General features: G+C 64.2%; 50 protein-coding genes, 2 tRNA genes and 1 pseudogene. 25 read left to right on the top strand and 28 right to left on the bottom strand.

The window, feature by feature from the left end; translation table 11 throughout:
* The first annotated feature begins 20 nt into the window (after positions 1-20).
* Positions 21-299, top strand: coding sequence for a hypothetical protein (locus ESZ60_RS21120; RefSeq protein WP_209021340.1), 279 nt, complete (start codon positions 21-23; stop codon positions 297-299).
* Positions 300-570: 271 nt separating this feature from the next.
* On the opposite strand, the gene rpsI is transcribed toward ESZ60_RS21120, so the two are convergent.
* The 12 genes from rpsI to ESZ60_RS16950 all read right to left on the bottom strand — a co-directional run bounded on the left by rpsI (position 571) and on the right by ESZ60_RS16950 (position 14084).
* Positions 571-1050 carry a 30S ribosomal protein S9 gene (rpsI, locus tag ESZ60_RS17005; protein WP_134681912.1) on the bottom strand — a complete coding sequence of 160 codons (480 nt, stop codon included), beginning with the start codon at positions 1048-1050 and terminating at the stop codon, positions 571-573.
* A 2-nt stretch (positions 1051-1052) separates the two neighbouring features.
* Positions 1053-1517 (bottom strand): 50S ribosomal protein L13, encoded by a 465-nt coding sequence (rplM, locus tag ESZ60_RS17000; RefSeq protein ID WP_134681911.1) that lies wholly within the window; start codon positions 1515-1517, stop codon positions 1053-1055.
* Between the two features lie 144 nt (positions 1518-1661).
* Positions 1662-2087, bottom strand: coding sequence for a PaaI family thioesterase (locus ESZ60_RS16995; protein ID WP_134681910.1), 426 nt, complete (start codon positions 2085-2087; stop codon positions 1662-1664).
* A gap of 57 nt (positions 2088-2144) precedes the next feature.
* Complete coding sequence (locus ESZ60_RS16990; RefSeq protein ID WP_134681909.1) at positions 2145-2888, bottom strand: cytochrome c biogenesis CcdA family protein; 744 nt, start codon at positions 2886-2888, stop codon at positions 2145-2147.
* A 74-nt stretch (positions 2889-2962) separates the two neighbouring features.
* Positions 2963-5527 carry an Rne/Rng family ribonuclease gene (locus ESZ60_RS16985; protein WP_134681908.1) on the bottom strand — a complete coding sequence of 855 codons (2565 nt, stop codon included), beginning with the start codon at positions 5525-5527 and terminating at the stop codon, positions 2963-2965.
* Positions 5528-5933: 406 nt separating this feature from the next.
* Positions 5934-7259: a sigma-54-dependent transcriptional regulator gene (locus ESZ60_RS16980; protein ID WP_134681907.1), complete on the bottom strand. Its 1326-nt coding sequence runs from the start codon at positions 7257-7259 to the stop codon at positions 5934-5936.
* A 20-nt stretch (positions 7260-7279) separates the two neighbouring features.
* The gene (locus ESZ60_RS16975) at positions 7280-9073 is read right to left on the bottom strand and encodes a sensor histidine kinase (RefSeq protein ID WP_134681906.1); all 1794 of its coding nucleotides are present in this window, start codon (positions 9071-9073) and stop codon (positions 7280-7282) included.
* A gap of 79 nt (positions 9074-9152) precedes the next feature.
* Positions 9153-9821, bottom strand: coding sequence for a phosphoribosylformylglycinamidine synthase subunit PurQ (gene purQ, locus ESZ60_RS16970; protein WP_134681905.1), 669 nt, complete (start codon positions 9819-9821; stop codon positions 9153-9155).
* A gap of 470 nt (positions 9822-10291) precedes the next feature.
* Complete coding sequence (locus ESZ60_RS16965) at positions 10292-11506, bottom strand: NADP-dependent isocitrate dehydrogenase (protein WP_134681904.1); 1215 nt, start codon at positions 11504-11506, stop codon at positions 10292-10294.
* Positions 11507-11610: 104 nt separating this feature from the next.
* Entirely contained in the window at positions 11611-12219 is a 609-nt protein-coding gene (locus tag ESZ60_RS16960; protein WP_134681903.1) for a hypothetical protein, read from the bottom strand.
* Positions 12212-13336: an HD domain-containing protein gene (locus ESZ60_RS16955; RefSeq protein ID WP_134681902.1), complete on the bottom strand. Its 1125-nt coding sequence runs from the start codon at positions 13334-13336 to the stop codon at positions 12212-12214. Before ESZ60_RS16955 ends, ESZ60_RS16960 begins: the two co-directional genes overlap by 8 nt.
* Positions 13337-13424: 88 nt before the next feature.
* A complete protein-coding gene (locus tag ESZ60_RS16950) occupies positions 13425-14084 on the bottom strand; it encodes an alpha/beta hydrolase (protein ID WP_134681901.1) in 660 nt (219 codons plus the stop codon).
* A gap of 166 nt (positions 14085-14250) precedes the next feature.
* Here ESZ60_RS16950 and iscR point away from each other — a divergent pair, with 166 nt between their 5' ends.
* From iscR to chrA, 7 genes are all read left to right on the top strand, one after another.
* Positions 14251-14709 carry a Fe-S cluster assembly transcriptional regulator IscR gene (iscR, locus tag ESZ60_RS16945; RefSeq protein WP_134681900.1) on the top strand — a complete coding sequence of 153 codons (459 nt, stop codon included), beginning with the start codon at positions 14251-14253 and terminating at the stop codon, positions 14707-14709.
* A gap of 111 nt (positions 14710-14820) precedes the next feature.
* Positions 14821-15927: a carboxynorspermidine decarboxylase gene (locus ESZ60_RS16940; RefSeq protein WP_134681899.1), complete on the top strand. Its 1107-nt coding sequence runs from the start codon at positions 14821-14823 to the stop codon at positions 15925-15927.
* 63 nt (positions 15928-15990) lie between these two features.
* Positions 15991-17214 carry a saccharopine dehydrogenase family protein gene (locus ESZ60_RS16935; RefSeq protein ID WP_134681898.1) on the top strand — a complete coding sequence of 408 codons (1224 nt, stop codon included), beginning with the start codon at positions 15991-15993 and terminating at the stop codon, positions 17212-17214.
* A 128-nt stretch (positions 17215-17342) separates the two neighbouring features.
* Positions 17343-18614: an AI-2E family transporter gene (locus ESZ60_RS16930; RefSeq protein WP_134681915.1), complete on the top strand. Its 1272-nt coding sequence runs from the start codon at positions 17343-17345 to the stop codon at positions 18612-18614.
* A gap of 63 nt (positions 18615-18677) precedes the next feature.
* Positions 18678-19685, top strand: coding sequence for a GlxA family transcriptional regulator (locus tag ESZ60_RS16925; RefSeq protein ID WP_134681897.1), 1008 nt, complete (start codon positions 18678-18680; stop codon positions 19683-19685).
* A 128-nt stretch (positions 19686-19813) separates the two neighbouring features.
* Positions 19814-20365 carry a hypothetical protein gene (locus ESZ60_RS21115; protein WP_209021339.1) on the top strand — a complete coding sequence of 184 codons (552 nt, stop codon included), beginning with the start codon at positions 19814-19816 and terminating at the stop codon, positions 20363-20365.
* A gap of 154 nt (positions 20366-20519) precedes the next feature.
* Positions 20520-21938: a chromate efflux transporter gene (gene chrA, locus ESZ60_RS16915; RefSeq protein ID WP_134681896.1), complete on the top strand. Its 1419-nt coding sequence runs from the start codon at positions 20520-20522 to the stop codon at positions 21936-21938.
* Between the two features lies 1 nt (position 21939).
* Here the strand turns inward: chrA and ESZ60_RS16910 are convergent.
* Positions 21940-22016: transfer RNA gene (locus ESZ60_RS16910), tRNA-Arg, on the bottom strand.
* A gap of 95 nt (positions 22017-22111) precedes the next feature.
* On the opposite strand from ESZ60_RS16910, the gene ESZ60_RS16905 reads away from it, so the two are divergent.
* A complete protein-coding gene (locus ESZ60_RS16905) occupies positions 22112-23131 on the top strand; it encodes a LacI family DNA-binding transcriptional regulator (RefSeq protein ID WP_134681895.1) in 1020 nt (339 codons plus the stop codon).
* A 37-nt stretch (positions 23132-23168) separates the two neighbouring features.
* Here the strand turns inward: ESZ60_RS16905 and map are convergent, their stop codons facing one another.
* Complete coding sequence (map, locus tag ESZ60_RS16900) at positions 23169-23972, bottom strand: type I methionyl aminopeptidase (RefSeq protein WP_134681894.1); 804 nt, start codon at positions 23970-23972, stop codon at positions 23169-23171.
* A 111-nt stretch (positions 23973-24083) separates the two neighbouring features.
* On the opposite strand from map, the gene ESZ60_RS16895 reads away from it, so the two are divergent.
* Entirely contained in the window at positions 24084-24824 is a 741-nt protein-coding gene (locus ESZ60_RS16895; protein WP_134681893.1) for a competence/damage-inducible protein A, read from the top strand.
* A complete protein-coding gene (locus ESZ60_RS16890) occupies positions 24821-25540 on the top strand; it encodes a GNAT family N-acetyltransferase (protein ID WP_134681892.1) in 720 nt (239 codons plus the stop codon). Before ESZ60_RS16895 ends, ESZ60_RS16890 begins: the two co-directional genes overlap by 4 nt.
* On the opposite strand, the gene ESZ60_RS16885 is transcribed toward ESZ60_RS16890, so the two are convergent.
* The 4 genes from ESZ60_RS16885 to cls form a co-directional block, all read right to left on the bottom strand.
* Positions 25537-25923, bottom strand: coding sequence for a hypothetical protein (locus ESZ60_RS16885; protein WP_134681891.1), 387 nt, complete (start codon positions 25921-25923; stop codon positions 25537-25539). The two genes, ESZ60_RS16890 and ESZ60_RS16885, sit on opposite strands and share 4 nt — an antisense overlap.
* Positions 25924-25933: 10 nt before the next feature.
* Positions 25934-26719 carry a DUF6478 family protein gene (locus ESZ60_RS16880; protein ID WP_134681890.1) on the bottom strand — a complete coding sequence of 262 codons (786 nt, stop codon included), beginning with the start codon at positions 26717-26719 and terminating at the stop codon, positions 25934-25936.
* A gap of 94 nt (positions 26720-26813) precedes the next feature.
* Positions 26814-27137, bottom strand: a complete 324-nt coding sequence (locus ESZ60_RS16875) for a 4a-hydroxytetrahydrobiopterin dehydratase (RefSeq protein ID WP_134681889.1) — start codon at positions 27135-27137, stop codon at positions 26814-26816.
* A gap of 10 nt (positions 27138-27147) precedes the next feature.
* A complete protein-coding gene (gene cls, locus ESZ60_RS16870; RefSeq protein ID WP_245155748.1) occupies positions 27148-28563 on the bottom strand; it encodes a cardiolipin synthase in 1416 nt (471 codons plus the stop codon).
* 104 nt (positions 28564-28667) lie between these two features.
* Here cls and accD point away from each other — a divergent pair, with 104 nt between their 5' ends.
* From accD to ESZ60_RS16855, 3 genes are all read left to right on the top strand, one after another.
* Entirely contained in the window at positions 28668-29645 is a 978-nt protein-coding gene (gene accD, locus ESZ60_RS16865; RefSeq protein WP_134681887.1) for an acetyl-CoA carboxylase, carboxyltransferase subunit beta, read from the top strand.
* Positions 29646-29657: 12 nt separating this feature from the next.
* Entirely contained in the window at positions 29658-30926 is a 1269-nt protein-coding gene (locus ESZ60_RS16860) for a bifunctional folylpolyglutamate synthase/dihydrofolate synthase (RefSeq protein ID WP_134681886.1), read from the top strand.
* A 294-nt stretch (positions 30927-31220) separates the two neighbouring features.
* Positions 31221-32132 carry a Hint domain-containing protein gene (locus ESZ60_RS16855; protein ID WP_134681885.1) on the top strand — a complete coding sequence of 304 codons (912 nt, stop codon included), beginning with the start codon at positions 31221-31223 and terminating at the stop codon, positions 32130-32132.
* 8 nt (positions 32133-32140) lie between these two features.
* Here ESZ60_RS16855 and zapE read toward each other — a convergent pair whose 3' ends face one another.
* Entirely contained in the window at positions 32141-33244 is a 1104-nt protein-coding gene (gene zapE / locus ESZ60_RS16850; protein WP_134681884.1) for a cell division protein ZapE, read from the bottom strand.
* Positions 33245-33307: 63 nt separating this feature from the next.
* A complete protein-coding gene (locus ESZ60_RS16845) occupies positions 33308-34615 on the bottom strand; it encodes an MFS transporter (protein WP_245155747.1) in 1308 nt (435 codons plus the stop codon).
* A 169-nt stretch (positions 34616-34784) separates the two neighbouring features.
* On the opposite strand from ESZ60_RS16845, the gene ESZ60_RS16840 reads away from it, so the two are divergent.
* Positions 34785-35111: a hypothetical protein gene (locus tag ESZ60_RS16840; RefSeq protein WP_167620202.1), complete on the top strand. Its 327-nt coding sequence runs from the start codon at positions 34785-34787 to the stop codon at positions 35109-35111.
* A 69-nt stretch (positions 35112-35180) separates the two neighbouring features.
* Positions 35181-35354 carry a hypothetical protein gene (locus ESZ60_RS20865; RefSeq protein ID WP_167620201.1) on the top strand — a complete coding sequence of 58 codons (174 nt, stop codon included), beginning with the start codon at positions 35181-35183 and terminating at the stop codon, positions 35352-35354.
* Between the two features lie 36 nt (positions 35355-35390).
* Here ESZ60_RS20865 and ESZ60_RS16835 read toward each other — a convergent pair whose 3' ends face one another.
* Positions 35391-36224 (bottom strand): shikimate dehydrogenase family protein, encoded by an 834-nt coding sequence (locus ESZ60_RS16835; protein ID WP_134681881.1) that lies wholly within the window; start codon positions 36222-36224, stop codon positions 35391-35393.
* Between the two features lie 142 nt (positions 36225-36366).
* On the opposite strand from ESZ60_RS16835, the gene ESZ60_RS16830 reads away from it, so the two are divergent.
* Entirely contained in the window at positions 36367-37284 is a 918-nt protein-coding gene (locus ESZ60_RS16830; RefSeq protein ID WP_134681880.1) for a LysR family transcriptional regulator, read from the top strand.
* 76 nt (positions 37285-37360) lie between these two features.
* Here ESZ60_RS16830 and ESZ60_RS16825 read toward each other — a convergent pair whose 3' ends face one another.
* The 6 genes and pseudogenes from ESZ60_RS16825 to ESZ60_RS16795 form a co-directional block, all read right to left on the bottom strand.
* Positions 37361-38275 carry an autotransporter outer membrane beta-barrel domain-containing protein gene (locus ESZ60_RS16825; RefSeq protein ID WP_134681879.1) on the bottom strand — a complete coding sequence of 305 codons (915 nt, stop codon included), beginning with the start codon at positions 38273-38275 and terminating at the stop codon, positions 37361-37363.
* 63 nt (positions 38276-38338) lie between these two features.
* Positions 38339-39200 (bottom strand): annotated as a pseudogene (locus ESZ60_RS16820) (tyrosine-protein phosphatase).
* A gap of 263 nt (positions 39201-39463) precedes the next feature.
* Positions 39464-39539 (bottom strand) — tRNA-Thr (locus ESZ60_RS16810).
* 54 nt (positions 39540-39593) lie between these two features.
* The gene (locus tag ESZ60_RS16805) at positions 39594-41345 is read right to left on the bottom strand and encodes a heme biosynthesis protein HemY (RefSeq protein WP_134681876.1); all 1752 of its coding nucleotides are present in this window, start codon (positions 41343-41345) and stop codon (positions 39594-39596) included.
* Between the two features lie 10 nt (positions 41346-41355).
* A complete protein-coding gene (locus tag ESZ60_RS16800; RefSeq protein ID WP_245155746.1) occupies positions 41356-42594 on the bottom strand; it encodes a COG4223 family protein in 1239 nt (412 codons plus the stop codon).
* Between the two features lie 243 nt (positions 42595-42837).
* Complete coding sequence (locus ESZ60_RS16795; protein WP_134681874.1) at positions 42838-43533, bottom strand: uroporphyrinogen-III synthase; 696 nt, start codon at positions 43531-43533, stop codon at positions 42838-42840.
* Between the two features lie 63 nt (positions 43534-43596).
* Between ESZ60_RS16795 and tsaD the strand changes: the two genes are divergently transcribed.
* From tsaD to ESZ60_RS16755, 8 genes are all read left to right on the top strand, one after another.
* Positions 43597-44667: a tRNA (adenosine(37)-N6)-threonylcarbamoyltransferase complex transferase subunit TsaD gene (tsaD, locus tag ESZ60_RS16790; RefSeq protein WP_134681873.1), complete on the top strand. Its 1071-nt coding sequence runs from the start codon at positions 43597-43599 to the stop codon at positions 44665-44667.
* Positions 44664-45608 carry an NAD(P)H-dependent glycerol-3-phosphate dehydrogenase gene (locus tag ESZ60_RS16785; RefSeq protein WP_134681872.1) on the top strand — a complete coding sequence of 315 codons (945 nt, stop codon included), beginning with the start codon at positions 44664-44666 and terminating at the stop codon, positions 45606-45608. The genes tsaD and ESZ60_RS16785 overlap by 4 nt, the downstream gene beginning before the upstream one ends.
* Complete coding sequence (locus tag ESZ60_RS16780) at positions 45605-45880, top strand: YciI family protein (protein WP_209021338.1); 276 nt, start codon at positions 45605-45607, stop codon at positions 45878-45880. The genes ESZ60_RS16785 and ESZ60_RS16780 overlap by 4 nt, the downstream gene beginning before the upstream one ends.
* Entirely contained in the window at positions 45880-46305 is a 426-nt protein-coding gene (locus tag ESZ60_RS16775; RefSeq protein ID WP_209021337.1) for an EVE domain-containing protein, read from the top strand. The genes ESZ60_RS16780 and ESZ60_RS16775 overlap by 1 nt, the downstream gene beginning before the upstream one ends.
* Positions 46306-46326: 21 nt before the next feature.
* The gene (locus tag ESZ60_RS16770; RefSeq protein ID WP_134681871.1) at positions 46327-48138 is read left to right on the top strand and encodes an ABC transporter transmembrane domain-containing protein; all 1812 of its coding nucleotides are present in this window, start codon (positions 46327-46329) and stop codon (positions 48136-48138) included.
* Between the two features lie 81 nt (positions 48139-48219).
* Positions 48220-48837 carry a LysM and BON domain-containing protein gene (locus ESZ60_RS21705; RefSeq protein WP_134681870.1) on the top strand — a complete coding sequence of 206 codons (618 nt, stop codon included), beginning with the start codon at positions 48220-48222 and terminating at the stop codon, positions 48835-48837.
* A 119-nt stretch (positions 48838-48956) separates the two neighbouring features.
* Positions 48957-50861: an acyl-CoA synthetase gene (locus ESZ60_RS16760; RefSeq protein WP_134681869.1), complete on the top strand. Its 1905-nt coding sequence runs from the start codon at positions 48957-48959 to the stop codon at positions 50859-50861.
* Positions 50862-50919: 58 nt separating this feature from the next.
* On the top strand, positions 50920-52038 hold the full coding sequence (locus ESZ60_RS16755; RefSeq protein WP_134681868.1) for a hypothetical protein: 1119 nt from the start codon (positions 50920-50922) through the stop codon (positions 52036-52038).
* Positions 52039-52059: 21 nt separating this feature from the next.
* Here the strand turns inward: ESZ60_RS16755 and ESZ60_RS16750 are convergent, their stop codons facing one another.
* Complete coding sequence (locus tag ESZ60_RS16750; RefSeq protein WP_134681867.1) at positions 52060-53796, bottom strand: HAD family hydrolase; 1737 nt, start codon at positions 53794-53796, stop codon at positions 52060-52062.
* Between the last annotated feature and the right edge of the window lie 214 nt (positions 53797-54010).

Below are 54010 nucleotides of genomic sequence, written 5' to 3'. Positions count from 1 at the left end.
GGTTTCCCTAGAGAGCCGATATGCAAACTTCTCAATCGTATAACGATCAGACCGCCCGCATATCTCTTCAGATATCTCGCAATGTCAAAAAGCAGGGGAAACAAAACAACCTGAACCGCGCCATTTCCTTCGTGGCGCCGTGCAAGCCATCAGACTTCCCGATTTTCCCAGAACCAACCGCCGTTCCCAGCGCCTCGTTCCGTCCCGTCTCAGCGTCTCGCCGTTTCGGTGAGGCGGTATTTAGGCCGCAGCTCCAGAAGGCGCAAGACGAAAAATGCACGTCGATCGAAGAAAAATGACAAGCTACTGATTTACTGTCATTTTTATGTCGTAGATTCGGGCAGATAATTCGCGCTTTGCTATCTGTGCCAGCAGAACGCAGTAGCGCACCCACAAATACCTGACGCAAAAGCCAAATTATCCCCAAGGATTTCTCACGCGCGCATCGCGCCCACCCGTATATGCGCGATCTCTATGCAGCGCGGGGGCAGATCGGGGCCGTTTCAGGACCTGGAAATGACAAACGCGGCCCCGAGGGACCGCGTTTTCCGTATTCCAATGAAGAGCAGATTAGCGCTTCGAGAACTGGAACGAGCGACGGGCTTTCGCCTTGCCGTATTTCTTACGCTCGACGACGCGCGAGTCGCGGGTCAGGAAGCCAGCGGCTTTCAGAGCGGCGCGCAGCGACGGCTCGTGCAGTTGCAGAGCTTTCGAGATGCCGTGCTTGACCGCACCGGCTTGACCCGAAAGACCGCCACCGGTCACGGTCGCGTAAACGTCGTATTGACCGTCAACGCCGGCAACCTCGAAGGGCTGGCGCAGGATCATTTGCAGAACCGGGCGTGCGAAGTAAGCAGCCATGTCCTTGCCGTTCACCACGACTTTGCCCGAACCCGGTTTCACCCAAACGCGGGCGACAGCGTCTTTACGCTTGCCGGTGGCATAGGCGCGACCCAGCGCATCGCGCTGAGCTTCACGGATGGGGGCCTCGGCAACAGCGCCGGTGGTGACCGATTTCAGGTCGTCCAGGGTTTTGATGTCTTCGACCATGATCATGCGCTCCGGGTATTCTTGGCGTTCATGGATTTGACATCCAGAACTTCGGGCTGCTGAGCTTCATGCGGGTGCTCGGCACCGGCATAGACGCGCAGATTGGTCATCTGCTGCTTGCCCAGTTTGTTGCGCGAGATCATGCGCTCAACGGCCTTGGTCACGACGCGCTCGGGGTGAGCGCCTTCCAGGATCTGGCGTGCGGTGCGGTGCTTGATGCCGCCCGGGTGGCCGGTGTGCCAGTAGTATTTCTTGGCATCGCGCTTGTCGCCAGTCATCTGCACCTTGTCGGCGTTGATGATGATGACGTTGTCGCCCATGTCCATGTGGGGGGTGAAGGTCGGCTTGTGCTTGCCACGCAGGCGCATGGCAACGATCGTTGCAAGGCGGCCCAGAACAACGCCTTCAGCGTCGATCAGGATCCACTTCTTCTCGATCTCCGCCGGTTTCGCGGTATAGGTTTTCATGGTCGTCCCTTTGGGGGTGTAATTCGAGTTGTGGGTATATCGGCGAAACCGGTTTTTGAATCAAGTGTCGCAAGCGCGAATTAATCATTCAAAAACAATGCGATATAAAATAGGTATCAATTTACCGTCAAATAAGTATCGATTTCACGGCGCTTTTGGCGGAATCGAATAGGTCATCGAGCAGCGCGCAACGATTCCCTCGACCCCTTCCGAGCGGATCATCACCTCTCCCACCGCGAGCACCCGGCCAAGCTTCAGAAGGCGGCATTCGGCGATCAGATCGCGCCCCGCCTCGGGCTTGCGCATGAAATCGACCGAGGCATTCGTCGTCACCGCCAGCGCCACCTCGCCGATCCGCGCGAGGATCGCGAGATAGATCGCGACATCGGCAAGGGCAAACATGGCGGGTCCGCTGATCGTGCCGCCGGGGCGCAAATGCGCCTCGCCGACGATCAACCGCGCGATGAGGCGCTCCTCGTCCGAGGTCTCGACCCGGACCTGCCCGGCGATCTGCGGGAATTCCCGGTCCAGAAACGCGTTCGACTGCGCCACGCTCATTGCCAATGCCATGCTGCCCCCCTTTGGTTTTGCGGCAGACTGGCCGGGGATGCCGGGTCAGGGCAAGACCTAACCCAGCGTGGCAAGCCAAGGGAAGGTTTCGAGCAGCCAATAGGCGAAGGCCGGGAAGGCACCGGTCAGCAGCGCCATGCCCACTATGACCAAGAGCACGCCCATGATGCGCTCGATCAATTTCAGATGCGGCTTGATGCGGTTCATCAGCCCGATGGCGCGGTTGATGAAGATCGCCGAGAGCAGGAAGGGTATCCCCAGACCCAGCGCATAGATCGCCAGCAGCGAAGCCCCCCTGCCCGCCTCGCCCCCCGTGGCCGCGAGCGACAGGATCATCCCGAGCTGCGGCCCGATGCAGGGCGTCCAGCCGAAGGCGAAGGCGAGGCCAAGGATATAGGCCCCGAAGGTGCTGCCACCACGGTCGCCAGTTTCAAGGCGCGCCTCGGTATCGAGGATCGGTATGCGGATCACATGCAGGAAATGCAGGCCAAGGATGATGACCACCGCCCCTGCCCCGCGCGACAGCAAATCCTGCCATTGCAGAAACATCCGCCCAAAGGCCGAGGCCGCCATACCCATCAGCAGGAACACCGTGGACAGGCCCAGCACGAAGAACAGCGCAGGCAAGACGGCGCTGCGCTCGCCGGATTTCAGCCCGCCGACGCCCACGCCGGTCATATAGGCCAGATAGGGCGGCACGATCGGCAGCACGCAAGGCGACAGAAAGGACAGGAAACCCGCCAGCAACGCGACCAGCGCGGCGGGCAGGAAGGCGGCATCTGCAAGTTCGATTCCCAACATGGGCGGCAGATTGCGTCATGAGAAAGGCGCGGGAAAGTCCCGCGCCTCTCAAACTTGTGTCATGTGGCGAAATGTCAGCCTTGCGACCACCAGCCGCGACGTTTCGGACGCTGAGATTCATCCTCGGCAGTCAGCGCGGGTTCGGGCTGCGCCACGGGCTCAGGTGCGGGCTCGACTTCCGCGGCGACAGCGACCGTTTCGGTCACCTCGACCTCCGGCCGGGCTTCAGCGGCAGGTGCTTCCGGCTCGGGCGCGAGAGGCGTCTCGATTACGGCAGGTGCTGCAACCTCAGCGACCGGCGCGGGAACTTCCGCAACCTCGGCAGGCGCTTCAACGGTTTCGGCAATAGCTTCAATCGTCTCAGCCGGAGCCTCGACCGGAGCCGCGCTTTTGCGGCTGCGCGAACGCGAACGGCTCGATTTCGGCTTCACCTCTTCGGCAGCGGCTTCGACCGTCTCGACGATCTCGGCCAGCACGACTTCCGCGACCGGCTCAGCGGCAGGCTCATCACCCTCATCCGCGTCGTCGTCCGCGCCCTGATCCTCGTCGGGCTTGCCCTCTGCGCCATTGCCGTTTTCTTCGCCGGGCTTGCTGCCCCGACGGCGACGGCGACGACGACGGCGCGACTTGCTGGAACCCTCGCCATTCTCGGCCCCGGCTTCCGCACGGGTTTCCGATTGGCTCTCGGATTGCGCCTCGGTTGCGGTCGCTTCCTCTTCGGCAGCGTCCTCTTCGATCTCGTCTTCGAGCAGATCCTCATCGTCGATCTGTGCCATCAGGCTGGCATCGACCGAAACCACCGGGGTCACGACTTCCGGGACATTGCGCGTCGCGGTCTTGAACTTCTCGATCGCATAATCGGGCGAGATCAGTGTGGGATCAGCCTCGACACGCACGGACATGCCGTAGCGCGCCTCGATATTGGCGATATGCTCGCGCTTGGCGTTCATCAGGAAGTTGGCGACGGCGATCGGAGCCTTGACCAGCACTTCGCGGGAACGCTTGCGGGTGCCCTCTTCCTCGATGGCGCGCAGGATGGTCAGCGCGAGGCTGTCATCCGAGCGGATCAACCCGGTGCCGTGGCAATGCGCGCAGGGCTGCGTGGTCGATTCGAGCATGCCCGGACGCAGGCGCTGGCGCGACATCTCCATCAGGCCAAAGCCCGAGATGCGGCCAACCTGAATGCGGGCGCGGTCGGTCTTGAGCTTGTCCTTGAAGCGCTTCTCGACGGCGGCGTTGTTCTTGCGCTCTTCCATGTCGATGAAGTCGATGACGATCAGACCGGCCAAGTCGCGCAGGCGCAGTTGGCGGGCGATCTCTTCGGCGGCTTCAAGGTTGGTCTTGAGCGCGGTGTCCTCGATCGAGCCTTCCTTGGTGGCCCGGCCCGAGTTCACGTCGATGGCGACCAGCGCCTCGGTGACACCGATGACGATGTAGCCGCCCGATTTCAGCTGGACGACCGGGTTGAACATGCCCGCGAGATAGCTTTCCACCTGGTAGCGCGCATAGAGCGGCATCGCGTCGGTATAATGCTTCACGTTCTTCGAATGGGACGGCATGATCATCTTCATGAAGTCCTTGGCGGTGCGGTAGCCGCGATCGCCCTCGACGAGAACCTCGTCGATTTCCTTCGAATAGATGTCGCGGATCGTCCGCTTGATCAGATCGCCTTCCTCATAGACCGGCGCGGGCGCGATCGACTTGAAGGTCAACTCGCGGATCTGCTCCCAGAGGCGCATCAGATATTCGTAGTCGCGGCGGATCTCGGTGCGGGTGCGCTGGCTGCCGGCGGTGCGGATGATCAGGCCAGCGCCTTCCGGAACCTCCAACTCGGCGGCGATTTCCTTGAGCTTCTTGCGATCCGCGGCATTGGTGATCTTGCGCGAGATGCCGCCACCGCGCGCGGTGTTCGGCATCAGAACGCAGTAACGACCGGCAAGCGACAGGTAGGTGGTCAGCGCCGCGCCCTTGTTGCCGCGCTCTTCCTTGACGACCTGAACCAGCATGATCTGCCGGACCTTGATCACTTCCTGAATCTTGTAGCGGCGCGGACGCGATTTCTTCGGCGGCGCGATTTCTTCGGCGACATCCTCTTCGGCGACCGACTCGATCGCGTCATCCTCTTGGATCTCTTCCGTCTCGTCCTCGGCCGGGCGAGCCGCATCGGCGCGTGCAGGCTCGATCAGGGCAGCGGATTCCCCCTCGCCCTCGGAGGGATCGACAAGGGCCATCCCGGCAATGTCTTCCGAAACGACGACATCGCCCGCATCTGCCGCAGCGGGTTTCGCCGATTTGCGCGACCGCGACGAGTTGCGCTTGGGCCTGTCGGCCTCGTCGCTTTCGGCGGCGGCGGCTTGGCGTTCTTCTTCCAAAAGCGCCTTACGATCCGCGGCGGGGATCTGGTAGTAATCCGGGTGGATCTCGGCAAAGGCGAGGAAGCCGTGGCGGTTTCCGCCGTAATCCACAAAGGCGGCCTGCAGCGAGGGCTCGACCCGCGTCACCTTGGCCAGATAGATGTTGCCCGCAAGCTGCCGCTTGTTGACGGTCTCGAAGTCAAACTCCTCGACCTTGGTTCCATCCACCACGACAACCCGAGTTTCCTCGGCATGCGTGGCGTCGATCAGCATTTTCTTTGACATGTTTCCGACTTTCGGACGGCCTCAGGCCCGCGCGCAAAGGGGGCGCAGGCGGGAGGCCGTGCAATGAGAGAACGCGATGCGCCACGCAGACAGCAGCAATCGCGGCGTCGGGGCTAAGTCCCCCGAGCCGTTTCCGATCAAGCTGCTCAGCGCGATCCATCGCGTCTGTTTACCTTTCTTGGCCCGTCCCCAAATCTGGTCCGGGCGGCGATCACGGATGCCCAGAGGCCCCGTTTGGGGCATGGGCGCGATTTTCCGCGCGTTGCGCCACCGGCAACCGAATTGCTGTCGCGGCTGGCAGACGCGCTGCGAAACTGGCAGGGGCAAACAACCGATCGTTGCGACAACCACCCCTTATGGGCAAGATAACGGGGAAGGCCGCGCCGTTACAATGGGTTTTTGAACCTTAGAGGTAATCACCCCGGCTCAGCCCATATTTCGCCATCTTCTCGTTCAACGTCCTGCGGGGCAGGCAAAGCTCGTCCATGACGGCGGCAATGCTGCCCTTGTGGCGGCGCATGGTGTTGTCGATGAGCATCTTCTCGAAGCTTTCGACATATTCCTTGAGCGGCTTGCCTTCGGTTGTCGTGGCCTCGCGGGTATCCTCGCCATCCGCCATCAGCAGCGAGGCGATCGAGCCCGAGCCGCGGCGATTTTGCAAGACCGCGCGCTCGGCCACGTTGATCAACTGGCGCACATTGCCCGGCCAGGGCGCCTGCAAGAGCTGCGCCGCCTCCTGGGCGGTGACCTGCGGCGGCTCGCAGCCATATTCCTCGGAAAACTGCTCGGTCATGCGGGTGAACAGCGACAGGATATCCTCGCCCCGCGCACGCAGCGGCGGCAGGGTGATCTTCAGCGCCGAGAGGCGGTAGAACAGGTCAGGGCGCAGCGAATCCTCGGCCTTGCGGCCTTCGGCGCGGGCGTTCGAAATCGCGATGATGCGGGTCTCGGCGGGGATGCCCTGCTCGGCGATGAAGGCCAGAAGGCGCGCCTGCAGCGGGTCCGAGAGCGCCTCGATATCCTCGAGGCAAAGCGTGCCGCCGCGCGCCTCTTCGACGGCGGGAAGGCCGTTCTCGACCGGGCCAAAGAGCTTGCCAGCCAGAACTTCGTCATTATAGGCGGCGCAAGAGATCGGCACGAATTTGCGCGTCGCACGCGGCCCCACCGCATGCAAGGCATGGGCGACCAGCGTCTTGCCGGTCCCCGTCTCGCCGTCGATCAGCACATGGCCATCGGCTTGGCCCAGATCAAGGATATCCTCGCGCAGCCGGTCCATGACCGGGCTTGCGCCGATCAGTTTGGACATGACCTGCTGGCCTTCCGACAGGTCACGGCGCAGGGCGCGGTTGTCCAAGGTCATGCGCCGCGCCTGCCCGGCCTTTTTGACCAGCTCGGTCAGACGCTCCGGGTTGAAGGGCTTTTCCATGAAGTCCATCGCGCCGATGCGCATGGCCTCGACCGCCATCGGCACGTCGCCATGGCCGGTGATCATAATGACCGGCAGGCCCGAATCGATGCCCATCAGCCGCTTGAGAAAGGCCATCCCGTCCATCCCAGGCATCCGGATATCCGAGATGATCACCCCCGGCCAATCCGAGTTGATGACCTTCAGCGCGTCATCGGCGCTGGCGAACGTCTCGGTGTCGAAGCCCGAAAGCGCCAGCCATTGCCGGATCGACTCGCGCATGTCGGGTTCGTCATCGACAACGGCTATCTTCATCGTGCGGCTCATGCGCGCTTACCTTTCCATATTCATTCCGCCGCAAGCTGGACCCCGGGCTTGCGTCCCGGATCGTGCAGCGGAAGCTCAAGTTCGAATACGGCACCACGCCCGTTTTCGCCTTCGGCGTTATGGGCGGTCAGCCGGCCGCCGAAATCCGACGCGATACCGGACGAGATGGCAAGGCCCAGCCCTGTCCCCTCGCCGGGTTTCTTCGTTGTAAAGAAGGGTTCGAAGAGTTTTTCCAGATCGGAAACGCCCGGACCATTGTCCTTGACGGACAAGAATGCGTGAGAGCCCGAACTGACGGTGATCTCGATCACGGGGTCGCGGACCGCCTTGATCGCGTCGATCGCGTTCCTGAGCAGGTTGATGATCACCTGTTCCAGCCGGATGCGGTCGCAATAGACCATGACCGGATAGCGCGGGATATTGCGCTGCAATCGGATCGTGCGGTTGCGCAACTGTGGCTCCATCATCACCAGCGCGCTTGACAACGCGGCGCGCAGATCCACCGGTTCAAAGGCCTCGCCGCCCTTTCGGGCATAGGATTTCAATTGCCGGGTGATCGCCCCCATCCGCTCGACGAGATCGTCGATACGCTGGAAGCTGGACAGCGCCTCTTCTGCGCGGCCGCGCTGCAACAGCAGCCGCGCCCCGGCGAGATAGGTTTTCATCGCGGCAAGCGGCTGGTTCAACTCATGGCTCACGCCCGCCGACATCTCACCCAGCGCGGCCAGCTTGCTGGACTGCTGCACGGTCTGCTCGGCCACGCGCAATTCCTTCTGCACCCGCTCGCGCTCGGCGATTTCGCGCGTCAGCCGCAGGTTCAGCGCCCGCAGATCCGCCGATTCCCGCATATAGGCTGCGGATTCGACCCGCGCCCGGCGCGACAGCAGATAAAAGGCCGCCGCCAGCATGATGGCAAAGCCCATGATGACCATGGCAAGAACCGCATTGACCCGCTCGCGGACCGACTCATAGGTCGTGAAGGCGATCATCTTCCAGCCGCGGAACGGGATGCGGGTCTCGGCCTGCATCACTGCCTTTCCCTGCACATAGGCATCGACCGGATGAGAGGTCCAGTCCGCCGTCACCTGAAAGGCGCGTGCGATGGCCGAGGGAGCGGATCGCACCGCCAGCGCCTCGGGCAGCGTCAGCCCGCGCCAGCGCGGCTCGGTCGAAAGGATGATCTGCCCCGAACTGTCCGTCACCGCGATGGCATCGGAAATTCCCGCCCAAGAGCGCACCAGCCGGGTCAGATCAGCACCCACCACAACCACGCCCAGCGTGCGCCCCTCGGAGACCACGGCACGGGAATAGGCGAATTCAAAGCCCCCTTGGGACGAGGGCGAGACGGTAAAGACCGTGTCCTTCGAGCGCAGGGATTCCACATAAAAGGGCTCCTGCACGTAATTCGTGCCGATGAGATTGCGTTCGGTCGAGCCGACCGTCCGCCCCGAGGCATCCAGAAGCCGGATCGAGGCCGCGCCGATCTCTTTCTGGGCCGAGATCAGCCGGGCCGAGGTGCCCGAGAAATCATTATCGACCAGCGCCGAGATCAAGGCCGGGTCCCGCGCCAGAAGCTGCGGAACGACCGAAGTGCGCTGCAATTCCGAAAGCAGGTTTCCCGTATAAAGCGCCGAACGCAGTTCCGTCCGAACCCTTGTCGTTTCCGAGAAACGCGCGGTCAGCCAGTTATTGGTCAGCCAAATCGTCCCGACGGCCAGAAGCAGCAGCGCGACGAGCGCGCCGCGCATGCCCCAGCGGTGGCTTGCTGCCCTTCCGCCTGCCGGCTGCCCGGCCAATGGATCGTCCTGCTTCATGCACCTCCGGCTCGCCCCGGCTTCGGGGGACAAGACAATCTAGTGCGTCATTGCCCCGCGCTCAAGTCGGGCCTTTGACTCAGGCCGAGACAAGATCCTGCACGAGCGAGGAAAACAGGCGCGCGCCATCGGTGCCGCCATGCGCCGCTTCGGCCGCGCGTTCGGGATGGGGCATCATGCCCAGCACGCGACGGTTTTCCGAAAGCACGCCCGCAATATCCTCGATCGAGCCGTTGATGCCAGGCGCATAGGTGAAAGCGATGCGGTCCTGATCCTTCAGCCGCGCCAGCCCCTCGGCGTCGATCTGGTAATTGCCATCGTGATGGGCAACCGGCACGCGGATGGTCTCGTTTTGGCGATAGGCCCGGGTAAAGGGGCTGTTCGCGGTGGCCACGTTCAACTCGACCTCGCGGCACAGGAATGTCAGGCCCGAATTGCGCATGAGCGCGCCCGGCAGCAGGTTCAACTCGGTCAGGACCTGGAACCCGTTGCAGATGCCCAGGACAAAACCGCCCTTGGTGGCATGGTCGCGCACGGCATTGGCGATGGGAGAATGGGCCGCGATCGCGCCGCAGCGCAGGTAATCGCCGAACGAGAAGCCACCCGGCACAGCGACCAGATCGGTGCCCTCGGGCAGCGCCGTGTCCTTGTGCCAGACCCGCGTCACCTCCGCCCCTGCCTGCGTCAGGGCGACGGCAAGATCGCGGTCGCAATTCGAACCGGGGAAGGTGATGACGGCAGCTTTCATGGCAGGCACTCCGGGGTTTTGCTGGGCGTCCCATACTGCACTGCGCCCGAACTGTTAAGTCGAGAATGTCAGCATCCCGCAAGACACGCGCCATCTTGCGATACAAATCGCCAAATTGACCGCGAGATTGGTGTTATTATCTTTGCGAGAGTCAGATTTCCCCAGCGGTGGACCACGATGCAGGACTCAACCGAGGATGAACGCGTCGCCGCAGAGATACGCAGGCTCGAGCGGGAAACGCGCCTTCTCCGGGCTCAAGCCCATAAAATCGAGGCCGAGCGATACAAACGCGAGGCCGAGATCGGGCCCCTGCGTGCGGCCCTTTGGCCCGCACTGGCGGGTGCGGGTCTGGTTCTCTTGGTTTTCGTTTTGGCGCTACTCAGCAGATTCTGAGAGGCCCAAAGAACTCAGGTTGAGAGAATCAGAAAGGGCCGGAGTTTCCCCCGGCCCTTCCCAAATCTGTCGGGCGATCAGCCGACCAGCGCCTTGTTCAGATACGCGTCGACCTTTTCCAGATAGCCCATCGTGGTCAGCCATTTCTGGTCCGGTCCGACCAGCAGCGCGAGGTCCTTGGTCATGTAGCCGTCTTCCACGGCCTGCACGGTGACCTTTTCCAGCGTCTGGGCAAAGTTCAGCAGGGCGGCGTTGTTGTCCAGCTTCGCGCGATGCTTCAGGCCGCCGGTCCAGGCAAAGATCGAGGCGATCGAGTTGGTCGAGGTCTGGTTGCCCTTCTGGTGCTCGCGGTAGTGGCGCGTCACGGTGCCGTGCGCCGCCTCGGCCTCGACGGTCTTGCCATCGGGCGTCATCAGGACCGAGGTCATCAGCCCGAGCGAGCCGAAGCCCTGCGCGACGGTATCCGACTGCACGTCGCCATCGTAGTTCTTGCAGGCCCAGACATAGCCGCCCGACCATTTCAGGCTCGAGGCCACCATGTCGTCGATCAGGCGGTGCTCGTAATGGATGCCGGCCTTCTTGAACTGCTCTTCGAACTCGCTCTCATAGACCTCTTGGAAGAGATCCTTGAAGCGGCCGTCATAGGCTTTCAGGATGGTGTTCTTGGTCGAGAGGTACACCGGATAGCCGCGCTGCAGACCGTAGTTCATCGAGGCGCGGGCGAAATCGCGGATCGAGTCGTCAAGGTTGTACATCGCCATCGCAACGCCCGAGGACGGTGCCTGGAAGACTTCGTGTTCGATGGTCTCGCCATCTTCGCCGACGAATTTGATCGTCAGCTTACCCTTGCCCGGGAAGCGGAAATCAGTGGCCTTGTACTGGTCGCCGAACGCATGGCGGCCGACGATGACCGGCTGGGTCCAATGCGGGACCAGACGCGGCACGTTCTTGCAGATGATCGGCTCGCGGAAGATCACGCCGCCCAGGATGTTGCGGATCGTGCCGTTCGGCGATTTCCACATCTTCTTGAGGCCGAATTCCTCGACGCGCTGCTCGTCGGGGGTGATGGTCGCGCATTTCACGCCGGCGCCGTATTGCTTGATGGCATTGGCGGCGTCGATGGTGATCTGATCGTCAGTGCGGTCACGCTCTTCGATGCCAAGATCGTAATATTTCAGGTCGATGTCCAGATAGGGCAGGATCAGCTTTTGCTTGATGAAGTCCCAGATGATCCGGGTCATCTCATCGCCGTCGAGTTCGACGAGCGGGTTCTCTACCTTGATCTTCGACATGGGTGGTCCCTTTGAGTTAGGATGCGGCTGCCTGCGCTATAGTCGCAAACCACAGCAAAGAAAAGAGTTGTATGCGATTGCATACCGTTCGCGCCGGCACGTATTTAAGATAACTTCGCGTATTGATCGGCAAGATCGTTTAGGCGCGCTTCGATCTCAACCAGCACAGCCGCCAGTTCTTTTCGCTGGGCATCGGTCATATGCCTGAACGACCAGCCGTCTTGGGAAATCTGACAGATGATCGCGCCAACGTCTTGGAAGATAGTTGGCAGCCCACTGCACTCTATGCTCCATGACTGCGGCTTGAAATGTGTGAAATCGTTTCGGAATACGAGCAACCGCTTGAACGCAGTGCGCTTCCGGAAGCTTACACAGATGCGCACAGCCGGGGATTCCCGATTGCGCCTTGAAAGCGAGCGACGCAGGAGGTCCAGTGGCGATGCCAAATACGGGTCAGGGATGACCGCAGAACCATCGCGTACTTCAAGTGCCGCAAGAGTTTTTGTTTGCGACCTAGTTGCAAGGGCTCCGGTCTGCGTACTGCCAGACAGGTGACAGACCAAAGCACCGCTCACAGCGCCGAACATGGACAGGATCGCCCATTTCCACGCCGCGACGTCGCCTTTGACACGATCTAGTTGCCGCGCTGTCTCGACAAGACTGTCGAGAACATCCGATGGGGTGTCTGTTTCGTACCAAACCCCATTAACCACGGAAATAGACCCGCGAGCTGATCTCGAGCCATTCCCAGATCGCGGGCGCACCGCGCTGGATGCGCAGCCCGACGCGCTCGACAAGCTGCTCATAGGTCACGTTGAACTCGATCCAGCTTCCTCCGCCCGAGGCGATGTTCTGCATCACCGGTTGTGCGCGGTCGAGCGATTTGGCAAAGACCGCGTCGGCAGACTGATTGGCCTCGAACTCATCCCATAGTGCGCGCAGTTCGCGGCCCTGTTCCACGGGAAGCAGACCGAACAGCCGATCTGCGGCGGCCTCCTCAAGCGCCAATTGCGCGGCCGCACTATGGGCCGCACCGTTTTGAGAATGGATCGGGACATCTCCCGCGTCGATCTCGACCAGATCATGCAGGATCAGCATGCGGATGACGCGCCCGATATCGACGCCCTCGCCCGCCAAGGGGGCCATGACCAGCGCGTAAAGCGCCAGATGCCAGCTATGCTCGGCGCTGTTCTCGCGGCGCGAGGCATCGCCCAAAGTGCTGGCGCGCAGCACCGATTTCAGCCGGTCGGCCTCGGCCAGAAAGGCGATTTGGCCCGCCATATCGCCGCTGACCGGACGGCCCTCGCGAATGGCTTGCGCGGCCTGCATCGCCTCGGGCCATTCCTGCCACAGCCGCGCGGCGCGGCCGGTGGTCATGTTATCGGCGACGATCGCCAGATGCTCGGGCAAGGGCTCGGGCGCGCAGAGAACCTGAAACAGCGGCTGGATATGATCCATGCGCTTGGCAATTTTGGCGTCCGGTGTCTGGGCGGCCTCGAATTCCTGCCAGAGCGCAAGCAGATCCGCGCCTTCGGGCAGGATCCCGAACAGCCTGCGTGCAGCCGAAAGCTCGGCGGCGGCGACCGCCGCCAAGTCATGGTCAAGATGGATCGGATGGTCGCCGCAATCGATCTCGACCAGATCATGAAGCAGGATCATCGCGATGGCGCGGTCGCTTGCGCCAAAGATCAGGGCGTAGAGCGCGACATGCCAGCTATGTTCGGCGCTGTTCTCATGACGCGAAAGATCCATGAGCACATTCGCGCGGGTGACGGATTTCAGCCGGTCTGCCTCGTTGAGAAAGCTGAAACGGACGGTCAGATCGCTCATGCGCGGCTCCTTTGCATTCCGCGCGTGTCCTAGCGCGAAGTGCAGTCCGCCGCAAAGAAAAACGCCCCGGCTTGCCGGGGCGTCAGGGTCAGCGGGTGTTTTCCGTCAGGCGGCGACGGACATAGGTCTGCACCTTGTCGATCATCGGCTTCATGTGGACCTCGTCGTCGCGGAAGAAGTGATCCGCCCCCTCGATTTCCTCATGGGTGATGGTGATGCCCTTCTGCTCGCGCAGCTTGCCCACCAGCGTATTGGTGTCTTTCGGCGGTGCCACGCGGTCGGCGGAACCGTTGATGATCAGCCCCGAGGACGGGCAAGGCGCGAGGAAGCTGAAATCATACATGTTCGCGGGCGGCGCGACCGAGATGAAGCCGGTGATCTCGGGGCGGCGCATCAGAAGCTGCATCCCGATCCACGCGCCGAAGCTGAAGCCCGCGACCCAGCAATGCTTGCTGTTGGGGTTCATCGCCTGCAGATAATCCAGCGCCGAGGCGGCATCCGACAATTCGCCGATACCCTGATCGAACTCGCCTTGGCTGCGGCCGACGCCGCGGAAGTTGAACCGCATGACGGTGAAGCCCATGCGGTGGAAGGCGTAGTGAAGGTTATAGACGACCCGGTTGTTCATCGTTCCGCCATATTGCGGATGCGGGTGCAGAACGATAGCGATGGGGGCGTCGGGAATGGGCTGTGCGTGATAGCGCCCCTCGAGACGACCTTCGGGACCGGGGAAAATCAGTTCGGGCATGGGCTTCCTATGAATCGCGGGTTTTCTTGACCCTGTGGCGGCGCGGCTCTAGATCATCGTCAATCTGGGTAGCGCACCAGACATAGGCAAGACGCAAACAAAGACGACCGCCGCGGATTAGCCCGAAAGGTTGCAAGGCGTCAATGGAATGGCAGAGGAGGCCAAGATGAAACTCTCGACCAAAGGCCGCTACGCGATGGTCGCCTTGACCGATCTGGCGATTGCCAAGGGGGATGACCTGACCTCTCTGGCCGAGATTTCGCGGCGACAGGATATCTCGCTGCCCTATCTGGAACAGCTTTTCGTGAGGCTGCGCCGGGCCGGGCTGGTCGATTCCGTGCGCGGACCCGGCGGCGGCTATCGCCTTGCCAAGGCCCCCGAGTTGATCCGCGTGGCAGATATTCTCGAAGCCGTGGATGAAACGGTCAGCGCCATGCATATCGGTGCGGGTGCCTCGGGCGGCATTTCGGGCTCGCGGGCGCAGACTCTGTCGAACCGGCTCTGGGAAAGCCTTTCGGCGCATGTCTATGTCTTTCTGCACAACCACACTCTGGCCGATGTTGCGAAAAACCAGCTTCTGCCCTGCCCCGCCCTGCCCAAGATCCTTTCGATCGTCGACGAGTGACCTTGGGACGCCGACGCGTCACAGACTGGTCACCCTTCCTTGCGAAACCGAGAGAACGGCCCTAAATGGGCCACTTCCTTCGACCGGGTCTCGCCATAAGGGATTTGTGCCATGTCCGAGCTTCAGACGCCCTATTACCTGATCGACCTCGCCAAATTGCGGGTCAACATGGAACGCATCCAGTATCTTCGTGAGCAGTCCGGCGCGAAATGCCTCTTGGCGCTGAAATGCTTCGCCACCTGGTCGGCCTTTGATTTCATGCGCCCTTTCATGGATGGCACGACCTCGTCCTCGCTCTTCGAGCTGCGTCTCGGCCATGAGGAATTCGGCAAGGAAACCCATGCCTATTCCGTCGGCTGGGCTGATCACGAGATCGACGAGGCGCTGGGATATTCCGACAAGATCATCTTCAACAGCCTGGGCCAGCTCGATCGCTTCGGCGCCAAGGCGGCCGCGCGCGGCATCACCATGGGCCTGCGCCTGAACCCGCGCTTCTCGACCAGCGGATTCGATCTGGCCGACCCGGCCCGGCCCTTCTCGCGTCTGGGCGAATGGGACCTGCCGCGGCTGGAAAGCGCGCTTGACCGCATCTCGGGCGTGATGATCCATTACAATTGCGAGAACGCCGATTTCGACCTTTTCGACGCGCAGCTTTCGCGCATCGAGGCCGAGTTCGGCGGCTTCCTCGAAAAGCTCGACTGGGTCAGCTTGGGCGGCGGCATCCATTTCACCGGCGAGGGCTATCCGCTGGACAAGCTCGCCGTGCGGCTGAAAGCCTTCCAGCAGAAATTCGGCGTCCAGCTTTTCCTTGAACCGGGCGAAGCCAGCATCACCAAATCCACCTCGCTGGAAGTGACCGTCCTTGATGTCATCCATCACGGCAAGGATGTCGCGATCGTGGACAGCTCGATCGAGGCGCATATGCTGGACCTGCTGATCTATCGTGAAACCGCGAAGCTGCCGCAGGAGGGCGATCACCTCTACCAGATCGCGGGCAAGACCTGTCTTGCAGGCGACATCTTCGGCGAAGGCCGCTTTCCGGCGCCGCTGCAGATCGGCGACCGCATCAGCATCGCGGACGCGGCCGGCTACACCATGGTCAAGAAGAACTGGTTCAATGGCGTGGCCATGCCCTCGATCGCCATCAAGGCCGAGGACGGAACGATCCGCGAAACCCGCCGGTTTACCTATGACGACTATAAATCCAGCCTGTCCTGAGTCCTGACGCTCAGGCGAAAGCGAGGTCCTCCCCCCTTTCTTTGCCCTCAAAAGGAGACTGAATTGGCAAGAAACGTGCTCATTATCGGCGCCGGTGGCGTCGCCCAGGTGGTCGCGCACAAGATTGCGCAGAATGCTCAGGAATTCGGTGCGCTGCATATCGCCAGCCGCACCGTCGCCAAGGCCGACAAGATCATCGAGAGCATTCGTGAGAAAGGCCATTCGGTCGAATTCACCTCGCATCCGCTCGACGCCATGGACAGCAATGCCGTGGCCGAACTGATCCGCAAGGTCGACGCCAGCATCGTCGTCAACGTCGGCTCGGCCTTCGTGAACATGACCGTGCTGCAGGGCTGCATCGACACCGGCGCGGCCTATATCGACACCGCAATCCACGAGGACCCGGCCAAGATCTGCGAGACCCCGCCGTGGTACGGCAATTACGAGTGGAAGCGCCGCGAGGCCTGCGAGGCCGCCGGCGTCACCGCCATCCTGGGCGCGGGCTTCGATCCGGGCGTGGTGAACGCCTATGCCCGCCTCGCCGAGGACGAGTATTTCGACAAGGTCGAGTCGATCGACATCGTCGACATCAATGCCGGCAGCCATGGCCGCTGGTTCGCGACGAATTTCGATCCCGAGATCAATTTCCGCGAATTCACCGGCACGGTCTATTCTTGGCAGAAGGGCGCGTGGCAGGAAAACAAGATGTTCGAGGTGGGCCGCGAATGGGACCTGCCCGTCGTCGGCAAGCAGACCGCCTACCTGTCCGGCCATGACGAGGTCCACAGCCTTTCCGCCCGCTACAAGGATGCCGATGTCCGCTTCTGGATGGGCTTCGGCGCGCATTACATCAATGTTTTCACCGTGCTGCAGAACCTCGGCCTGCTCAGCGAGCAGCCGGTCAAGACCGCCGAGGGCCTCGAGGTCGTGCCGCTGAAACTGGTCAAGGCCGTGCTGCCCGACCCGGCCAGCCTTGCGCCCGATTATGTCGGCAAGACCTGCATCGGCGACCTGGTCAAGGGCTCGCTGGACGGCAAGCCGGGCGAGGTCTTCATCTACAACGTCGCCGATCACAAGGAAGCCTTCGAAGAGGTCGGCAGCCAGGGCATCAGCTACACTGCCGGCGTGCCGCCGGTCGCGGCGGCGATCCTCGTCGCGCGCGGCACCTGGGACGTGAAGAAGATGGCCAATGTCGAGGATCTTCCGGCGCGGCCCTTCCTTGAGCTTCTGGGCGATCTCGGCCTGCCGACCCGCGTCATCGACGCGACGGGCGACCACCCGATCTGAGGGCTCCTGCCCCCGATTTGACCAATTTGGCCCCGCGGACAGGAACTTGCCCGCGGGGCCAGCGTTTTCTGGCGGCCTGCTGAAGCGATACGAGGCGCCTCGTGACACCACCTGATGACCTGCCCCATATGTTTCCTCGCCTCGAGCGAGAGGAAGGGGCGGAGCCGCGACGCGTCGCGAACTGGGCCGTGATCGGGATCTTCATCCTGTTGCTTTTCTGGTTTGTCGCACAGGCCCGGGATTTCCTGATGCCGGTCACGCTCGCCTTTCTTCTGTTCTTCGTCTTCGTGCCGTTTCGGCGCCTGATGGAGCGCTGGGGCTTGGGTCCGGGCGTCACCGCGACCATCGTGTCGCTGGGTCTGGTGGTGGCGCTGGCCGTCATCGGGCTTTTGGTCTCGGGGCCGATCGAAAGGGTGATAGACAACGCGCCCCGGATCGGTGTGCGGCTGGAAAACCGCATGGCCGAGATCAGGCAGAATTTCGAGGGCATCGAGCGCGTCGCCCGCAAGATCGACGAGATCGCCGGTGCGGTCCCTCCGAGCCCCGAGGAGAAGGAAACCGTCCCCGCCATGCCTGGTGCGGAGCCCGACCCCGACGTGATGGGAACCGTCACCGGCAGGGTGACCAGCATCCCGGCCCCCGGTGCGCCCCAGCCCCCCGATCAGCATATCGAGGTCGAAGTGAACCAGCCCCAGACGTCGACCACGCTGAGCAGCCTCATCGACCTGGGTCCGGCCGTGGCAAGCCAGATCATCTTCACACTGTTCCTGCTGTTCTTCATGCTCTCTTCGGGGGATCTGCTCTATCTGAAGATCGTGCAGAGCTTTGACCGCTTGCGCGACAAGCGCGCGGCCTATCTCGCCCTGCGCGAGATCGAGGACCGGCTGGGGGCCTATCTCGGCGCGATCACATTGATCAATGCGGGTCTGGGCCTTGCCCTCGGTCTGGCGATGTGGGCCTGGGGGATGCCCTCGCCCGTCCTTTTCGGGCTGGTGGGTTTCCTGCTGAACTTCATCCCCTATATCGGCGCGGTCTGTGGGGTCATCATCGCGGCGTTGGTCGGGGTCTTTGTCTTTGACGACCTGTTCACCCCCTTCATGGTCGCGCTGACATATCTCGCGCTGACCGCCATCGAGGGGCAACTCATCACGCCCTATTTCGTCTCGCGCAAATTGCAGTTGAACACGGTCGTGGTCTTCCTGACCGTGGCGCTCTGGGCATGGCTCTGGTCGGTTCTGGGCATGATCGTCGCGGTGCCGCTGCTTGTCGTCCTGCGGGTTCTTGCGGATCATGTGCCCCAGCTTGAAAAGCTTGGGAACTTTCTTGCCGGAGAAGCGCCACCCCGGCTCGAGGATGATCCCGAACCCGAACCCGAAGAGCGCGCCGCCACGCCGCATTGAGGGCTGGATCATGCGACCCGCAATGTCATGATGGCGTCATGTCGTCCTGTCGATTCGCGCTGAATGTCCAACCCTCCTGACCCTCTCGCGCCGCGCCTGCGCATCGGCTTTCTTCTGGCGCCGCGCTTCACGCTCTCGGCCTTTGCGAATTTCGTGGACGTGCTTCGACTGGCCGCAGACGAAGGCGATGGATCACGTCCGATCCGCTGCCAATGGAGCGTCCTCTCGGCACGGGCCTTGCCGGTCCTGTCCTCTTGCGGGGTGCGGGTCGAGCCGGCCGCGCGGTTGGGCGATCCGGGGCGCTTCGACTATATCGTCACCGTCGGCGGTCTGATCGAGGGTGGCCCGGGGCTATCCCCCGAGGAAGAGTCTTTTCTGAAAAGGGCCGCTGCACAGAGGGTCGGGCTGGCGGGCATCTGCACCGGCGTCTTTGCTCTGGCGCGGCTGGGGCTGATGGACGGCTATCGCTGCTGCGTAAGCTGGTTTCACCATCAGGACTTCCTGGCTGAATTCGAACGCATGCAACCTGTCTCTGACCAGATCTTCGTGGTGGATCGCGACCGGCTCAGCTGTTCGGGCGGGGTCAGCGCCGCCCATCTCGCGGCATTCCTGATCGACCGCCATCTGGGTCGCGCCGCCGCCCGCAAGAGCCTTTCGATCATGATGATCGACGAGCCGCTCGAGGGCAGCCGCCCCCAGCCCGGCCTGCCGCTGGAACTCGGCGCGCGCGATCCCCTCGTCCGTCGCGCCTTGCTTGCCATGCAGCAAAACATGAATGCGCCCCTTTCCGTCGCGCGGATCGCGCGTGACCTTGGCGTCGGAAGACGTAAGCTGGAACGGCATTTCAGCGCCGATCTGGGGATACCACCTGCCGATGCGTCGCTGCGTATCAGGCTGGCCCAAGCGCGGATGCTGCTGGCGCGCCGTGACCGGACAGTGACGCGGATCGCCGAGGAAACCGGCTTTTGCGATGCGTCCCATCTGATCCGTGTGTTTCGCGAGACCACCGGGATGACGCCCGACATCTGGCGCAACTCACGCCCCGAAGAGGATCGTCCGAACCGGGTTTGACGCCGGGATTTCAGGGTCTTGCGGCAAGATATTGCCAATGGCGATCTTCCGCCTGCGGGTCGGCTTGCCGTTACCTGCGGCTCCGGGCAATCAGGTGGGGTGACGAACCCCTTCTTCGGAAAACAATAATGAATTTGCGCAATATCGGCTCTGCTCTGGTGATCTCGGCCCTGTCCGTTTCCGCGGCCTATGCCGACCCGCCCTGGCTGAGGCCGGGCCACGGCCCGGCTCCGCATCATGACAACCGTGATCATCACGGCCGTCACGACCGCCGCCCTCACGACGATCGCCATGATAACCGCCGAAACGATGACCGTCACGGGGACCGCCATGGGGACCGCCACGGGGACCGTCACGACAATCGCCGCCATGATGATCGCCGGCCGGATCGCGACGTCGTCCGCGCCGAATGCCCGCGCGGCATGTCCCTGCATGGTTCGCGCTGCTATACCGCAGACGGCTGGCGCGAATTCCAGAAACGCCAGCAGGATCGCAAGCTGCGCGCCGGGGATCGCTTCGAGCCGGCCCGCTATAGCCAGCTTCTGAACCCGCAGAGCTACAATCTGCAAACCGGAAGCGGTTACAATTACTACACCGACAACAACCAAGTCTATCAGGTCGACAGCAAGACGCAGAAGATCATGTCGGTCCTCAGCCTGATGCAGCTTATGAACCGCTGACAGAAAGAGGGGCGGACTTGTCCCGCCCCTTGACCCGATGCAGGCATCCTGCGGCGGGGATTGACATCAGGGGCGGGGATGCCCGATCTTCGGCCTCGCCGCCTGCCAGGCCGGACGGTGCAAGGTTCTGACAGGGACCGTTCGGAGGCAGCGGATGCGCAAACAGATCTCGGACCTGTCGAGCCCGACCGATGCGCCGCCAACCTATCCCAGGCTGTCCGAGGCTGCCTGGGTCTGGGCGCGGATCGCGCTTTTGTCCTTTGGCGGACCGGCCGGACAGATCGCGGTGATGCATCGCATCCTTGTCGAGGAAAAGCGCTGGATCGGCGATGCGCGCTTTCTTCATGCCCTGAATTTCTGCATGCTCCTGCCCGGCCCCGAGGCGCAACAGTTGGCAACCTATATCGGCTGGCTGATGCACCGGACCTGGGGCGGCCTGATTGCGGGTCTGTTCTTTATCCTGCCCGGGCTCGTCACCATCATGGTCCTGAGCTGGGTCTATGTCGGTTTCGGCGATCTGGGCGTGGTCGCCGGGGCGTTCTTTGGACTAAAGGCCGCTGTGCTGGCCATCGTTCTGCAGGCGGTCCTGCGGCTGGCCTCGCGCGCGCTGCGAAATCGCGCGACGCGGCTCGTTGCGGCAGCTTCCTTTGCCGCGATCTTCCTGTTCGGAGCGCCCTTTCCTCTGATCGTCCTTGGCGCGGCACTGATCGGGCTGCTGGCCGAGCGCGCGGGGGTCGCGGCATTCGCCCCACGGAATGGTCACGGCGCTCTGGGCCCGTCTCAGGTCGCCGACGCGGCCACGCTGCTGGGAGAGGAACTCGGCACGCTTCCCGAACCCGCCAGGCGCGCGGCGCTGGTCGCGGGATCGGTGGCTCTGGCTTTGTGGCTGCTGCCGGTCGCCGTCCTCGCCCTGACGTTGGGGCCCGGAAATGTCTTTGCCGCGATCGCGATTTTCTTCTCGAAGATGGCGGTCGTGACATTTGGCGGGGCCTATGCCGTGCTGGCCTATGTGGCGCAAGAGGCCGTCGGGACCTATCGCTGGCTCGCCCCGGGCGAGATGCTCGACGGTCTTGGACTGGCCGAGACGACGCCCGGCCCGCTCATCATGGTGCTGCAATTTGTCGGATTCCTTGGCGCCTTCCGTCAGGCAGGATGGGACAGCGCCTTGCTCGCCGGCAGCCTTGGCGGCTTGCTCGCGACCTGGGTGACCTTTGCGCCCTGCTTCGCCTGGATCTTTCTTGGCGCGCCCTTCATCGAGCGTCTGCGCACGAACCGGATGCTTTCGGCCGCACTGACCGCTGTCACCGCGGCCGTCGTGGGTGTTGTCCTGAACCTCGCGATCTGGTTCGCGCTCCATGTGATCTGGAGCGAGCTGCACCGGATCGAGGCTGGACCCCTGTCCTTTGAATGGCCGGTCGCTGCCTCATTCGACGCGGTATCGGCCGCGCTTACCGCTTTGGCTCTTTTCCTGGTCTTTGGGCTTAGGCTTGGAATGGCCCCGGTGCTGGCGATCGCCGCGGGGCTTGGCGTTTTGTGGCAGGCCATCGAGCCGTTTCGCCTGATTTTCGGATGAATGGTGACCCCGACAGGACTTGAACCTGTAACCTGCCCCTTAGGAGGGGGCTGCTCTATCCAGTTGAGCCACGGGGCCGCCGCAGATCCTTTTGCCCGCTCGCCGCGAGATTGGCAAGGTTGCCGCGCGACCCCAGACGCGATAACGGTAACAGGACTGTCGCTGGATATGCCATGACCATGAAAAGACCCCGTCGCCCCCTGACCTTGCGTGATGTTTCCGAAGCCTCGGGCGTCTCGGAAATGACCGTAAGCCGGGTGCTGCGCAACCGTGGCGATGTCTCGGCGGCCACGCGCGAGAAAGTCCTCACCGCCGCCCGCACCCTTGGCTATGTCCCGAACAAGATCGCGGGCGGGCTCGCGAGCCAGCGCGTGAACCTCGTCGCGGTGGTGATCCCCTCGCTCTCGAACATGGTCTTCCCCGATGTCCTCGGCGGGATCTCGGCCGAGCTCGACGATACCGGGCTGCAACCCGTGGTCGGCGTGACCAATTACAGCCCCTCGCGCGAGGATGCGGTGCTTTACGACATGCTGTCCTGGCGGCCCTCGGGGGTGATTCTTGCGGGCCTTGAACATAGCAAGACAGCACGGGCCATGCTCGACAATGCGGGCCTGCCCATCGTCGAGATCATGGATATCGACGGCGAGCCGATCGATACCGCCGTCGGCATCTCGCATAAGCGCGCCGGAGCCGAGATGGCGACCGAGATCCTGAATGCGGGCTATCGCCGCATCGGCTTCATCGGCACCCACATGCCCGAGGATCATCGCGCCCGCAAACGCCTGGCCGGTTTCGAGGATCGACTGGCCGAAGCAGGCGTCACCCTCGCCGCGCGCGAATATTACCAGGGTGGCTCGTCGCTTCTGAAGGGCCGCGAGCTGACCGAGCGCATCCTGACCCGCGAGCCGGATCTGGATTTCCTGTATTTCTCGAATGACATGATCGGCGCGGGCGGACTGATGTGGTGCCTCGAGAAAGGCTATGACATTCCGGGCCAATTGGGCCTTGCGGGTTTCAATGCCGTCGATCTTCTGGACGGGCTGCCGATGCGCCTGACCACAACGGATGCGCGCCGCATCGATATCGGTCGCCGTGCTGCACGCATCGTCTCGGGTAAAGAGCCCGCGCCCGAAAACGGCATCGTTGCCCTGTCGCCCACGTTCCGACCCGGCGACACGATCCGCAAACCCTGATGCAAAACGGGCGCGCCGCTCGGCACGCCCATCTTATTCAGTCGAAATCGGGGTAGAACAGCCCGCCGGGCGAGAGCGTGAAGATCTCGCAGCCATCGGCGGTGACGCCGATCGAATGTTCGAACTGCGCCGAGAGTGACTTGTCGCGGGTCACGGCGGTCCAGTCATCGGCGAGGATCTTGGTCTCGGGGCGGCCAAGGTTCACCATCGGCTCGATGGTGAAGAACATCCCCTCTTCCAGCACCGGGCCTTTGCCGGGGCGACCGAAATGCAGGACGTTCGGCGGCGCGTGGAACACCCGGCCCAGACCGTGGCCGCAGAAATCGCGCACCACCGACATGCGCTGGCTTTCGACATAGGATTGGATCGCCCAGCCGATATCGCCAAAGGTCGCGCCGGGGCGGACCGCCTCGATGCCCTTCATCAGGCTGTCATGGGTGACCTGGATCAGGCGCTTGGATTTCACCGAAGGCTTGCCCGCGACATACATGCGCGAGCTGTCGCCATACCAGCCATCGACGATCACGGTGACGTCGATGTTCAGGATGTCGCCCTCGGACAGGATCTTGTCACCGGGAATGCCGTGGCAGACGACATGGTTCACGCTGATGCAGCTCGCGTGCTGATAGCCGCGATAGCCGATCGTGGCGCTGACCGCGCCGGTTTCCTCGACACGGTTGCGGATGAAATCATCCAGCGCCCCGGTCGTCGCACCGGGCTGGACCAGGGGTCCGACCTCGTCGAGGATCTGCGCCGCAAGCCTGCCGGCCGCGCGCATGCCCTCGAAATCCTGAGGCTCATGGATACGGATCCCCTCTCGGGTCTGGCGTGCGTCGTTCATCTTATCCTCATGCATGGTTGCCCCTCAGATAGTCCCGCGACGCCACTTGTTCCAGTCCTACAGGCGGACCTATAGATTGATCCCAGATATTGAACGCCCGAGGAGCGTCCCATGCAATCCGACAATCCCACCGCCGCCATCCTCGTCATCGGGGACGAAATCCTTTCGGGCCGCACCCGCGAGGGCAATGCCCATCACCTCGCGGGCGTGCTGTCGGCGACCGGATTCGACCTGCGCGAGATCCGCGTCGTGGCCGATGACAATGAACAGATCGTGGCGGCAATCCGGGCCTTCGACAAGAGCCTTGGCGGGGCCTATGACCATCTCTTCACCTCGGGTGGCATCGGGCCGACCCATGACGATATCACCGCCGATGCCGTGGCCGAGGCGCATGGTACCACGGTCGAAATCCATCCCGAGGCTCGCGCCATTTTGCAGGCCCGTTGCGACCGGCTGGGTTTTGAACTGACCGAAAACCGGCTGCGCATGGCCCGTATCCCGGTCGGGGCCACTCTGATCGACAATGCGGTTTCGGGCGCGCCGGGATTCTCGCTTGGCAATACCCATGTCATGGCGGGTGTGCCCGAAGTGTTTCGCGGCATGGTCGCCTGGCTCATCCCGAAAATTCCCGGCGGGCGTCCGGTGCAGTCCGACACCATCCTCGTGCGTCGCGGCGAAAGCGACGTGGCCGAGGGGCTGAAGGCCGTGGCCGAGGAATTCGCGGATCTTTCGCTTGGCTCCTACCCGTTCCACGACCCGTCCGGTTGGGGAACCAATCTTGTAGTGCGCGGGCTTGATCCTGCGCGCGTCGCCGAGGCCATGGAGACGCTGCGCCAAAGGCTGGACCTGTGACACCCGACGATCCGGACCTTGCCCGCGCCTTCGAGACGACCTGGCCTGCCGCCGAATATGCCGATCACGGCGCGCTGCGCAGTGGCCGGGGGCTTGGCGCGGGCGGACGGGTCAGTTCGACACGCGCCCTGTCGCCTGACTGGAGCGCTGAGGATATCGCGATGGCCGAGGCACGGCACCGAGACTGGGACCAGCGGCCCATGTTCCGCCTGCCCGACAGCGACCAGCGCCTTTCCGAGGCCTTGACCGCGCGCGGCTACCGTCGCGAGACACCGACCGCGATCATGGCCGCGGAATCTGCGGCGCTGGTGCGGGCCTATCCGGCCATGACCACGTTTGCGATCTGGCCGGCGCTGCAGATCCAGCGCGACATCTGGGCTGCGGGCAATATCTCGGGGGCGCGGCAGGCGGTGATGGATCGCATCGCCCTGCCCCGCACGACGCTCCTGGGCCGGATAGATGACCGCGCGGCGGCCGCAGCCTTTGTCGCGGTGGATGGCGAGGTCGCGATGATCCACGCGATCGAGGTCGCGCCGCAATTCCGTCGCCGAGGCATGGCCGGCTGGCTGATCGCCCGCGCTGCGGAATGGGCCGCCGGTCACGGCGCGACCCGCCTTGGCCTGGCGGTCAGCCGCGCCAATACCGGCGCAAGGGCCAGCTATGACATGCTGGGTTTTCGCGAGATCGGCGGATACGGCTACTGGGCCAAGGATTAATCGCGCGCGGCGGCGAGCCTGCGAAATTCGCGCTTGAGCAGGTCCAGTTCATTGCGCATCAGATTCAACTCGGCCAGCAGATCCTCGTCCAGCGGCTTGCCGGCCACGATATTCATGCTGCCGAGATGGGCGGCATCGGGCGCGACGGGATCGCCCTCCTTGCCCTCGTCCTCGAGCAACAGAAAGCTTTGCAGCCCGTCCGAGAGTTTCTGCGAGGGAATGCCGACCGCCACGCGCCAGAGCCCGTCCTCCTGCGCAGTGACGCGGGCCTCGGCCAGACGTGCGCCCAGATGGACCAGGACAATGCGGGCCGGGGCCGTGTCGCGCCGAAGAAGCCCCTGCCAGATCCCGCTTTTCAGGCCAAGCGACTCGAACTGTTCCATGTCATGCCCCTCAGAATTCGGCCCGCGGATGGCGGGATAGGAAAAGCTCGCGGATCTCGACCGCATTCATCTCGGGCCGCTCGAAGATCAGGTCGAGCCAGATCTTTTCAAGCCGCTGTTCGTTCATATCGATCAGAGCAAGGTCGAACTCGACGATCTGCTGGCTTTGCAGCCCGGCCTCGATCCCATGCAGCGGTTGAAGCAATTCGTCGCTATTGGGGCCGTGGCCGATATTGAGCCGCGCATAGACGGTCAGCGGGCGCTCGACGACCAGCGACGCCTCGAGCCGGACAATGTGATTGCGCGTGAGCCCGTCGAGCGCCTCGGTCGGCAGGTCGATCGAGATCGACAGGAAACTGCCCGAAAAGCCAAAGACCTCAAGTTGCAGACCATAGGGCGAGAGATCCGTGGCGCGGGGATTGGTGATCTGCTCGAGGATCATCGCGTGGCCCTCGCAATCATGCCAGAGCGCCGCCCGGTCCCCCAGGCGCGTCCCCGAGGCCGGACGCGCGATCCCCCGCGGCGAGATCGGCCCGGCGAGAAACCCCGGCCGCCAGCGCCAGTCCGTTCCCCCCGGCAGATGCAGCGCATCGAGTGCGACCCGCGATGCGGCCGCACGCCGGTCCCCCCGCATCAGGAAACGATTGAGGCTGGCCCGCAGGGCCATGGCCTCGTCCGAAAGACGCCGGATGCGCTTTGGCGGCATGAATTCGACGCTCTCGGCCATTTCGGCCCATTGCAGCAGCACCCTCTGGCGCGCCTGCCTTTCAATCCATTGCCGCGGACGGACCGCCATATCCCTACCCCGTGTTGGTGGAGGTGATTAAAATCTATTGATCCATGTTGGAAAATTCGTAAGACCGCAGGCGCTTCGGGGCAAGAGGTCAGGTTCAGCCAATTGCGCGATTGATCCGAGCTGCCATGATCAGGTCATTCAATGTCACAGAATTTGCGGAATGGGTGGCAAAGGTGACACGAACATGCCCCCAACCGAACAGGATGTCGGGATGATGGTTCGCATCCTCGGCCTGCCATGCGACAAGATTGGCCAGCGCAGCGGCTTGCCGGAAATTGCGCATGCGCCATTCGCGCCGGATCGACTTGCTGTCCTCGGCCAGTACCCATCCGGGCAAGTCCGGCAGATGCGTCGCGATCTCCTCGGGCGTGAGCGCGCCTGCGCCCTGCACCACCTTCTGTTCCACCAATCGGCTCATCTTGCTTGCCTCACAGGATCGGCGCGGCCAGCGCCAGCAGGTTGTTGCGCAGCCGCCGCCACAGCGACCACGCCCGGATCTCGCCAAGGGTAATGGTTTCGGAACGCGTGATATAGCCTTCCTGCCGGGCATCCAGCTTGGCGGTCAGTTCGCCATCCACGAACAGCATGTTCATCTCGTAGTTCAGCTCGAAACTGCGGCGGTCCATGTTCGCGCTGCCGATCATCGCCATGCGCCCGTCGGCGGTGATGATCTTGGAGTGCAAGAGCCCGCCTCGGTAGAGCATCAGCTTCACCCCGGCCGAAACCAGCCCGTAATAGAACCCTTCGGATGTGGCCTGAACCACAAGCGAGTCGTTTCGTGCCGGCAGGATCACGGTCACATCCACCCCCCGCCGCGCCGCCGTGCGAATCGCCGAATCAAGCGAACTGTCGGGGACGTAATAGGGGGTCGTGATGACAAGGCGCGCGCGGGCCGCATGGATCATCGTGGCCATGCAATCGGACAGCGTCCCCTGACGATCGTCCGGGCCCGTGGCGACGACCTGCGCGATCTGCCCCTGCTCGAAGGCTTCCGGGATGACCTGAAGCATCTCGCCCAGATCCTCGCCGCGATAGCTCATCCAGTCCTGCAGAAAGACCGCCTGCATATGCCGCACCACGGGGCCTTCGATGCGCAAAAGCACGTCGATCCATGGCGCGAAGCGCGGCTTCACCGCGAATGCACGATCCGCGCAATTGCGGCTGCCGGTAAATCCGATGCGGTGGTCGATCACCACGATCTTGCGGTGATTGCGCACATCCATCCGTTGCAGCAGATTGCCGATGATCGGCAGGCCCAGAGGCAGGGCCTCGACACATTCCACCCCGGCCTCGCGCATCTGCCGCCAGCTTTCGGAATAGCTGAAGGCGCGCGAGCCAAACGCGTCGATCACCGCCCGGACCGTGACGCCGCGCCGCGCCGCGCGGATTGCGGCCTGCGCCACCGACCGCCCAGCAGAATCGTCGAGCCAGATATAGAAGAGCAGATGGATATGGATATCGGCTTCATCCATCGCCCGCACCAGATCGGCAATGGCGCTGTCATCCTCGGCCAGAAGATCGGCGCGATTGCCGCCGATGGCGCTGAACCCCGTCGTCGCCCGATTCGCCGCAATGAGCGGTGCCGCGAATTCGGGCGGCTCGCGCACGCGCCCCGGAATCGGCCGCCAGAGCCCGGAAAGCCGCGAGCGGACATTGGCGAGATGTTCGACCTCTGCGCCGCGTGTCCGGATCTCGCCGAAAAGCACATAGGCGAGGATCCCCAGCAAGGGCACCAGTTCGATGACCAGAATCCATGACAGGCGGACGCTTGGCTCCAGACGCGGACGCAAAAGCACGCGGACGGAGACCGCCAGCGCGACTGCATAGTGAATGAACACAAACATCTGGGTCCACATCCGCGCATCAAAGCCCGCGGCGCGCGGAATTGCAATTCCGCCTCCATTTGCCTAAGTGGACGGCTGGAACGCTGCGCAAGGGGACTTCTCGGATGAACTGGATCACCAACTACGTGCGTCCGCGCATCAATTCGCTGTTCTCGCGCCGGGAAGTGCCCGAGAACCTGTGGACGAAATGCCCGGAATGCGGAAACATGCTGTTTCACCGGGAACTCGCGGACAATCTGAATGTCTGCACCCATTGCGACCATCACCTTGCGATCACGCCGCGCGAGCGCTTTGCCGCGCTGTTCGATGGTGGCGTCTTCAATGAGGTCAAGGTTCCCGAGCCGGTCGCCGACCCGCTGCAATTCCGCGACCAGAAGAAATATCCCGACCGGATGAAGGCCGCGCAGAAATCCACCGCCGAGAAAGAGGCCATGCTGGTCGCCGAGGGCGAGATGGGCCGCACTCCCGTCGTCATGGCGGCGCAGGATTTCTCGTTCATGGGCGGCTCGATGGGCATGTATGTCGGCAATGCGATCATCGCCGCCGCCGAACGTGCGGTGAAGCTGAAACGCCCGCTGGTGCTGTTCTCGGCCGCCGGTGGCGCGCGGATGCAGGAAGGCATCCTGTCGCTGATGCAGATGCCGCGCACCACGGTCGCGGTGCAGATGCTCAAGGAAGCCAAGCTGCCCTATATCGTCGTGCTGACCCATCCGACGACCGGCGGCGTGACCGCGAGCTACGCGATGCTGGGCGATATCCAGATCGCCGAACCCAATGCGCTGATCTGCTTCGCCGGTCCCCGCGTCATCGAGCAGACCATCCGCGAGAAACTGCCCGAGGGCTTCCAGCGCGCCGAATACCTGCTCGATCACGGCATGCTCGACCGCGTGACCCATCGCAAGAAGATGCGCGAAGAGCTGATCTCGATCCTGCGCATGGTGATGCGCCAGCCCGCGCCGATCGCCGCCGACCTGCCCGCACCGGGCAATATCGCTCCGGCTGCCTCCGAGGCGGCGCCCGAGATGGGTGCCGTAGCGGCCGCAGGTGCGCCCGCCGCCACTGACGCCAAGACCCCGGCCTGATCGGGCAGCGCCATGACCACGTCGGATGCCATCCTGTCGCGCCTGATGCAATTGCATCCCAAGGTCATCGACCTGTCCCTCGACCGGATGGAGCGCATCCTCGCGGCACTGGGTAACCCCGAGCGCCGCATCCCCCCGGTGATCCATATCGCCGGCACCAATGGCAAAGGCTCGACCCAGGCGATGATCCGCGCGGGCCTTGAGGCCGCGGGCAAGCGCGTCCACGCCTATACCTCGCCGCATCTCGCGCATTTCCACGAGCGCATCCGCCTCGCGGGCGAGTTGATCGGCGAAAGCGAATTGGCCGCGATCCTCGAGGAATGCGAGGCCGCGAATGGCGGCCAGCCGATCACCTTCTTCGAAATCACCACGGCAGCGGCCTTCCTCGCCTTCTCACGGGTCCCGGCGGATTACACGCTGCTCGAGGTCGGCCTTGGAGGACGGTTGGACGCGACCAATGTGATCGACCATCCGGCGCTGACGGTCATCACCCCGGTCAGCATCGACCACACGCAATTCCTGGGCGAGACCCTGCCAGAGATCGCCGGTGAAAAGGCCGGGATCATCAAGCAGGGCGTGCCCTGCATCGTCGGCCCGCAGGCCCCCGAAGGCCGCGAGGTCATCGAGACCCGCGCCGAGGCTCTGAACGCCCCCCTGCGCATCGCGCGTCAGGATTGGGACAGCTATTGCGAGCATGGGCGGCTGGTCTATTTCGACGAGCAGGGCCTTCTGGACCTGCCCTTGCCGAACCTGCCCGGCCCGCATCAGATCCAGAATGCGGGCACGGCCATCGCCGCCCTGCGCGCTCTGGGTTTTGGCGAGAGTGCCGCCGAGGCTGCCGTCACCCGCGCCGAATGGCCCGCGCGGATGCAGCGCCTGACCTCGGGTCCGCTGACCGAGGCGGCGGCTGATTGCGAACTTTGGCTGGATGGCGGCCATAATCCCGCCGGTGGCGAAGCGCTCGCCGCGACGCTGGCCGCGATGCCACCACGCCCGACGCATCTGGTCTGCGGGATGCTGAACACCAAGGATGTCGAGGGCTACATGCGTCCCCTCGCCCCGCAGATCCGCAGCCTGATCGCCGTACCAATCCCCGAGGCCGACGCCACGCTTTCGGCCGTGGAAACCGAGACTGTCGCCGCCGCTTGCGGGATCGCCGCGACCACTGCGCCCGATGTGCTGGACGCCGTGCGCCGCATCGCGCTGGAGGAACCCGGCTCGCGGATCCTGATCTGCGGCTCGCTTTATCTCGCGGGCGTCGTGCTGCGCGAAAACGGCTGAGATCCGACCACGGGGTAACTGCCTCCGGCTCGCCGGGCGATTCGCGGCGATTGCAGACGGCACCCGCCCTTCGTCTGCCGGCTGAACCACCTTTGGGTGAATGCCCTTCCGGACCACGCAACTCCGGGGGTGTGTATCTCCACCGCTGAGCGTGTTCGCGTCGGAGATTCGCGGAAAATTAACTGTCTTTTTGTTCAGAATTAGGCAATTAGCGCGCAGCTCGGGTTGCCGGGCGCGCCCTCGGCCATAGGCTGATCCTCGTGTGTATGTGTAACGAGTTTCTGCGAGGTAAGCGTGCCTATAGTCGACATCACTTTTTACGTGACGGTCATCAAGAACAGCGTCGTCGAGTCCGATTCAAAGCTCATCACGCTCAAGATCGATGACAAGAACGGTGACGGTTTCATCGATCGCGCGGAATGGATCCATCATATCGGTGCCCCGCCCGGCCATCTTGCCGGAAGCACGACCCCTCCGGCACTCTGGACCGGAGACGGCACCGGCAATTTCAAGAATGGAACGCTTTACTCCCGCCTGCAGCTGAGTGCCGGAACCAATGTCAAGGAGCTGCTGAAGAACCTGAGCCACGGCGAATACAAGCTGGGGGTCAAGGAATTGCGGATCTGTTATCTCGCGGGCACGATGATCGCGACGCCCTCGGGCGAACGCGCGGTCGAGACGCTGGCTGCGGGCGATCTGGTCCTGACCCGAGATCACGGGGCGCAGCCACTCGTCTGGAAAGGCGCCTCTTCGGTCACGGCACAGGATCTCAACCTGTCGCCCGACCTGCGGCCGATCCGGATCCGTGCAGGCGCCTTGGGAGACGGGCTGCCCCGCCGCGACGTCGATGTTTCGCCGCAGCATCGCGTGCTGGTGCGCGATGAGGCGGGCGAATACCTGATCTCGGCGCGCCATCTGATGATGGCCGGACATCCGGGGGTCGGTCTGCGCCCGCTTGACGGAGCATTTGAACTGATCCACCTCGCCTGCGGACGGCACGAGATCCTGCTGGCCGAAGGTGCGCCGATGGAGTCGTTCTTCTGCGGCAAGATGGCGGTGCGCGCCTTGACCGCAACGCAGCGGCTCACCCTCTTCGCGGCCTTTCCCGATCTGGCCAGCGGCAAAAATCCGATGGAACCCGCCCGCCCCTTCATCAAGCACAAGGATTATCGCGAGATCCTTGCCCGCGCCGCGGTCGTGAAATGACCCGATGGTCAGCCGCGACCCCAGTCCGCGTCGCGCATCTCGCGTAGGCGGCTAGCGGTGCGCTCGAATTCGAACGCCCCTTCGCCCTCGGCATAGAGGCGTTCGGGATCGTCCGCACCGCTGGCGATCAGCCGCACCTTGGCCTCGTAAAGCGCGTCGATCAGCGTGACGAAGCGCTTTGCCTCATTGTAATTCGACTGGCTGAGGCGCGGGATGCCGTCGATGAAAAGCAGGTCCAGCGCCTCGGCCAAGGCAAGGTAATCCGCCGGGCCAAGGGGCTTGGCGCAGAGGTCCCAGAAACTGGCCCGGGCGATGCGCCCGACATGGCGGGGCAGTTCGACCTTGCGCCCCTTGACCTCGAGGACAAGCGGCGTGGCGGGCGCGCCGCCGGTCTCTTCGCGCCAGATCGCGTCAAGATGGCCATGGGCGATGCTGTCGGCGGGCGAGAACCAGACCTGCCCGCCCTCGTCCCGGTTCTGCCGGTGATCCGTGGCGCTGGCCAGTTCGATGACCTCCATCCGCTCACGGAGCAGCCCGATGAAGGGCAGGAAAAGCTGCCGGTTCAAGCCGTTCTTGTAAAGGTCCTCGGGGACGCGGTTCGAGGTGGTCACGACCGTCACGCCCTCTTCGAACAGCACCTGAAATAGCCGACCCACGATCATCGCATCGGCGATGTCGGTGATCTGCATCTCGTCGAAGCACAGCAGCCGGGTCTGCTGGGCGATGGCGCGGGCGACGGGGCGAACGGCATCCTGCTGGCCGGTCTTGCGCACGCCTTCCAGCGCGCCCTGCACTTCCTGCATGAATTCGTGGAAATGAACGCGGCGCTTTTGCGTCAGCGGCGCGGCCTCCATGACCAGATCCATCAGCATGGATTTCCCGCGTCCGACCCCGCCCCACAGATAGATCCCCTTCGCGCTCGCGGGCGACGGCGCGGCCGCGCCCTTCACCAGCTTGGACAGCCAGCCGGATTTCTGCGGCGCGGGCGCAGGCTGGGTGGCAAGGTCCCGGACCAGCCGGTCCAGCGCGGGCAGGACGCTGCGCTGCGCGGCATCGGGTGCAAGCTGGCCGGCGCGGACGCGGCCCTCGTAAAGTTCGGATACAGTCGCCATGCGAGACCCCTGCCAAAGAAAACACCGGCCCGCAAGGGGCCGGTGCGTCGTCCGTGGTGATGCTCAGCCGATCGCCTTGTTCCGGGTCTCGGCAGGGATGGTCAGGGTGACGATCGCGGCCAGGACCAGCAGCCCCGCAAAGACGCCGATGGCAATGCCGAAGCCCTGCGCCACCACGCTTCCCAGCAGCGAAGGCGCGAGCAGCCCGCCGACCCGCGCCATGGCGCTGGCCGTGCCCATGCCGGTCGCGCGCAGCCCGGTCGGGTAAAGCTCGGGCGTAAAGGCGTAAAGCGCGCCCCATGTGCCCAAAAGCGCGAAGCTCATCAGCAGAAGCGCCAGCCCCCCCATCAGCGGCGTGGCTGCCAAGGTGAACAGCGCACAGCCGATCGCGCTGAGGATCAGGAAGATCTGCAGCGTCCGCTTGCGGCCCCAGGCCTCGACGCCATGGGCGGCCAACGCATAGCCGGGGATCTGTGCGAGCGCGAGCAGCACAAGAAAGCCGTGGCTTTTCACGAAGCCCGCACCGCCGCTGGCGAGTTGCGAGGGCAGCCAGACAAACACCCCGTAATAGGATAGCGAGACCAGAAACCAAGTCGCGAAGATCGCGATGCTGCGCTTGCGCAGGTCCGGGCCGAAAATGCCTTGCCCGACCTCTGGCGCAGGCGGTGCCGCCAGAGCGACCTCGGGAGCCAGAGCGCGCGCGCCATTGCCAACCAGCACCCGGTTGACCACGGCACGCGCCTTGTCCTCCTGGCCGCGGCGCAGCAGGAACATCGGCGATTCCGGCACCCAGAGACGCAGGAAAACGCCCAGCAGCGCGGGCAGTGCGGCGACGGCAAAGATCCAGCGCCAGGCCTCGGCGGCTCCGGCCAGATGCGCGATCCAGGCGGTGAGTGCGATGACGATGGTGCCAATGGCCCAGAAGCCTTCGAGCCAGACCAGCCAGCGGCCGCGATTGCGCGGCGGCAGGAACTCGGCCATCAGCGCATAATCCACCGGCAGCGTGCCACCAACCGCCATGCCGGTCAGGAAGCGCAACGCCAAGAGCACGGTGAAATCCTGCGCAAAGGCCGAGGCCATGCCGAAGACCGCGTCGCAAAGCACTGTCAGGAGCAGCACATTGCGCCGCCCGATCCGGTCCGCGATGCGCCCGAACAGGGTCGCGCCCGCGAACATGCCCAGGAAGAACAGCGTCCCGGTCTGCAGGGCCTGCGGCACGGTCAGGCCGAAACTTCCCGCGATCGAGGCCGCGGTGAAGCCGATCGCCAGCACCTGCATTGCATCCGCCGCCCAGACCAGTCCAAAGATCCCGAGCAGCCGCCTCTGGAACCGTCCTGCCCCGCCCTGCGTCAGGGCGTCGTCGACCGTCATGCTCATATTGTCCCCCAAATTCCGAATCGGAAATTTGGCGGCATATGTTCACAACTTCGCGGGCGATGCCACCGCAGCAGTGCACGCAGCCAAGCCATGTCTTGCCTGACGGCCGGATCCGGGCCAAACCAACGTCATGCAGCCCGCGATCCAGCCCATTGCGCAGAGGATGCCGCACCCGGTCCGGGCGTGGCTGATCGCCTTTGCCGTGGTGCTGATGGCGGCCATGCCGGGACCGCAGGCCCCAGATGGCAAGGCCGATTTCGTCCATCTGACTTTGCTGCACTCAGTGCTGACCGGCCACGAAACCCGCCAGATCGTCTCGCGCAGCGATGCCGTGCAGGCCCGGGCAACGCCCGATGTCGACCTGCCGCACCAGCCGGGAGCGCCCCCTCCGGCCGCGCCCGCGATCCTCATTCTGAGCGGGACGAACCCGATCCAGCCCGGTGCGCGCAGCCCACCCCCGGCACGAGCCCGCGCGCCCCCTCTGTCCTGACGGTCGCAAAGCCTGCCGCGCGTTTCACGTGGAAACGCGGGCGTTTTGACCTATTCCAAAGGATAGCAGATGGATTTCGAACCACATGTCGTGCCGCCACCGGAAGCGGCCCCCGCCCCCATGGACAGCGCTCCGCGCAGACAGACGACCGAGCATCGCAGCCGCGCCTCGGTGGCGCTGCATTGGGCGCTGATGCTTGGGGGCTTCGCCCTCGTCGGATTGCTGGGACAGCTTCTGGGCTAAGGAAAGGGCGGCCCATTGGGCCGCCCGTCTTGATGTTCAATAGCTGATCGCGGCATGCTCGCGCAGTTCCGCGACCGAGGGACGCCCGAAGCCGAAGAAGTCCAGATAGGCCGGGATCTGTTCGAACAGCATGTCCGTGCCCACCTGATAACGGCAGCCGCGTTCGGCGGCGGTAGCCAGAAACGGCGTCATCTCGGATTTCATCACCACCTCGCCCACGAAAGTCGCGGGATCGATGCGCGCGACATCCATCGGCAGCGGATCCGCCGCATTCATCCCCAAAGGCGAGGCATTGACCACCAGATCGAAACCGGCCGGATCGTTGGAACCGGTCGAGACCGCCAGCGACGGATAGGCCTCGACGAGCCGGCCCCCCAGCGCCTCGGCGCTTGCCGCATGGGGGTCGAAAAGCGCGATCCGCGCCACGCCCGCCTTGGCCAGCGAGGCCGCGATGGCGCAACCCACCCCGCCACAGCCCACGACCAGCGCGGCGCGCCCCGCGAGCGCCTGCCCCTTGCCCAGCACGCCCGCGACAAAGCCTTCGCCGTCGAACATATCGGCCTCGATCAGCCCGTCTTCGGCGAGGCGCAGCGCATTGGCCGAGCCCGCGATCCGCGCCGTGACCGAGACGCGGTCGGCCAGATCCACCGTCGCCACCTTATGCGGCATGGTGACCAGCGCGCCGTGAATATTCGAGAGGCGGAACAAGAGTGGCAGGAAGGCCGCGTAATCCTCGGCCTTGCAGCCCATCGGCATGACCACCGCGTCGATGCCGCGATGCTCGAACCACGGGTTGTAGATCATCGGCGCCTTGAAGGTGCTGGTCGGATAGCCCAGATGCGCAATCAGCTTTGTCGTTCCGCGGATCATGTCCTGCCTCGGTTCTGCATTCGTCGCGCGGGTCTGCCGCGCCCCATGCAGATGGCAGCAGGTCGCCTTTACGTCAAATATCAATCTTCGCCCGGATATAACATCGTGTTAATCCACCCTTACCACAAGGGAGAGCCAAGCCATGAGCCAGCTGACCATCAGGCAGGTCGAGGTCATCCGCGCCGTGATGATGGCGGGCACGATCCAGGGCGCGGCGGCGCTGCTCAATGTCTCGGCCCCCGGCATCTCGCGGCTGGTGAAATATACCGAGGAATCGCTGGGCATCCGGCTCTTCGACCGCAAGGGCGGGCTGTTCGTGCCCTCGGCCGAGGCCGCCTCGATCTTTCAGATGATCCATCAGGTGCATCGGCAGATGGAGAACCTCAACAATGCCGTGCAGGCGCTGCGCAAGGGCGAGGATGTGCGGCTGTCCTTCGCCTCGGCGCCCTCGATCGCGCAATTCATCGCCGCGCGGGTGATCCGGGGCGTCCGGGCGCGCTTTCCCGACCTGTTCGTGGACCTGAACATCCTCAAGATCGAAGAGACCACCGATTATCTGCTGCTCGATCGCGGTGAATTCGTGGTGATGAGTTCGGCGGTCAGCAACCCGGCGCTCAGCAGCGAGCCGCTGGCCACGGGTCGGCTGATGGTCATCGTCCCCGACGGGCACCGCTTGGCAGGGCAGAAGGCGATCTCGATCCATGACCTCGAGGGCGAGGATTTCATCGGCGTCGATCCCGACGATCCCTATGGCGCGGCCTTGGCGCGACCTTTCTCGGATGCCGGGGTGGTGCCCCGCTATGCCATGCGCGGCCGCTTCGCGCAGACGGTCGTCAGCCTAGTTCGGCATGGGCTGGGCGTCGCCCTGATCGACGAGTTTTCCGTGGCAGAGGTCTATATGCCCGGCCTCACGCGGCGTCCGCTGGTGGAAAAGGCAGGCATCACGGCCTGGGTCGTCACGCGCAAGGGTCGCCCGCTTTCAAGTTTCGCCGAACTGACCATCGCGCAATTCCGCCGTGAAATGGCTGCCGCGACCGCGCGCAGCAATTGGGACAGCTAGGCCGCCCCACGCCTGCGCCAGATCGCTGCGGCATGGCGCAGGCGGGCCCTTTCCAGGCCCGCCGAGAGTTTTCGGATCAGAATGCGTAGCTGGCCGAGATCATCCCGGCAGCGTTCTCGTCCTGATTGCTTCCCGAGGCCGAGATCGTCAGGCGGTCCAGCTTGGCGCTGATCGAGGCCCCGACACGGAACACATCCGCATTGTCAAAAACCGAGATCTGGTCGATCGAGACGCCCTCGATGAAGCCGCGGCTTGTCGTATCCGCCCCGTCCAGCGCATGCTCATAGGCGATGCTCAGGGCCGGCGCGACGGTCCAGTTGCCCAGTTGCGCGGGCTTGGCCTCGACCCCGAGCCTCGGCAGCAGATCGCTGCGGTGCTCGTCCAGTTCATCGACGGCAAGGGCAAGCTCGCTGCCGGTTTCGGCAACGGCTTCGCGCTTGAGATGGCTCAACCGCATCCCCACGGTCGGCGTCACACGGTAATCCGCGGTGACGTGATCATAGCCGAGCTTCACGCTCGCCCCGAAAAGATTGCCATCTGCATTGCCCTGGGCACCGCCCAAGCCCGCGCCGATCTGGCGGCGGCTTTCGTAATCGAACGGCGCCGCAGTCAGGTTCGCGGCGACGAACATGCCCTGGTCCAGGCTGTGAAGGCCAAAGCGGCCGCCCAGCGTGACAAAGACCTGATCGGTATCCACCACGCCATCCGCAGATGCCGTCGAACCGTTCAGCGTTCCCCCGGCGAGATAGCCCAGCAGTTGATCGTCGAAGCGGCGGGTCACGCCCATCATGAAGCCGTCCGCATCGCTCTTGCTGCCCGCGATTCCCGAGCGGGCATCGATGTCCTCGTCAAAGGTCATGGCCGTGGTCCAGACCCGCTGCTGGCCGTTCTCGTCACCCCGGCCCGACACACGGGGAACCGCGTATTCGACCAGCGAAACCTGTCGCAGCAGCGAAGTGGCCGCATCGGCATGGACCTGGCCGCCCACCATGGCCTCGACTCCGCCGAGCGTGCCGGCATCGATCGTGGACTGGCGGTAGTAATTGTGATCGGTTTAGGCCCCCGACAAATAGCTATCCTGCAAATCGCTCAGAAATTGCGCACCGGCCGCGGCGTTGCCCGTCAGGTCCTGCTGACCGGGAAGTTGGTAGCGCACCATCTTGCCGCGCAGGACATACAGCGTTTCCCGCGATAGCCCGAGCCCGTCGAGAACGTAGTTCTCCATCGAGCCGAATTTCGCCGCGACCTCGTCAAGCCCGGCCTGCAGGTAGCTTGCCTCGCCCCCCAGAAGGGGCTCCATCGCATCGGCAAAGGCGGCACCATAACTCGCCGCGTAATCGTCATAGGTCGCGGCGACGCGCTCGGCGGTATAGTCGTTCGTCGCGAGATAGTCCGCCATGATGTCGGCATTGCTGACGCATGCAATGCCCTGCAGCACGGCGGCGGTCCAGCCGGTGCGGTCCTTGCCGGCGGTGCGCTGGAACAATGCCGCGTCATCGGCCGCGGCCAGCCCGTTCAGAAGCGTCGCGAACCGATTCTGGATGGCGCCGTCATTGACGAAAGAGCGCTCGGCTTCCTGCATCATCGCGCGCGAGACCTCGGCGCTGGTCAGGGTGAAATGGGTGGCGTCATCGCCCATGATATTGACATTGTGCCAGCTTGCGCCGGCGGCAACGCGATCCGGAACAGATGCAATCTCGCTGGTAGAGCTCAGGTCATAGACATCGCTGATGCCGAGCGCCTCGACTGTGGCGTGATCCTCGTCCGAGAGGGCCCAGCGCATTCGAGCGATAGAAAACGCCCGTGCGCATGGTCCCGTACTTGGCCGTGCTATAGGCCGAACTCGTGCCGGCAATGTCGCGGAAATTGTCGGCAGAAGCCAGCCGGGGTATTGATGGGATCCGCAAACGCGGCATTCGCATAAAAAAGTGCCAGCGCGACGGCAGTCGCGGACACGGAATTCTTCAGGTCGTCCAATAAACTAAAATCTCCAGTCTTGTCCTGCTGGCGCAGGAATATTCCGGAAGGCGGGATAACGGCCTGTCGGTAACAGCCAATCACTGCGGCATGACTCTTTTGTGAAATTTCGCCTTTTCTTCGCAGCGGCGGGAAGCCGGGATAAAAGACAAGAAAACCCGCGCAAGCCGTTGAGCCTGCGCGGGTTTTTCTATTTGGGAAGTGGTGCCGATGAAGGGACTCGAACCCCCGACCCCATCATTACGAATGACGTGCTCTACCAGCTGAGCTACATCGGCACTTCCGTTATGCCGCGCCGGATAGCAGGTTCCGGCGCGGGCGAAAAGGGGGGCTCAGTATTTTTTTCCCAGGACACGCACATCTTCTTCGGGCGGCTCGACATCCGGGCGCACCGGCAGCAGATCCTCTTGCGCTGCGATATGGGGCCGCGTGGTCTTGGCAGGCTCGGTCGAGTCCGGAACGGTGGGACCGGGCTTCTCATCGACCGCAGGTTCGGGATCGGTGACCGTCATCGCCGGTTCCGGATCGCCTCCAAGCGAAGAGACCTTGCGGTAATCCGTCTCGCGCGGGACGATGCCGGGGGCGACATCCGCGACTTCGACGGGTCCGCTTCCCGTTTCGGGCAGGGGCAAACCCGGCTCGGGATGCACCGGCTCGGGATGCACCGGCCCGTGCATAGGCGCGGAGGCCTGGCTTGGCGGCTTTCCAACCAGAAGCGGCAGCATCTCGACCCCATTGGAAACGCCACCCGCCGCAGCCGTCGCGCCGTCCGGCTCGCGCCAGGTCAGCGTATCGAAACCGCCGCAGCTGTCGCAGACCGGATTCCAATCCGCCATGACATTGTGACATTTGTCGCAGACCCATTGCGGGCCGCGGCTCGAGACCAGCGCCTTGGCGAGGATGCCACGCACGACCGAATCCTCCGCGCCTTCGCCACGCTCGACGGCGGCCAGGATCGAGAGCGAACGCACCGTCGGATGTTTCTCGGCCAGATCACCAAGCGCCCGGCGCGCGCCCGGGAAATCCTCGGCCGCGAGCAGCAGTTCCGCCTTGAGCAGCCGGGTTTCCTCATGTTCGGGGTTCTGCTTGATCAGCGCCTCGAAGCGGCGCAGCCGGGCAGCGGGCGTCTCGTCGGGGATGATCTCGGCAAAGGCCGCAGCGATCGACGGATGCGGGCGCACGCTCCAGGTCTTTTGCAACACGCGCGCGGCATTGCGCGCATCATTCTGCGCGACATAGCTGCGCGCCGCCAGCACTGCGGCCGGTATCAGGTCGGGGCTGGCCCGGTTGGCCGAAATCGCGGCCTCGCGGGCGCTGATGGAATTGCCCTCGGCCAGCACGTCCGAGGCCTCTTTCAGCGCCAAGACGGCGTCGCGGCGGACATGGACGTCCTGCGGCAACTGCCCCTGCTTGCGCTTGTCCTTGAGAACGGCGCGAGCCCCTTTCCAGTCGCCCTGACGGGTCTGGAGTTCCAGCAGCTTGTCCTGCACCTCGGCATGTTTGGGTTTGAGCGCATAGGCCTTTTCGGCAAGCTTCAGCGCGGTCGCGGTGTCGCCCTCGTCCAGCTTCTGGCGCATCAATCCGCGAATGCCGACAAAGCGGGTGCGATCGTCGGAAAGCAGACGGCGGTAAACCTCGCCCGCCTTGCGGCTGTCGCCCGCGACCTCGGCCGCCTGCGCCGCCAGAAGGTCGGTCAGATGCGGCTTGTCGAGGAATTTCGCGGCCCGATGGGCCTTGTCCTGCGCCAGCCGTCCCTCGCCCGAGGCGACGGCCAGCATCCCTTCGGACAGCGCCTCATAGCCCTTGCGCTCGCGCGAGCGGGCAAAATAGCGATTGATCGCGGTTTCATCGCCGGCAAGAAAGCGGATGAAGGCCAGCGCCACGCCGACCAGCTTGATCAGCAGCCAGCCCAGCACGAAGAGAACCAACAGCCCGATCAGGGCTTGCACCGGGCCAAGCGTGTATTCGACCCCGTCATAGACCAGCCGCAGCGCCTGGCCGGTTTCCGCAAGATGAACTGCGCCCAGCGTGACGGCGAGGATCAGGGCAAAGAAGATCAGGATCTTGAGGGCGGAAAGCAGCATATTCGTATCCTTACTTTCCGCTCGCAGCCAGTTCGGCAAGCGCGGCGTTGGCTTCGATCCAGGTTTGCGCGCGGGCAGTCCAGCCGGACATGGCCTGCTGGCCGGGTTCGGGCAAGGCCGAGATCTGTTCCAGCGCGCCCGAGATGTCCCCCGCCTCGACCGCCGCATTGGCGCGCGACAGGACGGCATCGGGGTCGTTGCCCTCGCGCGGTTCGACCGAGCGGGCGCCGGTCTGGACGCGCAGGAAATTCCCGATCATGCCCATGGCCCCCTCATCTGCGGCGACGGCATCGAGCGAGGCGCGCAGCCCTTCGCGGGCAGCGGGGGCAAAATCGGCGCGCAACTGGTCCAGCCGTGGCACATCCCCGGTCAGGACAGCCGGAACCGAAACGCCCGCCCCGCTCAGCGCGGCCAGGGCCTCGTCGCGCGGCGCGCCGCTTTCGATCGCGGCCTTGAGCGACGCGGCCGCCGTCGCGCCCTGTGCGCGGCGATTGGCCTCTTGCGTGGTTTTCTGCAGGTCCTCGGCCTGTTTCACCAAGGTCTGGACCTGTTCGGCGGTCGAAGGGTCGACGGCCGGGCGCGCCGCCAATTCCTCGAGCTGCGCCTGCTGGGCATCGACCCGCGCCGCAAGCGCGGCCAGTTCCTCGGGCGAGACACCGGGCGGCGGCGGCGGGGGCGCATTCGTGACGGTGCTGTCGGCCGGCGCGGCCGCAGGGGCCGGGCGCGCGCCCAGATCCGCGACGCTGGCCTCCAGCGCCGCCATCCGGTCGCTGATTTCGGGGGGAAGTTCGGCGAGGGTTGCCGGCGCGGGCTGCGCGGCAGCGGAATCGGCAAGGCTCTGACGCGCGGCGTCGGCCCCTGCCTGCGCGGCGCGGGTGGTCATGACCTCTGCCTGAGTCGCAAGCTCGGCGCGGACGGTCTCGGTCGCGACCTGGCGCGCGGCGTCCAGCTGGGCTTCGGGCGAGACGGCCACCGCGGTGCCGGGACGCCAGGCCTCGGGCAAATGCGGAATTGCCCAATAGGTCGCAGCGGCCCCGAGCCCGGCAGCCACCACGCCGCCAAGAAAGGTCGGGAAGAAACCGACCTTTCGCGTGACGACGGGGCGGGTCTCTGCGGGGGCAGGATCGGGACGACCGACCGCGGCTGCAGGACCGACCGGCGCGGCAGTCGCGGCCGGTGCTTCGGCAGCGCCCCGTTTCACGGCGGCCTGCGTTTCGGAGCCCGCCCCGACCAGCGACGATTCGATCATCGGCTTGGCTCCGGTCGCGACCGGGCTCTGGCCGGCAGGGGAATCGACCGCGCGACTTTCGACGACAGTCGCAGGTGCAGCCGGTTTTTTCTTTCTGCTTGAGGGGGTTGCGGCAGATCCGCCCGTCTTCTTCCCGGTTTCTTCCACGATGCTTCCCCGCTCCTTCTCAAATTTGTGCCTGACGCGCGGCGTGCGCGAAGCCTGTCGGCATCCGGCATGGCACGGCATGTCTTATATGTCAGTCTAGTCGCCGCCTCGCGGGGCCTCAACCCGCCGTGCAATCGGCGGTTCCCCCGCAAGCAGGGTTTCGATCGCCGCGCGCATCCCTGCCGCATCGGGCGTCATCGCGGTCACGGATCGGGCGGCATCGGCATGCCAGGCCGCGCGGGCCGCCGCGCTGATCGATGCCAGCCAGAGCGGCGCGACGGCCCTGCCCACCCAGTCCGAGACCAGCTTGGCCGAACGCGGCGAGAAAAGCGGCAGGATCACCGGGCCGGACCCCGAAAGCACGTCGCGCGCGCGGGTCGAGGGCGAAAGCGCGACCTGATCATAGACGATCATCCCCTGAACCGGCAATTCCCGGGCGATATGCGCGCCATGAGGATGCAGCCAGCCGGGTCCGAGATCCTGCAGAAGCGGCAGCATCCCCTCGGCGTCGCCCGGCCCCTCTGTCACCTCGAAGCCAGCCTTGCGCGCCGCCTCGGCGGTCGCAGGGCCGACGCAGATCGCGGGCCGCCCGCGCGCAGCGCCCGCCGCAGGAATGGCGTGAACCGAGGTAAAGACCAGCCCCCCCGCCCGAGCCAATGCCCTGCCATCATGCGCGACGGGCAGGATCCGCAATGCGGGCGAGATCACGACCGGCAGACCAAGATGAACGAGTGCCGCGGCAAAGCGTCGCGCCGCCGCTTCGGGCCGGGTGAGTAATACGGTCGGCAGCATGGCATTCGGCCCGCTCAGATGCTAGTTGACCATGACTAGGCCCTTGGTCGGGCGGGAACAAGGATGAGCATGGGACTGACCTTTCTGGGCATCGAGAGCAGCTGCGACGACACTGCCGCGGCTGTCGTGCGCGAGGACGGCACGATCCTCGCCTCGGTCGTGGCGGGACAGACGGATTTGCACGCGGATTTCGGCGGCGTCGTCCCCGAGATCGCCGCCCGCGCCCATGCCGAGAAGCTGGACGGATGCGTCGAGCAGGCCTTGACCGAGGCAGGCCTGTCACTGGCCGATCTCGACGGCATCGCGGTGACGGCGGGTCCGGGGCTGATCGGCGGCGTGCTCGCGGGGGTCATGCTCGCCAAGGGGCTTTCCGCCGGAACCGGCCTTCCGCTCATTGGCGTGAACCATCTTGCGGGCCATGCGCTGACGCCACGCCTGACCGACGGGATCGCATATCCCTATCTGATGCTTCTGGTCTCGGGCGGGCATTGCCAGTTCCTGCAGGTCGCGGGCCCCGAGGATTTCACCCGCCTTGGCGGCACGATTGACGACGCGCCGGGCGAGGCTTTCGACAAGGTCGCAAAACTTCTGGGCCTGCCCCAACCCGGCGGCCCCGAGGTCGAGAAAGCCGCCAGTCGCGGCGATGCCACCCGCTTTCGCTTTCCCCGTCCGCTGCTGGACCGGCCCGGCTGCGACATGAGTTTTTCAGGCCTGAAAACCGCCGTGCTGCGCCAGCGCGACGAATTGGTGGCCGCGCAAGGCGGGCTGCACGCGCAGGACCGCGACGATATCTGCGCGGGTTTCCAGACCGCCGTGGCCGATGTTCTGGCCGAAAAGACCCGCCGCGCCTTGGCCGTGAGCGCGGCCCCGACGCTCGCCGTCGCCGGAGGCGTCGCCGCGAACCAGACGCTGCGCACTGCTCTGGAAGTCGTCGCCGCCGAGGCCGGGGCCACGTTCCTCGCCCCGCCGCTGCGGCTTTGCACCGACAATGCCGCGATGATCGCTTGGGCCGGGATCGAGGCCTATCTTGCCGGGCAACGCGACGGCATGGATCTGACCGCAAGGCCGCGCTGGCCTCTGGACCAGAAATCCGCCCCGATGCTGGGCGCGGGAAAACGCGGGGCCAAGGCATGAGCATCGCCGTTATCGGCGCGGGGGCCTTCGGGACCGCGCTTGCCGTGAGCCTGGCCGGAAAGGCTCCGGTCACGATCTGGGGCCGCGAAACGGATTGGGCCGCCTCGCGCGAAAATCCGCGCCTGCCGGGCGTCACCCTGCCCGAGGCATTGACCGTCACCGACGACCTTGACCGGACCCTTGCCCGGACCGTGCTGCTGGCCCTGCCCGCTCAAGTGCTGGGCGGCTTTCTGGAGCAACATGCGGCGCGGCTGAATGGTCGTCATCTGGTCAGCTGCGCCAAGGGGATCGATCTTTCGACCCTGACCGGGCTGTCCTCGGTGATTGCCAAGGCCTGCCCCGATTCCCCCGTCGCCGTTCTGACCGGGCCGAGCTTCGCCGCCGATATCGCGCGCGGTCTGCCCACCGCTTTGACGCTGGCTTGCGCCGACCCCGAGGCGGGTCACGCGCTGCAACACGAACTCTCGACCCCGAGCCTGCGGCTTTACCGCACGACCGATGTCATCGGCGCGGAACTGGGCGGCGCGCTGAAAAACGTCATCGCCATCGCTGCGGGCGCGGCCATTGGCGCGGGCTATGGCGACAGCGCACGCGCCAGCGTCATCACCCGTGGATTTGCCGAGATGACCCGGCTGGCGATTGCCCTTGGCGCACGCCCCGAGACGCTGACCGGGCTGTCGGGGCTTGGCGATCTGGTGCTGACCTGCACCTCGGAACAGTCGCGCAACTTCCGCTATGGCCTCGCCCTTGGCGCGGGCCGGGAATTCGCCTCGGACACCACGGTCGAGGGTGCGGCTACCGCCCGCGCCGTTGCAGCTCTTGCCCCGCGACTTGGCGTGGACCTGCCGGTTTCGCAACTGGTTGCAGGACTTGCCGAGGGCCGCGTCGCCATGGAACATGCGCTCGACATCCTGCTGAACCGCCCATTGAAGGAAGAATGATGCCCCTTTTCGCCGTCATTTGCCGCGACAAGCCCGACCATCTGGAAACCCGGATGGAAACCCGCGAGCGCCATCTCGCCTATCTGGCCGAGACCGAAGTGGTGCAATTCGCCGGCCCCTTCATCGAAAATGGTGCGCCCATCGGCTCGCTTCTGGTGGTCGAGGCGGAAAGCCGCGAGGCCGCAAGCGCGTGGGCAGCGAGCGATCCCTATGCGCTGGCTGGGCTCTTCGCCTCGGTCGAGGTAATCGAATGGCGCAAGGTGATCGGCTGATGGCATATTGGCTTTTCAAATCCGAACCCGATGTCTTCAGCTTCGACGACCTGATCGCCAAGGGCGAAAAGGGCGAGGAATGGGACGGCGTGCGCAACTATCAGGCCCGCAACAATATGCGCGCCATGAAGCTGGGCGATCGCGGGCTGTTCTACCACTCGAATATCGGCAAGGAAGTCGTCGGCATCTGCGAGGTCGTGGCGCTGGCCCATCCCGACAGCAAGGCCGCTGATCCGAAATGGGAATGCGTCGACATCAAGGCCGTGGCCCGGGTCAAGCGCCCGGTTACGCTGGATGAAGCCAAAACCGAGGAACGCCTGTCGAAGATGGTCCTTGTCAATAATTCGCGCCTGTCGGTGCAGCCGGTGGCGGATGACGAATGGCAGGTGATCCTAGAGCTGACGGGCGGAACCGAGCCCGTCTGATCCGGGACCGAGGGAGGGAATATGGCACGCGGCCCCAAGATCATCGCTGATCGTCCGACAACGAAACGCATCGGTGCGCTGCGCGCGCTTTGGCCCTTTATCCGGCCCTATAAGGGGCTTCTGGCCGCCGCCATGGTCGCGCTGACCGTGACGGCGGGGATCAGTCTGACCCTGCCTCTGGCGGTGCGCCGCGTGGTCGACGGGTTCGACGCGGGCGCGCATCTGCTCGACCAGTATTTCGGCGCGGCGCTGGCCATTGTGGCGCTGCTCGCGGTCGGAACGGGGATGCGCTATTACCTTGTCACGCGTCTGGGCGAGCGGGTCGTGGCCGATATCCGCGAGGCGGTTTTCAACCGCGTCATCACCCTCAGCCCCGCCTTTTACGAACGCGTGCTGACCGGCGAGATCATCAGTCGCATCACCACCGACACGACGCTGATCCAGTCGGTGATCGGCTCGTCCGTATCGATTGCGCTCAGGAACTTCCTGATCCTGATCGGCGGCATGGTCATGCTCGTCTGGACCTCGGCCAAACTCTCGGGGCTGATGCTGGTGCTGGTCCCGCTGATTGTCGTCCCCATTATCGTATTGGGCCGCCGCCTGCGGGCGCTGTCGCGGGAAAATCAGGACTGGATCGCGCAAAGCTCGGGTGCCGCGTCCGAAGCCCTTCTCTCGGCGCAAACCGTGCAGGCCTTTACCCATGAAGCCCCAACGCAGGCCCGTTTCCGCGACGTGACCGAGAAATCCTATGCCTCGGCCATGAAGCGGGTCGGCACGCGCACCGTGATGACCGTGATCGTGATCTTCCTGATCTTCTCGGGCGTATTGGGGGTATTGTGGATCGGCGCGCGCGACGTGCGGACCGAGATGATGACCGTCGGCGAACTGGTCCAATTCGTGATCTATGCCGTTCTGGTCGCTGGCGCTGTCGGCGCGCTGTCCGAGATCTGGGGCGAGTTGCAGCGTGCTGCCGGTGCGACCGAACGACTGACTGAACTGCTGACCGCCCGCGACCAGCTGACCGATCCAGCGACACCCAAAGCCCTGCCCCGCCCCGCCAAGGGCGCGATCAGCCTCAAGGATGTCACCTTCCATTATCCGTCTCGACCCGATGTCTCGGCGCTAGAAAATATCTCGCTCGAAATCCCTCCGGGCGAGACGGTGGCGCTGGTCGGGCCCTCGGGCGCGGGTAAAACCACAATCATCCAACTTCTGCTGCGTTTCTGGGACCCGGCCTCCGGCCATGTCGCGATTGACGGCATTGACCTACGCGAGATGGCGCGGGCCGACTTCCGCCGCGACATCGCCCTCGTGCCGCAAGAGCCGGTGATCTTTGCCGCCACCGCGCGTGAGAACATCCGTTTTGGCCGGCCCGAGGCCACAGATGCCGAGATCGAGGCCGCCGCACGCGCCGCCCATGCCCATGAGTTCCTGACCGCCCTGCCCGAGGGCTATGAGGCGCAAGTGGGCGAGCGCGGGGTGATGCTCTCGGGCGGCCAGCGTCAGCGCATCGCCATCGCCCGCGCCATCCTTCGCGACGCCCCGATTCTGCTGCTGGACGAGGCGACCAGCGCCTTGGACGCCGAATCCGAGCGTCTGGTGCAGGCGGCGGTGGATGACTTGTCGCGAGACCGCACCACGATCATCGTGGCGCATCGGCTGGCCACAGTGAAGAAAGCCGACCGGATCGTGGTCTTCGATCATGGCCGGATCGTGGCGCAGGGCCGCCATGAGGATCTGGTGGCCGAGGGCGGGCTTTATGCGCGCCTCGCCCGGCTGCAATTCACCGAAGGGCCGGTGGAATATTCCGAAGGTTACTCTGCGGCGAGCTGACGCGGCCCGGACGGCTCTCATCCAAGGAACCGCCGCGAGACCTGCGCGTTTTCCAGCGCAGCAACGCGGAAAGGATGGACCATGGCTATCTGGGACTTCGTGAAGGACGCCGGGAAATCGATCTTCGGATCCGAGGCACATGCGGAAGAGGCGCCGAAAACCCCTGCCGCCGCCGAGAGCGATACCGACCGCAAGGTCGCGGCGCTGAAAGCGGAACTTACCGAACTTGGCCTGACCTCGAAGGACGTGCATCTGACCCTGCGAGGCGGCGATACGGTGGTGATATCGGGCGCGGCCCGCGATCAGGAAACCATGGAAAAGCTGATCCTTGCCTTGGGCAATATCAAGGGCATCGCCCATGTCGAACTGGCCGAGACACCGAAATCCGCGGGTTTTGGCGCGGCCAATGCCGCCCCGCCGCCCTCGACCCCGCCGGGTGGTCCGAATGTAACCGCCCCCGCGCCCGAGACGGCCACGACACCTGCGCAAAGCGCCACGGAGAGTTCCGCCACAGAGGCTCCGGCCTTCAAGGAGCCGGTCTTTCACACGGTCCAGAAAGGCGAGACCCTTTCCGAGATCGCTCAGGAATATCTGGGCAAGGCGAGCCGCTATCCGGAGATCTTCGAGGCCAACCGCCCGATGCTCAGCGATCCCGACAAAATCTATCCGGGGCAGATGCTGCGCATCCCTCAGGCTTGACGCCGCATTGACGTCGCGTATCAGGCGCGTTCGGGGCAGGGTTCCACCCTTGCCCGGTTGACGCATTTTGGAACATCCTCCTGCCCGGGGGAGCCCGCTGGACGACTGGGAGGAATGTCATGGCCAAGTTTGCAACTGCCTCGGATCGCATCGCGATCGAGGCCGAGATGCCTTACGATCAACGCGATCTGCCGCATTCCATCTACCAGATGCTCACGCGCACCCGCGAGCGCTTTCCTGATCGCCCGGCGATCAGCTTCCAGCTTTTCTCGGACCCGAAATCCAAGGCCATGACGCTGAACTGGAACGAGTTCCATGAGCGCGTGACCGAGACCGCGAACCTGTTCCGCAGCCTGGGCATTGGTCAGAACGATGTCGTGGCCTATCTCTTGCCCAACACGCTCGAGACCCCGATCGTGCTGGTCGCCGGGGCGACGGCGGGGATCGTCAATCCGATCAACCCGCTCCTGGAGCCCGAACAGATCGCCGCCATCCTGCGCGAGACCGGGGCGAAGGTTCTGGTCACGCTGAAGTCCTTCCCCAAGGCCGATCTGGCGCAAAAGGCCGCCAAGGCCGTGGCGCTCGCGCCCAATGTTAAAACTGTCCTGCAGGTCGATCTGCGTGGCGCGCTGTCGGGGCTTAAACGGCTGGCCATCCCCTTCCTGCGGCCGAAACTGACCCCCGCCCCGGATGCCAAATATCTGGATTTCGACGCATCGGCGAGCGCGCAGCGCCACAACCGACTGACCTTCGAAGAGCCCGAGGGTGACCGCGTCGCGGCTTATTTCCATACCGGTGGCACCACCGGAACGCCCAAGGTCGCGCAGCACAAGCAATCGGGCATGATCTATAATGGCTGGCTCGGCTCGACACTGGTCTTCAACGAGCAGGACGTGATGATGTGTCCGTTGCCGATGTTTCACGTCTTTGCCGCCTATCCGGTGCTGATGTCCTGCCTTGCCTCGGGGGCGCAACTGGTCATGCCGACGCCTGCGGGCTATCGCGGCGAAGGTGTGTTCGACAATTTCTGGAAGCTGATCGAACGCTGGCAGGCCACGTTCCTGATCACCGTGCCGACCGCGATCTCGGCATTGATGAACCGGCCCGTCGATGCCGATGTCTCGTCGCTGCGCACGGCGATCTCGGGTTCGGCCCCGCTGCCGGTCGAGCTCTACAACCGCTTCAAATCCGCCACCGGGGTCGAGATTTCCGAGGGCTACGGGCTGACCGAGGCCACCTGCCTTGTCTCATGCAATCCGATCGAGGGTCGCAAGAAGGTGGGCTCGGTCGGCATTCCCCTGCCCTATACCCATGTCCGCATCCTGCGCCGCAATGCCGAGGGCTATCACGAATGCGGCACGGATGAGATCGGCGAGATCTGCATCGCGTCGCCCGGCATCTTCGAAGGGTCGACCTATACCGAGGCCGACAAGAACCATGAGCTTTTCGCCGAGGACCGCTTTCTGCGCACCGGCGATCTGGGCCGGATGGACCCGGACGGCTATCTCTGGATCACTGGCCGGGCCAAGGATCTGATCATCCGGGGCGGCCATAATATCGACCCCGCCTTGATCGAGGACGCGCTGCTCTCGCACCCCTCCGTGGCCTTTGTCGGCGCGATCGGCCAGCCCGACAGTTTCGCGGGCGAGTTGCCCTGCGCCTATGTCGAGACCGTGCCCGGGGCATCACTCGATGCCGCGGAACTGCTGGCCCATGCCCGCGAACACATCACCGAGCGCGCGGCGATCCCCAAGCATATCGAGATCCTGTCCGAATTGCCCAAGACCGCCGTGGGCAAGATCTTCAAGCCCGATCTGCGCAAACTCGCCATCAAGCGGGTCTATGACGCGGCGCTGTCCGAGGCCGGAATCCCTGCGCATGTCGCCGAGGTGATCGACGACAAGAAACGCGGTCTCGTCGCCCATCTGCGACCCTCGGGGATCGTGGACGAGGTGAAATTGGCCAATTGCCTTGGCCAGTTCACGCATCCTTGGGTGTGGGTCCCCAGCCAGAAACAACCATAGATTGATTTTTTCCGGCAAGCGCATATGATCTTTCCAGCGCAAGTGCGGAGGAAGGATCATGCGGGACCGCGACTTCCCGGCGGCCAAAGAGAATTTCGACATATCGGACGATCCGGCCCCCCTGCTTGTTCCGACCGGGCCCGCGCCGCAATGGCTTCTGGACCTGCGCAGCGCGCCCGGACGCGGCTTCTATCAGTCGCTTGGAGAACACGCTCTGGTCTTTGCCGATCGCGACAGTGACACGCTGCTGGTGAGTTTCGACAATCTCTCTTCGGCTCGCGACGGCGCGACGGATCGCAATCCCTGGGGCTATGAATTCGTTGCCAAGAATGGCTGGTCGCAGCTTGGCGTCCTGGCATTTGGCGCGACATGGTATCGTGACGAGGCCCTGTTCACCGCCATGCGCAGACTGGCCTCCGACGGGTTTTTCGCGCGATTCCGGCATGTCGTGCTGACCGGGACGTCAATGGGCGGCTATGCGGCCTGCGCCTTTGCCGAGCTCGTTCCCGGCTGCACGGTCCTAGCATTTTCCCCGCAATCGACCCTGCGAAAGGATCTGGTGCCTTGGGAACCGCGCTTCTCCATTGGCCGCAAGGCGGATTGGAGTGGCGATTTCGCCGATGCCGCGGCGAGCGCCCGCGCCGCCGGAAGCCTCTGGCTGATCCATGATCCCTGCTTTCGGCCCGATCTTCTTCATGCCGGGCGCTTCGTCGGGCCACATGTCCATCTTTTGCCAGCAAGATACTCCGGTCATAAATCCGCGCTCTTCCTGCGCCGCGCGGGCATTCTATCGGCGGTCACCCGGCTTGCGGTCGCGGGCGAACTGACACCGCAGGCCTTCGCCGCGCTTTATCGCAAGGGGCGCAGCCTGCCCTGGTACCTGGATGCGCTGGCCGAGGATCTGATCGAGAAACGCAAGGCGGGCTTGCTCGCCCGTCTCATCGCGATCTGCGCGCGCAACGGGAATGCCGTGCTTGCCCGCCGCCTCACGGCCCGCGCGGGAAGGGCCGGGCTGACCGTCAGGGCAAGGCCAGCTTCGCGCGCGCCTGCACGCCATGCCCTCATTGGGGCCGAAAGTGCATCGCGACCGCTTCCCTTGCCGCCCGGACCGGTGCCGATCTGGACGCGTCTGCGCGAACCATTGCCGGCGGGGGGCTTTTCGGGACTGCTTAGCTAGCGCATCGCTGCCCCAGGGCTTTCAGCCTGCCGCCCGCAAATCCGGCATGGCCGTCCCGGGCGCATTGATCTGCGCGGCGATGCGGAAATAGCCCTCGCGCGTGTAATGGTCGCTATCGACGCATTCGGCAGCCGGGATGATCTCGTCGAGATCCAGAAATGCCGCATCGGCATGGGTCGCGCAGAAATCGCGGCACATGGTATTATAGACCATGCGGTCCGGCAGGGTCCGCTCGGCCAGTTCGCCCCGGCGCGACGCGCCCAGCACGAAGATCCTGCATCCCTCGCGGCGCATACCCGCTATCCGCTCGAAGGCGGAGCGCAGCAGCGTCGCGCGCCGCTCGGCCGGCAGGCGAAGGTGGTGCAGATGGCGCAGCATCCGCACCGACATGCGGGGATCGCGCGTCAGTGCCGCTAGGCGTTTCGGGGGAATCGTCACAAGATAGCGATCAGGCTGGCCACAGCCCTCGATGGTAAAGAGATTTCGGGTGTGAAAGGCAAAGAACATCGACAGGATAATGACCTGAGCGCGACCAAGGCTTTCATCAACCGCAAGTAGATCATCCCGCCCATAGCCCGCGACGGCCTGAAAGACCGGATGATGCGCCAGTTCAGGATCACGCGGATTCAGCAGGAAACCGGCATCGTCGAAACGCACGATCACCCCGGCATCGTCCTGCGTATTGACGAATTCGCTGCGCCGCGTGCCGCAATAGAACGACACCTGCTGGAGATCACAACCGCCGATCAGCACGACCTCGCGGTCGGGAACCACATCCGCCGCATCGTCGTCGAAATCCTGGCACAGCGTGATCCAGTCCGGCGCAGCCGGCAGGTCCAGCCCATTCGCCACGGGCCCCGCGATTGGGAATTGCGGCGCGCCGACATGGCGCCAGACCCATTGCTCGACGCCCATATTGAGCGTGCGACAGGAAAAGGCGAAATGCTCGACGCTGGTGCCGTTATAGCGCTTACGGATGCAAAAGAAGCCGACGAAGCCATAATCTCCATAGCGGTCGCGGACCTCGACCAGCCCGGCATGGACCCCCGGCACACGCAAGAGGTTCGCCAGCTCGGCCCTGCCGGTATCTCCGACGATCCGGCGCTTGGTGAAGTTCAGCTGATTGCTGCGATTGATCAGTTCGATCACGCGATCCATATGTTCGGACAGGTCGGTGACCAGCCGGAGCCGGATCCCGGATTGGCGCAGAAAGGCATCATTCGACAGGCCCCTCATCTGCTGATCGGCCTCGCGCGCCTCGATCAGCTGATACTGCGCGAGCCGCGTCCATTTGCGGTCATCCTTCCCCGCCATTTGCGGTAGGTTCAGAAGCCCCGAAAGGTCCTGCCCATCGCTGACATCGCTCGCATCCACGCAGGCGATGCCGGGCGAGAAATAGCGCACCTCTTCGCGATTCAGCACGTTATCGTCCAGAAAAACCACATTCTCGGGGCGCATCCCCATGCGCCTGATAATGGCGGCGACCGCCTCGCCTTTCGGGCTCCAGCCGATATGGGCAAAGACGAAACGGTCGCGAATGCCCAAAGCCTCAAGTTCGCGCCAGACCGGCTCGGGGTCATTTTTCGAGCAGATCGAGCACATGATCCCGCGCTGCACGAGGCTTCGGACCATCTGCACATGGGCCGGAACGGGGCGAATTCCCCCCTCGGAAAGCGTTCCGCGCCAGAAGGTCTCATCAAGGTCCCAAATGACCAGTTTGACCTCATTCTCGATTTCGGAATAGCGGTTCTGAAACATGAAAATCTCCGCGCAAGCAGGAATAACTGGAGAATATCTACTGGGTATAATCTACCCCAGGTTGTTATTTGTCCAAGAAGAATCTTTTTGCTGTAGCAACCATTCAGAACTGTCCCAGTTCTGGCCATTCAGAAATGTCACCGTGCGCGGCATTGGCGGGCAGCCGGGCAGGGCGGAGACCTCCGCCATCGCAGCCCGGACCGGCTGCCCCGGG

Origin of the sequence: Paracoccus ravus (genome assembly GCF_004522175.1) — a bacterium.
GTDB lineage: Bacteria > Pseudomonadota > Alphaproteobacteria > Rhodobacterales > Rhodobacteraceae > Paracoccus > Paracoccus ravus.
This window is presented reverse-complemented; position numbering and strand designations above follow the sequence as displayed.

What these genes read in the sequence shown, in the direction of transcription:
- ESZ60_RS21705 (WP_134681870.1), top strand. Translation starts at nt 48,220, where the DNA reads ATGGCTATCTGGGACTTCGTGAAGGACGCCGGGAAATCGATCTTCGGA.
- rplM (WP_134681911.1), bottom strand. Translation starts at nt 1,517, where the DNA reads ATGAAAACCTATACCGCGAAACCGGCGGAGATCGAGAAGAAGTGGATC.
- chrA (WP_134681896.1), top strand. Translation starts at nt 20,520, where the DNA reads ATGCGCAAACAGATCTCGGACCTGTCGAGCCCGACCGATGCGCCGCCA.
- ESZ60_RS16995 (WP_134681910.1), bottom strand. Translation starts at nt 2,087, where the DNA reads ATGGCATTGGCAATGAGCGTGGCGCAGTCGAACGCGTTTCTGGACCGG.
- ESZ60_RS16965 (WP_134681904.1), bottom strand. Translation starts at nt 11,506, where the DNA reads ATGTCGAAGATCAAGGTAGAGAACCCGCTCGTCGAACTCGACGGCGAT.
- map (WP_134681894.1), bottom strand. Translation starts at nt 23,972, where the DNA reads ATGAACGACGCACGCCAGACCCGAGAGGGGATCCGTATCCATGAGCCT.
- ESZ60_RS16885 (WP_134681891.1), bottom strand. Translation starts at nt 25,923, where the DNA reads ATGGAACAGTTCGAGTCGCTTGGCCTGAAAAGCGGGATCTGGCAGGGG.
- ESZ60_RS16930 (WP_134681915.1), top strand. Translation starts at nt 17,343, where the DNA reads ATGTTTCCTCGCCTCGAGCGAGAGGAAGGGGCGGAGCCGCGACGCGTC.
- ESZ60_RS16905 (WP_134681895.1), top strand. Translation starts at nt 22,112, where the DNA reads ATGACCATGAAAAGACCCCGTCGCCCCCTGACCTTGCGTGATGTTTCC.
- ESZ60_RS16795 (WP_134681874.1), bottom strand. Translation starts at nt 43,533, where the DNA reads ATGCTGCCGACCGTATTACTCACCCGGCCCGAAGCGGCGGCGCGACGC.
- ESZ60_RS16845 (WP_245155747.1), bottom strand. Translation starts at nt 34,615, where the DNA reads ATGACGGTCGACGACGCCCTGACGCAGGGCGGGGCAGGACGGTTCCAG.
- iscR (WP_134681900.1), top strand. Translation starts at nt 14,251, where the DNA reads ATGAAACTCTCGACCAAAGGCCGCTACGCGATGGTCGCCTTGACCGAT.
- cls (WP_245155748.1), bottom strand. Translation starts at nt 28,563, where the DNA reads ATGTTTGTGTTCATTCACTATGCAGTCGCGCTGGCGGTCTCCGTCCGC.
- ESZ60_RS16875 (WP_134681889.1), bottom strand. Translation starts at nt 27,137, where the DNA reads ATGAGCCGATTGGTGGAACAGAAGGTGGTGCAGGGCGCAGGCGCGCTC.
- ESZ60_RS16955 (WP_134681902.1), bottom strand. Translation starts at nt 13,336, where the DNA reads ATGAGCGATCTGACCGTCCGTTTCAGCTTTCTCAACGAGGCAGACCGG.
- ESZ60_RS16835 (WP_134681881.1), bottom strand. Translation starts at nt 36,224, where the DNA reads ATGATCCGCGGAACGACAAAGCTGATTGCGCATCTGGGCTATCCGACC.
- ESZ60_RS20865 (WP_167620201.1), top strand. Translation starts at nt 35,181, where the DNA reads ATGGATTTCGAACCACATGTCGTGCCGCCACCGGAAGCGGCCCCCGCC.
- ESZ60_RS16925 (WP_134681897.1), top strand. Translation starts at nt 18,678, where the DNA reads ATGTCCAACCCTCCTGACCCTCTCGCGCCGCGCCTGCGCATCGGCTTT.
- ESZ60_RS16760 (WP_134681869.1), top strand. Translation starts at nt 48,957, where the DNA reads ATGGCCAAGTTTGCAACTGCCTCGGATCGCATCGCGATCGAGGCCGAG.
- ESZ60_RS16940 (WP_134681899.1), top strand. Translation starts at nt 14,821, where the DNA reads ATGTCCGAGCTTCAGACGCCCTATTACCTGATCGACCTCGCCAAATTG.
- ESZ60_RS16980 (WP_134681907.1), bottom strand. Translation starts at nt 7,259, where the DNA reads ATGAGCCGCACGATGAAGATAGCCGTTGTCGATGACGAACCCGACATG.
- ESZ60_RS16785 (WP_134681872.1), top strand. Translation starts at nt 44,664, where the DNA reads ATGAGCATCGCCGTTATCGGCGCGGGGGCCTTCGGGACCGCGCTTGCC.
- ESZ60_RS16860 (WP_134681886.1), top strand. Translation starts at nt 29,658, where the DNA reads ATGACCACGTCGGATGCCATCCTGTCGCGCCTGATGCAATTGCATCCC.
- ESZ60_RS16750 (WP_134681867.1), bottom strand. Translation starts at nt 53,796, where the DNA reads ATGTTTCAGAACCGCTATTCCGAAATCGAGAATGAGGTCAAACTGGTC.
- ESZ60_RS16780 (WP_209021338.1), top strand. Translation starts at nt 45,605, where the DNA reads ATGATGCCCCTTTTCGCCGTCATTTGCCGCGACAAGCCCGACCATCTG.
- ESZ60_RS16825 (WP_134681879.1), bottom strand. Translation starts at nt 38,275, where the DNA reads ATGGTGGGCGGCCAGGTCCATGCCGATGCGGCCACTTCGCTGCTGCGA.
- ESZ60_RS16840 (WP_167620202.1), top strand. Translation starts at nt 34,785, where the DNA reads ATGCCGCACCCGGTCCGGGCGTGGCTGATCGCCTTTGCCGTGGTGCTG.
- ESZ60_RS16770 (WP_134681871.1), top strand. Translation starts at nt 46,327, where the DNA reads ATGGCACGCGGCCCCAAGATCATCGCTGATCGTCCGACAACGAAACGC.
- rpsI (WP_134681912.1), bottom strand. Translation starts at nt 1,050, where the DNA reads ATGGTCGAAGACATCAAAACCCTGGACGACCTGAAATCGGTCACCACC.
- ESZ60_RS16805 (WP_134681876.1), bottom strand. Translation starts at nt 41,345, where the DNA reads ATGCTGCTTTCCGCCCTCAAGATCCTGATCTTCTTTGCCCTGATCCTC.
- tsaD (WP_134681873.1), top strand. Translation starts at nt 43,597, where the DNA reads ATGAGCATGGGACTGACCTTTCTGGGCATCGAGAGCAGCTGCGACGAC.
- purQ (WP_134681905.1), bottom strand. Translation starts at nt 9,821, where the DNA reads ATGAAAGCTGCCGTCATCACCTTCCCCGGTTCGAATTGCGACCGCGAT.
- ESZ60_RS16950 (WP_134681901.1), bottom strand. Translation starts at nt 14,084, where the DNA reads ATGCCCGAACTGATTTTCCCCGGTCCCGAAGGTCGTCTCGAGGGGCGC.
- ESZ60_RS21115 (WP_209021339.1), top strand. Translation starts at nt 19,814, where the DNA reads ATGAATTTGCGCAATATCGGCTCTGCTCTGGTGATCTCGGCCCTGTCC.
- ESZ60_RS21120 (WP_209021340.1), top strand. Translation starts at nt 21, where the DNA reads ATGCAAACTTCTCAATCGTATAACGATCAGACCGCCCGCATATCTCTT.
- ESZ60_RS16990 (WP_134681909.1), bottom strand. Translation starts at nt 2,888, where the DNA reads ATGTTGGGAATCGAACTTGCAGATGCCGCCTTCCTGCCCGCCGCGCTG.
- ESZ60_RS16880 (WP_134681890.1), bottom strand. Translation starts at nt 26,719, where the DNA reads ATGGCGGTCCGTCCGCGGCAATGGATTGAAAGGCAGGCGCGCCAGAGG.
- ESZ60_RS16830 (WP_134681880.1), top strand. Translation starts at nt 36,367, where the DNA reads ATGAGCCAGCTGACCATCAGGCAGGTCGAGGTCATCCGCGCCGTGATG.
- ESZ60_RS16895 (WP_134681893.1), top strand. Translation starts at nt 24,084, where the DNA reads ATGCAATCCGACAATCCCACCGCCGCCATCCTCGTCATCGGGGACGAA.
- zapE (WP_134681884.1), bottom strand. Translation starts at nt 33,244, where the DNA reads ATGGCGACTGTATCCGAACTTTACGAGGGCCGCGTCCGCGCCGGCCAG.
- ESZ60_RS16755 (WP_134681868.1), top strand. Translation starts at nt 50,920, where the DNA reads ATGCGGGACCGCGACTTCCCGGCGGCCAAAGAGAATTTCGACATATCG.
- ESZ60_RS16975 (WP_134681906.1), bottom strand. Translation starts at nt 9,073, where the DNA reads ATGAAGCAGGACGATCCATTGGCCGGGCAGCCGGCAGGCGGAAGGGCA.
- accD (WP_134681887.1), top strand. Translation starts at nt 28,668, where the DNA reads ATGAACTGGATCACCAACTACGTGCGTCCGCGCATCAATTCGCTGTTC.
- ESZ60_RS16800 (WP_245155746.1), bottom strand. Translation starts at nt 42,594, where the DNA reads ATGATCGAATCGTCGCTGGTCGGGGCGGGCTCCGAAACGCAGGCCGCC.
- ESZ60_RS16985 (WP_134681908.1), bottom strand. Translation starts at nt 5,527, where the DNA reads ATGTCAAAGAAAATGCTGATCGACGCCACGCATGCCGAGGAAACTCGG.
- ESZ60_RS16775 (WP_209021337.1), top strand. Translation starts at nt 45,880, where the DNA reads ATGGCATATTGGCTTTTCAAATCCGAACCCGATGTCTTCAGCTTCGAC.